This is a genomic window from Nocardia sp. NPDC051833, assembly GCF_040681225.1.
Taxonomy (GTDB): Bacteria; Actinomycetota; Actinomycetes; order Mycobacteriales; family Mycobacteriaceae; genus Nocardia.
In genome coordinates, this window is sequence record NZ_JBFAYK010000009.1 from 53,248 (window position 1) to 95,031 (window position 41,784).

Annotated in this window: 99 protein-coding genes and 1 tRNA gene (1 of these 100 only partly in view); 71 read left to right on the top strand and 29 right to left on the bottom strand. The window is 66.7% G+C overall.

Annotated elements, in window-relative coordinates; genetic code table 11:
* The 19 genes from AB0L91_RS34360 to AB0L91_RS34450 all read left to right on the top strand — a co-directional run.
* Window positions 1-1,558 carry the 3' portion of a DNA cytosine methyltransferase gene (locus AB0L91_RS34360; protein WP_365016992.1) on the top strand. The gene continues 107 nt to the left of window position 1, outside the view, so the window shows 1,558 of its 1,665 coding nt (coding positions 108-1,665); its start codon lies beyond the left edge, outside the window; its stop codon occupies window positions 1,556-1,558.
* On the top strand, window positions 1,555-1,737 hold the full coding sequence (locus AB0L91_RS34365) for a hypothetical protein (RefSeq protein WP_365016993.1): 183 nt from the start codon (window positions 1,555-1,557) through the stop codon (window positions 1,735-1,737). Before AB0L91_RS34360 ends, AB0L91_RS34365 begins: the two co-directional genes overlap by 4 nt.
* Before the next feature lie 246 nt (window positions 1,738-1,983).
* Window positions 1,984-2,349, top strand: a complete 366-nt coding sequence (locus AB0L91_RS34370) for a hypothetical protein (RefSeq protein ID WP_365016995.1) — start codon at window positions 1,984-1,986, stop codon at window positions 2,347-2,349.
* Entirely contained in the window at window positions 2,346-3,059 is a 714-nt protein-coding gene (locus tag AB0L91_RS34375) for a hypothetical protein (protein ID WP_365016997.1), read from the top strand. The genes AB0L91_RS34370 and AB0L91_RS34375 overlap by 4 nt, the downstream gene beginning before the upstream one ends.
* The gene (locus AB0L91_RS34380; RefSeq protein WP_365016998.1) at window positions 3,056-3,325 is read left to right on the top strand and encodes a hypothetical protein; all 270 of its coding nucleotides are present in this window, start codon (window positions 3,056-3,058) and stop codon (window positions 3,323-3,325) included. The genes AB0L91_RS34375 and AB0L91_RS34380 overlap by 4 nt, the downstream gene beginning before the upstream one ends.
* On the top strand, window positions 3,322-3,636 hold the full coding sequence (locus AB0L91_RS34385) for a hypothetical protein (RefSeq protein ID WP_365017000.1): 315 nt from the start codon (window positions 3,322-3,324) through the stop codon (window positions 3,634-3,636). The genes AB0L91_RS34380 and AB0L91_RS34385 overlap by 4 nt, the downstream gene beginning before the upstream one ends.
* On the top strand, window positions 3,633-4,184 hold the full coding sequence (locus tag AB0L91_RS34390) for a hypothetical protein (RefSeq protein WP_365017002.1): 552 nt from the start codon (window positions 3,633-3,635) through the stop codon (window positions 4,182-4,184). The genes AB0L91_RS34385 and AB0L91_RS34390 overlap by 4 nt, the downstream gene beginning before the upstream one ends.
* Window positions 4,177-4,515, top strand: coding sequence for a hypothetical protein (locus AB0L91_RS34395; RefSeq protein WP_365017004.1), 339 nt, complete (start codon window positions 4,177-4,179; stop codon window positions 4,513-4,515). The genes AB0L91_RS34390 and AB0L91_RS34395 overlap by 8 nt, the downstream gene beginning before the upstream one ends.
* The gene (locus tag AB0L91_RS34400; protein WP_365017006.1) at window positions 4,508-4,819 is read left to right on the top strand and encodes a hypothetical protein; all 312 of its coding nucleotides are present in this window, start codon (window positions 4,508-4,510) and stop codon (window positions 4,817-4,819) included. Before AB0L91_RS34395 ends, AB0L91_RS34400 begins: the two co-directional genes overlap by 8 nt.
* Window positions 4,812-5,309 (top strand): hypothetical protein, encoded by a 498-nt coding sequence (locus tag AB0L91_RS34405; RefSeq protein ID WP_365017008.1) that lies wholly within the window; start codon window positions 4,812-4,814, stop codon window positions 5,307-5,309. The genes AB0L91_RS34400 and AB0L91_RS34405 overlap by 8 nt, the downstream gene beginning before the upstream one ends.
* Entirely contained in the window at window positions 5,306-5,551 is a 246-nt protein-coding gene (locus AB0L91_RS34410; protein WP_365017010.1) for a hypothetical protein, read from the top strand. The genes AB0L91_RS34405 and AB0L91_RS34410 overlap by 4 nt, the downstream gene beginning before the upstream one ends.
* Window positions 5,548-5,901, top strand: coding sequence for an HIT family protein (locus AB0L91_RS34415; RefSeq protein ID WP_365017012.1), 354 nt, complete (start codon window positions 5,548-5,550; stop codon window positions 5,899-5,901). The genes AB0L91_RS34410 and AB0L91_RS34415 overlap by 4 nt, the downstream gene beginning before the upstream one ends.
* Window positions 5,898-6,155: a hypothetical protein gene (locus AB0L91_RS34420; RefSeq protein ID WP_365017014.1), complete on the top strand. Its 258-nt coding sequence runs from the start codon at window positions 5,898-5,900 to the stop codon at window positions 6,153-6,155. Before AB0L91_RS34415 ends, AB0L91_RS34420 begins: the two co-directional genes overlap by 4 nt.
* Window positions 6,152-6,595: a hypothetical protein gene (locus AB0L91_RS34425; RefSeq protein ID WP_365017016.1), complete on the top strand. Its 444-nt coding sequence runs from the start codon at window positions 6,152-6,154 to the stop codon at window positions 6,593-6,595. Before AB0L91_RS34420 ends, AB0L91_RS34425 begins: the two co-directional genes overlap by 4 nt.
* On the top strand, window positions 6,595-6,819 hold the full coding sequence (locus tag AB0L91_RS34430; protein ID WP_365017018.1) for a hypothetical protein: 225 nt from the start codon (window positions 6,595-6,597) through the stop codon (window positions 6,817-6,819). Before AB0L91_RS34425 ends, AB0L91_RS34430 begins: the two co-directional genes overlap by 1 nt.
* Window positions 6,816-7,046: a hypothetical protein gene (locus AB0L91_RS34435; RefSeq protein WP_365017019.1), complete on the top strand. Its 231-nt coding sequence runs from the start codon at window positions 6,816-6,818 to the stop codon at window positions 7,044-7,046. Before AB0L91_RS34430 ends, AB0L91_RS34435 begins: the two co-directional genes overlap by 4 nt.
* On the top strand, window positions 7,046-7,258 hold the full coding sequence (locus AB0L91_RS34440) for a hypothetical protein (protein WP_365017021.1): 213 nt from the start codon (window positions 7,046-7,048) through the stop codon (window positions 7,256-7,258). The genes AB0L91_RS34435 and AB0L91_RS34440 overlap by 1 nt, the downstream gene beginning before the upstream one ends.
* Window positions 7,258-7,635, top strand: coding sequence for a hypothetical protein (locus AB0L91_RS34445; protein ID WP_365017022.1), 378 nt, complete (start codon window positions 7,258-7,260; stop codon window positions 7,633-7,635). The genes AB0L91_RS34440 and AB0L91_RS34445 overlap by 1 nt, the downstream gene beginning before the upstream one ends.
* Window positions 7,632-8,036, top strand: coding sequence for a hypothetical protein (locus tag AB0L91_RS34450; RefSeq protein ID WP_365017023.1), 405 nt, complete (start codon window positions 7,632-7,634; stop codon window positions 8,034-8,036). Before AB0L91_RS34445 ends, AB0L91_RS34450 begins: the two co-directional genes overlap by 4 nt.
* 60 nt (window positions 8,037-8,096) lie before the next feature.
* Here the strand turns inward: AB0L91_RS34450 and AB0L91_RS34455 are convergent, their stop codons facing one another.
* On the bottom strand, window positions 8,097-8,762 hold the full coding sequence (locus AB0L91_RS34455) for a hypothetical protein (protein ID WP_365017024.1): 666 nt from the start codon (window positions 8,760-8,762) through the stop codon (window positions 8,097-8,099).
* Between the two features lie 226 nt (window positions 8,763-8,988).
* Here AB0L91_RS34455 and AB0L91_RS34460 point away from each other — a divergent pair, with 226 nt between their 5' ends.
* Window positions 8,989-9,651: a site-specific DNA-methyltransferase gene (locus tag AB0L91_RS34460; RefSeq protein ID WP_365017025.1), complete on the top strand. Its 663-nt coding sequence runs from the start codon at window positions 8,989-8,991 to the stop codon at window positions 9,649-9,651.
* A gap of 12 nt (window positions 9,652-9,663) precedes the next feature.
* On the opposite strand, the gene AB0L91_RS34465 is transcribed toward AB0L91_RS34460, so the two are convergent.
* A complete protein-coding gene (locus tag AB0L91_RS34465; RefSeq protein WP_365017026.1) occupies window positions 9,664-9,864 on the bottom strand; it encodes a hypothetical protein in 201 nt (66 codons plus the stop codon).
* Window positions 9,865-9,929: 65 nt separating this feature from the next.
* Complete coding sequence (locus AB0L91_RS34470; RefSeq protein WP_365017027.1) at window positions 9,930-10,241, bottom strand: hypothetical protein; 312 nt, start codon at window positions 10,239-10,241, stop codon at window positions 9,930-9,932.
* 121 nt (window positions 10,242-10,362) lie between these two features.
* Here AB0L91_RS34470 and AB0L91_RS34475 point away from each other — a divergent pair, with 121 nt between their 5' ends.
* The 16 genes from AB0L91_RS34475 to AB0L91_RS34550 all read left to right on the top strand — a co-directional run bounded on the left by AB0L91_RS34475 (window position 10,363) and on the right by AB0L91_RS34550 (window position 17,160).
* On the top strand, window positions 10,363-10,599 hold the full coding sequence (locus AB0L91_RS34475) for a hypothetical protein (protein WP_365017029.1): 237 nt from the start codon (window positions 10,363-10,365) through the stop codon (window positions 10,597-10,599).
* Between the two features lie 73 nt (window positions 10,600-10,672).
* Window positions 10,673-10,924 (top strand): hypothetical protein, encoded by a 252-nt coding sequence (locus AB0L91_RS34480; RefSeq protein WP_365017031.1) that lies wholly within the window; start codon window positions 10,673-10,675, stop codon window positions 10,922-10,924.
* Window positions 10,917-11,342 carry a hypothetical protein gene (locus AB0L91_RS34485; RefSeq protein ID WP_365017033.1) on the top strand — a complete coding sequence of 142 codons (426 nt, stop codon included), beginning with the start codon at window positions 10,917-10,919 and terminating at the stop codon, window positions 11,340-11,342. The genes AB0L91_RS34480 and AB0L91_RS34485 overlap by 8 nt, the downstream gene beginning before the upstream one ends.
* On the top strand, window positions 11,335-12,420 hold the full coding sequence (locus AB0L91_RS34490; protein ID WP_365017034.1) for a hypothetical protein: 1,086 nt from the start codon (window positions 11,335-11,337) through the stop codon (window positions 12,418-12,420). The genes AB0L91_RS34485 and AB0L91_RS34490 overlap by 8 nt, the downstream gene beginning before the upstream one ends.
* Window positions 12,417-13,169: a hypothetical protein gene (locus AB0L91_RS34495; protein ID WP_365017036.1), complete on the top strand. Its 753-nt coding sequence runs from the start codon at window positions 12,417-12,419 to the stop codon at window positions 13,167-13,169. Before AB0L91_RS34490 ends, AB0L91_RS34495 begins: the two co-directional genes overlap by 4 nt.
* Window positions 13,166-13,369 (top strand): hypothetical protein, encoded by a 204-nt coding sequence (locus AB0L91_RS34500; RefSeq protein ID WP_365017037.1) that lies wholly within the window; start codon window positions 13,166-13,168, stop codon window positions 13,367-13,369. Before AB0L91_RS34495 ends, AB0L91_RS34500 begins: the two co-directional genes overlap by 4 nt.
* Before the next feature lie 17 nt (window positions 13,370-13,386).
* Entirely contained in the window at window positions 13,387-13,548 is a 162-nt protein-coding gene (locus tag AB0L91_RS34505) for a hypothetical protein (protein ID WP_365017038.1), read from the top strand.
* Between the two features lie 16 nt (window positions 13,549-13,564).
* Window positions 13,565-14,467: an SPFH domain-containing protein gene (locus AB0L91_RS34510; protein ID WP_365017039.1), complete on the top strand. Its 903-nt coding sequence runs from the start codon at window positions 13,565-13,567 to the stop codon at window positions 14,465-14,467.
* Window positions 14,467-14,829 (top strand): hypothetical protein, encoded by a 363-nt coding sequence (locus tag AB0L91_RS34515; RefSeq protein ID WP_365017041.1) that lies wholly within the window; start codon window positions 14,467-14,469, stop codon window positions 14,827-14,829. Before AB0L91_RS34510 ends, AB0L91_RS34515 begins: the two co-directional genes overlap by 1 nt.
* Window positions 14,826-14,999: a hypothetical protein gene (locus AB0L91_RS34520; RefSeq protein ID WP_365017043.1), complete on the top strand. Its 174-nt coding sequence runs from the start codon at window positions 14,826-14,828 to the stop codon at window positions 14,997-14,999. The genes AB0L91_RS34515 and AB0L91_RS34520 overlap by 4 nt, the downstream gene beginning before the upstream one ends.
* The gene (locus AB0L91_RS34525) at window positions 14,996-15,211 is read left to right on the top strand and encodes a hypothetical protein (protein WP_365017045.1); all 216 of its coding nucleotides are present in this window, start codon (window positions 14,996-14,998) and stop codon (window positions 15,209-15,211) included. The genes AB0L91_RS34520 and AB0L91_RS34525 overlap by 4 nt, the downstream gene beginning before the upstream one ends.
* A gap of 3 nt (window positions 15,212-15,214) precedes the next feature.
* The gene (locus AB0L91_RS34530) at window positions 15,215-15,760 is read left to right on the top strand and encodes a hypothetical protein (RefSeq protein WP_365017047.1); all 546 of its coding nucleotides are present in this window, start codon (window positions 15,215-15,217) and stop codon (window positions 15,758-15,760) included.
* Window positions 15,761-15,772: 12 nt separating this feature from the next.
* Window positions 15,773-16,159 (top strand): DUF6221 family protein, encoded by a 387-nt coding sequence (locus AB0L91_RS34535; RefSeq protein WP_365017049.1) that lies wholly within the window; start codon window positions 15,773-15,775, stop codon window positions 16,157-16,159.
* Window positions 16,156-16,392: a hypothetical protein gene (locus tag AB0L91_RS34540; protein ID WP_365017051.1), complete on the top strand. Its 237-nt coding sequence runs from the start codon at window positions 16,156-16,158 to the stop codon at window positions 16,390-16,392. The genes AB0L91_RS34535 and AB0L91_RS34540 overlap by 4 nt, the downstream gene beginning before the upstream one ends.
* Window positions 16,389-16,814 (top strand): SLOG family protein, encoded by a 426-nt coding sequence (locus AB0L91_RS34545; protein ID WP_365017052.1) that lies wholly within the window; start codon window positions 16,389-16,391, stop codon window positions 16,812-16,814. The genes AB0L91_RS34540 and AB0L91_RS34545 overlap by 4 nt, the downstream gene beginning before the upstream one ends.
* 148 nt (window positions 16,815-16,962) lie before the next feature.
* Window positions 16,963-17,160: a hypothetical protein gene (locus AB0L91_RS34550; RefSeq protein WP_365017053.1), complete on the top strand. Its 198-nt coding sequence runs from the start codon at window positions 16,963-16,965 to the stop codon at window positions 17,158-17,160.
* A gap of 104 nt (window positions 17,161-17,264) precedes the next feature.
* Here the strand turns inward: AB0L91_RS34550 and AB0L91_RS34555 are convergent, their stop codons facing one another.
* The 4 genes from AB0L91_RS34555 to AB0L91_RS34570 are packed head-to-tail and all read right to left on the bottom strand — an operon-like array spanning window position 17,265 to window position 18,312.
* A complete protein-coding gene (locus AB0L91_RS34555) occupies window positions 17,265-17,420 on the bottom strand; it encodes a hypothetical protein (RefSeq protein WP_365017055.1) in 156 nt (51 codons plus the stop codon).
* A complete protein-coding gene (locus AB0L91_RS34560; RefSeq protein ID WP_365017056.1) occupies window positions 17,421-17,795 on the bottom strand; it encodes a hypothetical protein in 375 nt (124 codons plus the stop codon).
* Complete coding sequence (locus tag AB0L91_RS34565; RefSeq protein WP_365017058.1) at window positions 17,792-18,097, bottom strand: hypothetical protein; 306 nt, start codon at window positions 18,095-18,097, stop codon at window positions 17,792-17,794. The genes AB0L91_RS34560 and AB0L91_RS34565 overlap by 4 nt, the downstream gene beginning before the upstream one ends.
* A complete protein-coding gene (locus AB0L91_RS34570; RefSeq protein ID WP_365017060.1) occupies window positions 18,094-18,312 on the bottom strand; it encodes a hypothetical protein in 219 nt (72 codons plus the stop codon). The genes AB0L91_RS34565 and AB0L91_RS34570 overlap by 4 nt, the downstream gene beginning before the upstream one ends.
* Window positions 18,313-18,514: 202 nt before the next feature.
* Between AB0L91_RS34570 and AB0L91_RS34575 the strand changes: the two genes are divergently transcribed.
* Together AB0L91_RS34575 and AB0L91_RS34580 are read left to right on the top strand one after the other, a co-directional pair.
* Entirely contained in the window at window positions 18,515-19,927 is a 1,413-nt protein-coding gene (locus AB0L91_RS34575) for a hypothetical protein (RefSeq protein ID WP_365017061.1), read from the top strand.
* Between the two features lie 7 nt (window positions 19,928-19,934).
* Entirely contained in the window at window positions 19,935-20,405 is a 471-nt protein-coding gene (locus tag AB0L91_RS34580; protein ID WP_365017063.1) for a hypothetical protein, read from the top strand.
* On the opposite strand, the gene AB0L91_RS34585 is transcribed toward AB0L91_RS34580, so the two are convergent.
* From AB0L91_RS34585 to AB0L91_RS34690, 22 genes are all read right to left on the bottom strand, one after another.
* A complete protein-coding gene (locus AB0L91_RS34585; RefSeq protein ID WP_365017064.1) occupies window positions 20,402-20,677 on the bottom strand; it encodes a hypothetical protein in 276 nt (91 codons plus the stop codon). The two genes, AB0L91_RS34580 and AB0L91_RS34585, sit on opposite strands and share 4 nt — an antisense overlap.
* A 20-nt stretch (window positions 20,678-20,697) precedes the next feature.
* Window positions 20,698-21,003, bottom strand: coding sequence for a hypothetical protein (locus tag AB0L91_RS34590; protein WP_365017066.1), 306 nt, complete (start codon window positions 21,001-21,003; stop codon window positions 20,698-20,700).
* 57 nt (window positions 21,004-21,060) lie between these two features.
* Entirely contained in the window at window positions 21,061-21,255 is a 195-nt protein-coding gene (locus AB0L91_RS34595; RefSeq protein ID WP_365017068.1) for a hypothetical protein, read from the bottom strand.
* A gap of 87 nt (window positions 21,256-21,342) precedes the next feature.
* Window positions 21,343-21,993, bottom strand: a complete 651-nt coding sequence (locus AB0L91_RS34600; protein ID WP_365017069.1) for a hypothetical protein — start codon at window positions 21,991-21,993, stop codon at window positions 21,343-21,345.
* Window positions 21,990-22,352, bottom strand: a complete 363-nt coding sequence (locus tag AB0L91_RS34605; RefSeq protein ID WP_365017071.1) for a hypothetical protein — start codon at window positions 22,350-22,352, stop codon at window positions 21,990-21,992. Before AB0L91_RS34605 ends, AB0L91_RS34600 begins: the two co-directional genes overlap by 4 nt.
* A gap of 112 nt (window positions 22,353-22,464) precedes the next feature.
* Window positions 22,465-22,953 (bottom strand): hypothetical protein, encoded by a 489-nt coding sequence (locus AB0L91_RS34610; protein WP_365017072.1) that lies wholly within the window; start codon window positions 22,951-22,953, stop codon window positions 22,465-22,467.
* A 250-nt stretch (window positions 22,954-23,203) separates the two neighbouring features.
* Window positions 23,204-23,785 carry a hypothetical protein gene (locus AB0L91_RS34615; protein ID WP_365017074.1) on the bottom strand — a complete coding sequence of 194 codons (582 nt, stop codon included), beginning with the start codon at window positions 23,783-23,785 and terminating at the stop codon, window positions 23,204-23,206.
* Window positions 23,782-24,342: a hypothetical protein gene (locus tag AB0L91_RS34620; protein ID WP_365017075.1), complete on the bottom strand. Its 561-nt coding sequence runs from the start codon at window positions 24,340-24,342 to the stop codon at window positions 23,782-23,784. The genes AB0L91_RS34615 and AB0L91_RS34620 overlap by 4 nt, the downstream gene beginning before the upstream one ends.
* Window positions 24,339-24,638, bottom strand: a complete 300-nt coding sequence (locus AB0L91_RS34625) for a hypothetical protein (protein WP_365017077.1) — start codon at window positions 24,636-24,638, stop codon at window positions 24,339-24,341. The genes AB0L91_RS34620 and AB0L91_RS34625 overlap by 4 nt, the downstream gene beginning before the upstream one ends.
* A 233-nt stretch (window positions 24,639-24,871) precedes the next feature.
* Window positions 24,872-25,237: a hypothetical protein gene (locus AB0L91_RS34630; protein WP_365017079.1), complete on the bottom strand. Its 366-nt coding sequence runs from the start codon at window positions 25,235-25,237 to the stop codon at window positions 24,872-24,874.
* A complete protein-coding gene (locus tag AB0L91_RS34635) occupies window positions 25,230-25,382 on the bottom strand; it encodes a hypothetical protein (RefSeq protein ID WP_365017081.1) in 153 nt (50 codons plus the stop codon). Before AB0L91_RS34635 ends, AB0L91_RS34630 begins: the two co-directional genes overlap by 8 nt.
* Complete coding sequence (locus tag AB0L91_RS34640; protein ID WP_365017083.1) at window positions 25,379-25,612, bottom strand: hypothetical protein; 234 nt, start codon at window positions 25,610-25,612, stop codon at window positions 25,379-25,381. Before AB0L91_RS34640 ends, AB0L91_RS34635 begins: the two co-directional genes overlap by 4 nt.
* 130 nt (window positions 25,613-25,742) lie before the next feature.
* Window positions 25,743-25,922 carry a hypothetical protein gene (locus AB0L91_RS34645; protein WP_365017085.1) on the bottom strand — a complete coding sequence of 60 codons (180 nt, stop codon included), beginning with the start codon at window positions 25,920-25,922 and terminating at the stop codon, window positions 25,743-25,745.
* Window positions 25,919-26,209, bottom strand: coding sequence for a hypothetical protein (locus AB0L91_RS34650; RefSeq protein ID WP_365017087.1), 291 nt, complete (start codon window positions 26,207-26,209; stop codon window positions 25,919-25,921). Before AB0L91_RS34650 ends, AB0L91_RS34645 begins: the two co-directional genes overlap by 4 nt.
* The gene (locus AB0L91_RS34655; protein WP_365017089.1) at window positions 26,206-26,418 is read right to left on the bottom strand and encodes a hypothetical protein; all 213 of its coding nucleotides are present in this window, start codon (window positions 26,416-26,418) and stop codon (window positions 26,206-26,208) included. The genes AB0L91_RS34650 and AB0L91_RS34655 overlap by 4 nt, the downstream gene beginning before the upstream one ends.
* A complete protein-coding gene (locus AB0L91_RS34660; protein ID WP_365017091.1) occupies window positions 26,408-26,611 on the bottom strand; it encodes a hypothetical protein in 204 nt (67 codons plus the stop codon). Before AB0L91_RS34660 ends, AB0L91_RS34655 begins: the two co-directional genes overlap by 11 nt.
* Window positions 26,611-26,835 carry a hypothetical protein gene (locus AB0L91_RS34665; RefSeq protein WP_365017093.1) on the bottom strand — a complete coding sequence of 75 codons (225 nt, stop codon included), beginning with the start codon at window positions 26,833-26,835 and terminating at the stop codon, window positions 26,611-26,613. The genes AB0L91_RS34660 and AB0L91_RS34665 overlap by 1 nt, the downstream gene beginning before the upstream one ends.
* Before the next feature lies 1 nt (window position 26,836).
* A complete protein-coding gene (locus AB0L91_RS34670) occupies window positions 26,837-27,025 on the bottom strand; it encodes a hypothetical protein (RefSeq protein ID WP_365017095.1) in 189 nt (62 codons plus the stop codon).
* Between the two features lie 13 nt (window positions 27,026-27,038).
* Window positions 27,039-27,320, bottom strand: a complete 282-nt coding sequence (locus AB0L91_RS34675; protein WP_365017097.1) for a hypothetical protein — start codon at window positions 27,318-27,320, stop codon at window positions 27,039-27,041.
* Window positions 27,317-27,562, bottom strand: a complete 246-nt coding sequence (locus tag AB0L91_RS34680; RefSeq protein ID WP_365017099.1) for a hypothetical protein — start codon at window positions 27,560-27,562, stop codon at window positions 27,317-27,319. Before AB0L91_RS34680 ends, AB0L91_RS34675 begins: the two co-directional genes overlap by 4 nt.
* A gap of 107 nt (window positions 27,563-27,669) precedes the next feature.
* Window positions 27,670-27,906 carry a hypothetical protein gene (locus AB0L91_RS34685; protein WP_365017101.1) on the bottom strand — a complete coding sequence of 79 codons (237 nt, stop codon included), beginning with the start codon at window positions 27,904-27,906 and terminating at the stop codon, window positions 27,670-27,672.
* Window positions 27,907-27,933: 27 nt separating this feature from the next.
* Window positions 27,934-28,338 (bottom strand): hypothetical protein, encoded by a 405-nt coding sequence (locus tag AB0L91_RS34690; protein ID WP_365017103.1) that lies wholly within the window; start codon window positions 28,336-28,338, stop codon window positions 27,934-27,936.
* A gap of 270 nt (window positions 28,339-28,608) precedes the next feature.
* Here AB0L91_RS34690 and AB0L91_RS34695 point away from each other — a divergent pair, with 270 nt between their 5' ends.
* From AB0L91_RS34695 to AB0L91_RS34855, 33 genes are all read left to right on the top strand, one after another.
* A complete protein-coding gene (locus tag AB0L91_RS34695) occupies window positions 28,609-28,731 on the top strand; it encodes a hypothetical protein (protein ID WP_365017105.1) in 123 nt (40 codons plus the stop codon).
* Window positions 28,728-29,018, top strand: a complete 291-nt coding sequence (locus tag AB0L91_RS34700) for a hypothetical protein (protein WP_365017107.1) — start codon at window positions 28,728-28,730, stop codon at window positions 29,016-29,018. The genes AB0L91_RS34695 and AB0L91_RS34700 overlap by 4 nt, the downstream gene beginning before the upstream one ends.
* Before the next feature lie 16 nt (window positions 29,019-29,034).
* On the top strand, window positions 29,035-29,406 hold the full coding sequence (locus AB0L91_RS34705; RefSeq protein WP_365017109.1) for a hypothetical protein: 372 nt from the start codon (window positions 29,035-29,037) through the stop codon (window positions 29,404-29,406).
* A complete protein-coding gene (locus tag AB0L91_RS34710; protein WP_365017111.1) occupies window positions 29,403-29,642 on the top strand; it encodes a hypothetical protein in 240 nt (79 codons plus the stop codon). The genes AB0L91_RS34705 and AB0L91_RS34710 overlap by 4 nt, the downstream gene beginning before the upstream one ends.
* The gene (locus AB0L91_RS34715; RefSeq protein WP_365017112.1) at window positions 29,639-29,974 is read left to right on the top strand and encodes a hypothetical protein; all 336 of its coding nucleotides are present in this window, start codon (window positions 29,639-29,641) and stop codon (window positions 29,972-29,974) included. The genes AB0L91_RS34710 and AB0L91_RS34715 overlap by 4 nt, the downstream gene beginning before the upstream one ends.
* A complete protein-coding gene (locus AB0L91_RS34720) occupies window positions 29,971-30,360 on the top strand; it encodes a hypothetical protein (protein WP_365017114.1) in 390 nt (129 codons plus the stop codon). The genes AB0L91_RS34715 and AB0L91_RS34720 overlap by 4 nt, the downstream gene beginning before the upstream one ends.
* On the top strand, window positions 30,357-30,506 hold the full coding sequence (locus tag AB0L91_RS34725) for a hypothetical protein (RefSeq protein WP_365017116.1): 150 nt from the start codon (window positions 30,357-30,359) through the stop codon (window positions 30,504-30,506). The genes AB0L91_RS34720 and AB0L91_RS34725 overlap by 4 nt, the downstream gene beginning before the upstream one ends.
* Complete coding sequence (locus AB0L91_RS34730) at window positions 30,503-30,784, top strand: hypothetical protein (protein ID WP_365017118.1); 282 nt, start codon at window positions 30,503-30,505, stop codon at window positions 30,782-30,784. The genes AB0L91_RS34725 and AB0L91_RS34730 overlap by 4 nt, the downstream gene beginning before the upstream one ends.
* On the top strand, window positions 30,784-30,954 hold the full coding sequence (locus AB0L91_RS34735; RefSeq protein WP_365017120.1) for a hypothetical protein: 171 nt from the start codon (window positions 30,784-30,786) through the stop codon (window positions 30,952-30,954). Before AB0L91_RS34730 ends, AB0L91_RS34735 begins: the two co-directional genes overlap by 1 nt.
* A gap of 171 nt (window positions 30,955-31,125) precedes the next feature.
* The gene (locus AB0L91_RS34740; RefSeq protein ID WP_365017122.1) at window positions 31,126-31,398 is read left to right on the top strand and encodes a hypothetical protein; all 273 of its coding nucleotides are present in this window, start codon (window positions 31,126-31,128) and stop codon (window positions 31,396-31,398) included.
* Window positions 31,395-31,559, top strand: coding sequence for a hypothetical protein (locus tag AB0L91_RS34745; protein ID WP_365017123.1), 165 nt, complete (start codon window positions 31,395-31,397; stop codon window positions 31,557-31,559). The genes AB0L91_RS34740 and AB0L91_RS34745 overlap by 4 nt, the downstream gene beginning before the upstream one ends.
* A 20-nt stretch (window positions 31,560-31,579) precedes the next feature.
* Window positions 31,580-31,990, top strand: a complete 411-nt coding sequence (locus tag AB0L91_RS34750) for a hypothetical protein (protein WP_365017125.1) — start codon at window positions 31,580-31,582, stop codon at window positions 31,988-31,990.
* A complete protein-coding gene (locus AB0L91_RS34755; RefSeq protein ID WP_365017127.1) occupies window positions 31,987-32,229 on the top strand; it encodes a hypothetical protein in 243 nt (80 codons plus the stop codon). The genes AB0L91_RS34750 and AB0L91_RS34755 overlap by 4 nt, the downstream gene beginning before the upstream one ends.
* The gene (locus tag AB0L91_RS34760) at window positions 32,226-32,363 is read left to right on the top strand and encodes a hypothetical protein (protein ID WP_365017128.1); all 138 of its coding nucleotides are present in this window, start codon (window positions 32,226-32,228) and stop codon (window positions 32,361-32,363) included. Before AB0L91_RS34755 ends, AB0L91_RS34760 begins: the two co-directional genes overlap by 4 nt.
* A gap of 264 nt (window positions 32,364-32,627) precedes the next feature.
* The gene (locus AB0L91_RS34765; protein ID WP_365017129.1) at window positions 32,628-32,966 is read left to right on the top strand and encodes a hypothetical protein; all 339 of its coding nucleotides are present in this window, start codon (window positions 32,628-32,630) and stop codon (window positions 32,964-32,966) included.
* The gene (locus tag AB0L91_RS34770) at window positions 32,963-33,184 is read left to right on the top strand and encodes a hypothetical protein (protein ID WP_365017131.1); all 222 of its coding nucleotides are present in this window, start codon (window positions 32,963-32,965) and stop codon (window positions 33,182-33,184) included. Before AB0L91_RS34765 ends, AB0L91_RS34770 begins: the two co-directional genes overlap by 4 nt.
* Before the next feature lie 110 nt (window positions 33,185-33,294).
* A complete protein-coding gene (locus AB0L91_RS34775; protein WP_365017132.1) occupies window positions 33,295-33,579 on the top strand; it encodes a hypothetical protein in 285 nt (94 codons plus the stop codon).
* Entirely contained in the window at window positions 33,558-33,986 is a 429-nt protein-coding gene (locus AB0L91_RS34780) for a hypothetical protein (RefSeq protein ID WP_365017133.1), read from the top strand. The genes AB0L91_RS34775 and AB0L91_RS34780 overlap by 22 nt, the downstream gene beginning before the upstream one ends.
* Window positions 33,983-34,261 carry a hypothetical protein gene (locus AB0L91_RS34785; RefSeq protein ID WP_365017134.1) on the top strand — a complete coding sequence of 93 codons (279 nt, stop codon included), beginning with the start codon at window positions 33,983-33,985 and terminating at the stop codon, window positions 34,259-34,261. Before AB0L91_RS34780 ends, AB0L91_RS34785 begins: the two co-directional genes overlap by 4 nt.
* 78 nt (window positions 34,262-34,339) lie before the next feature.
* Window positions 34,340-34,969, top strand: coding sequence for a hypothetical protein (locus AB0L91_RS34790; RefSeq protein ID WP_365017136.1), 630 nt, complete (start codon window positions 34,340-34,342; stop codon window positions 34,967-34,969).
* A gap of 38 nt (window positions 34,970-35,007) precedes the next feature.
* Complete coding sequence (locus AB0L91_RS34795; protein WP_365017137.1) at window positions 35,008-35,817, top strand: nucleotidyltransferase domain-containing protein; 810 nt, start codon at window positions 35,008-35,010, stop codon at window positions 35,815-35,817.
* Window positions 35,810-36,154 (top strand): hypothetical protein, encoded by a 345-nt coding sequence (locus tag AB0L91_RS34800; RefSeq protein WP_365017139.1) that lies wholly within the window; start codon window positions 35,810-35,812, stop codon window positions 36,152-36,154. The genes AB0L91_RS34795 and AB0L91_RS34800 overlap by 8 nt, the downstream gene beginning before the upstream one ends.
* 188 nt (window positions 36,155-36,342) lie before the next feature.
* Window positions 36,343-36,465, top strand: coding sequence for a hypothetical protein (locus tag AB0L91_RS34805; protein ID WP_365017141.1), 123 nt, complete (start codon window positions 36,343-36,345; stop codon window positions 36,463-36,465).
* 171 nt (window positions 36,466-36,636) lie between these two features.
* A complete protein-coding gene (locus AB0L91_RS34810; RefSeq protein WP_365017142.1) occupies window positions 36,637-36,867 on the top strand; it encodes a hypothetical protein in 231 nt (76 codons plus the stop codon).
* 145 nt (window positions 36,868-37,012) lie between these two features.
* On the top strand, window positions 37,013-37,171 hold the full coding sequence (locus AB0L91_RS34815) for a hypothetical protein (protein WP_365017144.1): 159 nt from the start codon (window positions 37,013-37,015) through the stop codon (window positions 37,169-37,171).
* On the top strand, window positions 37,164-37,805 hold the full coding sequence (locus AB0L91_RS34820) for a hypothetical protein (RefSeq protein WP_365017146.1): 642 nt from the start codon (window positions 37,164-37,166) through the stop codon (window positions 37,803-37,805). The genes AB0L91_RS34815 and AB0L91_RS34820 overlap by 8 nt, the downstream gene beginning before the upstream one ends.
* A 127-nt stretch (window positions 37,806-37,932) precedes the next feature.
* Window positions 37,933-38,006 (top strand) — tRNA-Ser (locus AB0L91_RS34825).
* 116 nt (window positions 38,007-38,122) lie between these two features.
* Window positions 38,123-39,715, top strand: coding sequence for a TROVE domain-containing protein (locus AB0L91_RS34830; protein ID WP_365017147.1), 1,593 nt, complete (start codon window positions 38,123-38,125; stop codon window positions 39,713-39,715).
* Window positions 39,712-39,900: a hypothetical protein gene (locus AB0L91_RS34835; RefSeq protein WP_365017148.1), complete on the top strand. Its 189-nt coding sequence runs from the start codon at window positions 39,712-39,714 to the stop codon at window positions 39,898-39,900. Before AB0L91_RS34830 ends, AB0L91_RS34835 begins: the two co-directional genes overlap by 4 nt.
* Window positions 39,897-40,151 carry a hypothetical protein gene (locus AB0L91_RS34840; RefSeq protein WP_365017149.1) on the top strand — a complete coding sequence of 85 codons (255 nt, stop codon included), beginning with the start codon at window positions 39,897-39,899 and terminating at the stop codon, window positions 40,149-40,151. Before AB0L91_RS34835 ends, AB0L91_RS34840 begins: the two co-directional genes overlap by 4 nt.
* Window positions 40,148-40,567: a hypothetical protein gene (locus tag AB0L91_RS34845; RefSeq protein WP_365017150.1), complete on the top strand. Its 420-nt coding sequence runs from the start codon at window positions 40,148-40,150 to the stop codon at window positions 40,565-40,567. The genes AB0L91_RS34840 and AB0L91_RS34845 overlap by 4 nt, the downstream gene beginning before the upstream one ends.
* Complete coding sequence (locus tag AB0L91_RS34850) at window positions 40,567-40,938, top strand: cyclic-phosphate processing receiver domain-containing protein (protein WP_365017152.1); 372 nt, start codon at window positions 40,567-40,569, stop codon at window positions 40,936-40,938. The genes AB0L91_RS34845 and AB0L91_RS34850 overlap by 1 nt, the downstream gene beginning before the upstream one ends.
* On the top strand, window positions 40,935-41,684 hold the full coding sequence (locus AB0L91_RS34855) for a metallophosphoesterase (RefSeq protein ID WP_365017153.1): 750 nt from the start codon (window positions 40,935-40,937) through the stop codon (window positions 41,682-41,684). The genes AB0L91_RS34850 and AB0L91_RS34855 overlap by 4 nt, the downstream gene beginning before the upstream one ends.
* Window positions 41,685-41,784 lie beyond the last annotated feature (100 nt).

Below are 41,784 nucleotides of genomic sequence, written 5' to 3' on the forward strand. Positions count from 1 at the left end.
CCTGTTCTCCGGATTCGGCGGACTCACCAAGGGCATCGAGGCCGCGGGGTTCCTGACGATCATGGCCGCGAACCACCGCAAGTACAAAGTCGAGATCCACGAAGCGAACCACCCGCACGCCGAACACTGGATCGCTGACCTGGTCGACCCGGAATCGTCGGACTACCACTCCGCCCGCGATCTGCCCGCGGCCGACCTGCTCGTCGCCGGCGTCTCCTGCGTGAACCACTCGCAGGCCAACACCCAGAAAGCGTACGAGCAGGGCGCCAGCCTGTTCGACCTGGACGACCCGGATTTCGATGAGCGTGTCACCCGTTCCGAGCGGGACCGTGCGACCGCGAACTGTGTCCTGCACTACGCCGACCAGCATCGGCCGCGCATGATCCTGGTCGAGTGCACCACCGAGCTGGTGTCGTGGGGTCCTGCGATTCCCGGCCGCCAGAAGGTCGGTGACGGCTCCACGTACCGGTGGTGGCTGCGCCAGTTCGGCAACCTCGACTACGAGTTCCGCGAGCTCCGGCTCAACAGCATGTTCTTCGGCGTGCCGCAGTCCAGGGATCGGCTGTACATCGTGTTCTGGCAGAAGCACATGCCCGCCCCGGACCTGGATCACTGCCCGTTGTCGTGGTGCGCGTCCTGCGACGACGCGGTCGAGGCGGTGTGGTCGTGGAAGACTGGTGTCCCGCCGACCGGTGCTGTCCGCTACGGCACCCAGTACAACTACCGGTGCCCGCGCTGCAGGCGTGAAGTTGTGCCGCCGATGACGCCGTCGTTGGAAGCGCTGGATCTGTCCGATCTGGGTTCACGGATCGGTGACCGGCCGTTGAAGACGTTCAAGGTCGGTGACCAGGAGGTTTTGAGCCCGCTCGCGCCGGCGACGATGGCGCGCGCGGAACGCTGCCGCCAACGGTTCGCCGAATACCCGGCCGTGTTGATGCCGGCGAAGGCTGCGCATGGTGTCGAGCGGCTGCTCGGTCAGCCGATGGCGACGCAGACCAGCCAGCAGGAGACCGGGATCCTGTCGACCGGGACCGTGATGTTCGCGCACCGCCACAACGGCGACGGCCAGCACATCACGCGCCCGATGGACACCGTCACCGCCACCGAAAACCGGGCGCTGCTGTTCGCGTCGGTCACCAACTATCAGGGCGCCCCCCGCGGCGTCGACGCGCCGTTGCCGACACAGGCCGGGTCCGAAACGCTCGGCCTCGTCTCCGGGATCATCCCGTTCCGCAAGAACACCCGGCCCGCGCTCGGGTTCGAAGCGATCCCGACCATCACCAGCGAACAGGTCCCCGGTCTGCTCACGGCGGAATGGGCTGCCGCGCTGGCGAACATCTCGCTCGAGGACTGCTACTTCCGCATGCTGCGGGCGCCCGAAGTCGGTGTCGGGTGCGGTTTCGATCCGGACCGGCCCGGCCACAAGGGCACGTTCAAGGTGTGGGGAAGCGCCCGCAATCAGGTCGACGGCTACGGCAACGCCGTGTCGCCTGCTGTGGGGGAGTGGATCGGGCGCCGGCTGCGCGTCAGCTTCCACCAGGAAGAGGTCGCGGCATGATCCCGCCGCTGATGTTCGCCGCGGGCTGGCTGCTGGCGCTCGCGTTCTGTGCGTACACCGCGCCGACCGAGGAAGCGCGCCGGTTCGGGTGGTCGGCGTTCGCCGGCTCCCTGGCGGGCGCGCTCCTCGGTGGCCCGATCGTCGGCCTCATCGGACTCGTCGTGTCGGGTTTGACATGAACGGTGGAATGTAGATGTGCGCATTTATGAATGGCTTCGACCGGTGAGGGACTGGCTGACGATCGCCCGTCGCCTCCACTGGATCTGGCATCGACACCGGACCATGCCAGGAACGCCGTTGCCGTGGAAGCGGTGTCACTGCGGGGCGCTCGCCGATTTCGATGCGCATGGCTACCAGTGGTGCTCGCCCTGCAAGTTCGCGGGCCACGACACCTGTGAATGCAGCAACGACGAGGGAGAGCTTCCGTGACCGCGCGCCCGCTCAGTCACCTTGTCGCCGAGGGTCGTTCGCTGCTCGCTGAAGCGACCCTCGGCGAATGGGCTGCGGTACCGCCCGGCGGGATTGTGCCCACCGACTACTGGGTCGTCGGCACCGTAGAGGACGGACTGCTGGAGCGGTTCGCCAGCGCTGGCCCGCACGACGGGTTCGACGCGATGGCGATCGCCTGGGCCATGACCAACCTGCCCCACCTGCTCGACGCGTTCGACCGGGTGAACGCGCTGCTGCGCCGGTGGGCTGTCGAAGGCGCCTACCAAGACCTGTCCGGTGAGCTCGCGCGTGGGTACGCCGCCGAAGTCCGCAAAGCGCTCGAAGGAGAACCGACCTCGTGACCCCGATCTGCTTCCTCGACACCGAAACCGACGGCGTCCACCCCGACCGCAAGGTGTGGGAAATCGCCATGATCCGCCGCGACGAGCAAGGCGAACGCGAGACCTCGTTCTTCGTCGACATCGACCTGACCACAGCGGATCCATTCGGGCTCAAGGTCGGCCGCTACTACGACCGGCACCCCATGGGCCGCTACCTGTCCGGGGTCGACAGCCAGCCGCCTCGGCATCGCGAGAGCCAGACGCTCTACGAAGCCAGTGCCGCGCTGACCGTGGCTCGGTGGACTCACGGCGCGCACATCGTCGGTGCTGTGCCGAACTTCGACACCGAAGTGCTCGCCATGCTGTTGCGTCGGAACGGGCATCTCCCGGCCTGGCATTACCACCTCATCGACATCGAGAACCTCGCTGTCGGCTACCTTGCCGGCCAGCGCGTCGCGGGCGTGTTCGACCAGCCCGCCGACCCCGAACCGCTTGCTGTCCGCGCGCGGCGTCTCGGCTCGATCGCCGCGATCAACCCGCCGTGGAAGTCCGACGACCTGTCCGACCTGATCGGCGTCGAACCGCCGAGTGAGGCGGAGCGGCACACGGCGCTCGGTGACGCGCGTTGGGCGATGCGGGTCTACGACAAGATCGTCGGTCGTCCGGCCTCCGACGTGGACCAGGTCGACATCATCGCTGACGGGCGCGTCATCCGAAGCGAGGCAGCATGACCGCCGAGGAGATCCGCGCCGAGGCCATCGAACGGGTTGCGCGCGCCGACTACCTCCGCCGGTACCGCGCCGACGGCTTCATGTGGGAGACCACCACCGAAGCGATCCGGGGCCGTCACCGCGCGGCTGCGGCCCTCGCCGTCGACGCGCTCGGCGACATGCTGCCCACCGGTGTGGAACGGCTCGCTGCGTACGCGGTGACCGACCGCACCGACGACAGGCTGATGCAGCGCTACACCACCAACTGGCAGGACGTGACCGCGTGAACATTTCGACGCTCGAGAGTCTTGCTGCCTGGGCGACCACGCCAGGCCAGACCGCTGCCGAGATCACCGGCGGACTGGCGGATCAGTTCCGGGTCCAGATGTCCGCCCCGCCGGCCTCGACAGTGAACGCGAGCCTGTCCTACGACATCTCGAAGTTGGCGATGGTGCTCTCCATCGAACTTCGCCACGCCCACCAGCTTCACAACTACCTGGCCGTCCAGATCGGCCAAGCGCCCTATGACCGCGACCGTGACCGAGCGGCGCTGATCGAGGATCTTCGCGACTACCTCACCCAGGAGAACGCCGCATGACCGTCGACGAACTCCTCGCTCTCACCGCCGACGAACTCGAACAGTTCTACGACTCCACCCGCCGCACCTACGAAGGCGGGGACGAGGAGTACAACACCCTTCCCGCGCGCCTGCGTGAACTGTCGATCCCCGATGGTGGCCTCCTCTCCATGATCCAGCTCGCCCACCACCGCACCCGCGAACTCGAACGCTTGCGCGCCCAGGTGCAGCAGGACTACGCGGCCATCCACGGCAAGCAGCAGCGCGACCAAGCCCGCATCGCCGAGCTGGAACAGCATCTTCGCGAGGAGGGCGCGATCGCTGGCCGCCTGCAAGATCAGCTGCGCGCCGCCTGCGCCGATGGCGCCGCCAACCGAGACCGCGTCACCGAGCTGGAGGAGTTGATCGCGGCCAACCACGAGGCATACCTCAATGCGATCGGCGTCGACCGCACGATCGTCCCGCCCGGCACGATCGCCAAGATGCGCGCCGAGAACACCGGCCCGTCACCGTCATTCCGGGAAGCCATCGCGCGCGCCCGCCAACGCAGGGAGAACCCCGATGGGTGAGAAGACCGAGATCCAACAGCTCGCCGAACTCCTCCAAGAGGACTGGGGCGACCTGCTCGACTGTGCTGGCACCGACGAAGACGTCGACGGCTTCGTGTTCGTCACGGACGAGGTGCTGGAGAAGAAGAGCTGGCACACCGTCGAACGCGTCATCGTTCGCGGGCCTTCCGGACAGCACTACGCATTCACCTGGTGGAACCCGCTCACCGAGATTCAGGAGCCCGTTCCACCGACGACAGCGAGTCGGCCACTCGTCACCCTGGTCAGGGCCGTCGAAGAAACCAAGACCATCACCGTCACCCACTGGGTGGCCGAGGAGAACCATGGCTGACCCGCAGCAGTACCGCAAGAAGCCCGTCACCGTCGACGCGATGCAGTGGGACGGCACCGCTGAGGGCGCGACGCCGATTATCGACTGGGTGCTCGCCAACGACGGCACCGCCCGATTCTCGTGCTCCCAGCCCGACTCCGGACCGTGCCGCCCCGGCAAGCCACACAGCATCGCGATCGACGCGCTCGAGGGTGCGATGCACGCGAGCCCAGGCGACTACGTGATCCGCGGCGTCGCCGGCGAGTTCTACCCGTGCAAGCCCGACATCTTCCAGCAGACCTACGAGGCGGCCGAGAATGCCTGACTACCCGCAGTACCGGACGCGCTCAGCGACCGTCCAGGCCATCCAGTTCGGTCTCGGCGTGTTCACGAAGCCGCAGCTGCTCGCCTTCTGCCCGGGAGCGAACATCGGTGCGCCGATTGAGGATCTCGCCGATATCCGCTGGTTCCAGATCCCGACGAGCGTTGGCTACGACTACGTCTACGACGGCGACTGGGTGATCCGCGACGGTTTCGGCAGGTTCTACCGCTGCGAACCTGAGGACTTCGCGATCACCTACGAACCTGTCGTGGACCTGCCCGGCGAGTACAGTCCGCGCGGCTTCTACCACTGGGAACCCGTCGAAACCGGATACGGGCACAAGGTGTTCGTGTACGAGTCGAGCGCCGCCAGCGCCCCGCACGTGTGGCTGCGGATCCTCCAGGGCGACGACATCGCCGCGCACCTGAACGCCGACCAGGCGCGCACCGTCCGCGACCAGCTCGACGCCTGGCTCGCGAAGGCGGCAGCATGATCAGCCCGCGCCGCGCCACCCTGCTCGCCGGACTCGCCACGGCCGCCGCGCTCACACTCACCGGCTGCGCCAACGACACCACGGCCGTCGACCAGGAAGTGCGCCGCATCCCCACCCCCGACGGCAGCAGCGTCCTGTGCGTCATCGTCCGCGACGCCAGCACCGGCTCCACCTCGGTCGACTGCAACTGGGAAACCCGCGCTGCCGTCACGCCGGCCGCCGTCGACGAGGACCACCGATGATGAACCGCTGCCCGTTCTGCGCGATCCTGGAAGACGGCGCGCCCGCCACCATCGTCGACCAGTGGCGCGAAGCCATCGCGATCGTGCCGCTCAACCCGGTCACACCCGGGCATCTGCTTGTCATACCGCGCAAGCACGTCGACGACGCCACCACCTGGCCCACCCTCACCGGCATCGTGATGAAGTACGCGGCCGAGATCGCCGCTGACACGCCCTCGGCGAACATCATCACCAGCATCGGCGCCGAAGCCACCCAGACTGTCCGGCATCTGCATGTGCACGTGGTGCCGCGGCGCCCGGAGGACCGGTTGCACCTGCCCTGGACCGGACAGAAGGCGGTCGGCGAATGACGAACGGTGAACGGCTCGACGCGTTCCTCGAACGACACTGCCACGGCATCGTCACCCTCACCCCGTCAGCGCGACGCCAACCACGCATCCAGGTGAAAGCGGTATGCGCGGCGAACCGGCGAGCACAGGGCTGGGCAGTGATCGTCACCTCCGGCATCCACGGCTACGAGATCGCCTACTTCCGATCCTGGCGCCTCGCCGTCTCGCTGGCCTTCGACACCGCCAAATACCTTCGCAGCAAGGAGGCAGCATGACCGACATCGTGACCACGATGGCCGAGCTTCACGCCCTGCCGATCGGCACCGTCCTCTACACGCGCGGCCACAACGTCGCCGTACTCACCAACGACCTGCTCGCGGACGCCCGCGGCGCGTACATGCTCAACCTGCTCAACGTCCGCACCGTATGGAGCAACGACCTGCCCGCCGAAGTCATCCGGATCCCCGACCCGGACTACGCGCTGCTGCTCGAGCAAGCACACGAGCGGGCCGACTTCCGATCGGCCAGCGATGTGCTCACGGTGGTCCGCGCCCAGGTCGAGGCGAAGCGTGCCCACTGCCGGAACACCGGCACCCGCAACCTCGGGCCCGGCACCGACCCGGAGCGCCCCGAGTACAAGAACTCGATCCGGACCGGCTACGACCGCGCACTGACCGAAGTCCTCACTCTCATCGACGAACAGGAGCGCTTCTAATGAGCGTCGTCACCTCCCGCACCCGCGTCGAAACCCACCACGAATGGCTCGTCCCGTGCGAGTCCTATCCCGCCGCGATCGGCGACTTCCTCGAAGCCGTCGCGTTCGCGCGCACCCGCTACGCCGAGTACCACGGCAACCTCCCCACCCACGACGACTGGGCATGGGTCACCCATGAAGACGACGTACTCGTCGTCAGGTTCACCACCAGCGAGGACAAATGACCACCACCAGAGCCCGTTTCGCCGCGGCGATTGTCTCTTTCGTCGTCCTCGCCGGCGCCGCCTCGACCGCGTGTTCCCGCCAGCAGCGGTGGTGCGAGCTCGATCAGGGCGACGTCCTTGTGGCGAACTTGTACTGCGAACAGGGTGTCGCCGGCTACGAGTGGGAACCCGACCACGACAAGCCCAAGCACAAGAAGAAGCCGCACAAGTCGAAGGCCCGGCACTGATGCGCGAGTACTACTTCATCGTCACCCTTCAATGGGCGACGAGGCAGGGCACCCAGATCAGCGAACGGCGGGGGACGAGCCGCATCTCGGCTGGTCGGTCCCGCCAGGACGCCGTCGAACACCTGATCCGTGACGTCGCCGCAGAGGCGGGTGCACCGGCCAACTTCGTCGTCCTGTTCCTGTCGCTCGAGCCGAACGAGATGGCCGCGTAGTGGGCTACGGCGTCGGCTACGACACGCGCTGGAAGCGCGACATCGGCTACGGGATTCCCGCGACCTGCGACCAACCCGGCTGCGGCGCCCAAATCGACCGCGGCCTGTCCTACGTGTGCGGCGACGACCTGTATGGCGGCGAGCACGGGTGCGGCCTGTACTTCTGCGAACGGCACCTGCGCTACACCTACAGCGACGACGACGAGGACCTGACCATGCCGGTGCGATGCGAACGGTGCGTCGCCGGCGAGCCGCCGTTCCCGCTGACACCCGATGTGCCGGAGTGGATCACGCACAAGCTGACCGATCCGAGCTGGCAGCGGTGGCGCGACGAACACCCCGACGAAGTGCAGAAGCTCACCGAGGGGAGACGATGATCGAGTTCTGTTCCTCCTGCGGGCATGCGCGCGCCGGCCACCGGTTCCGGCACATCTTCAAGCCCGCCGAACCCGATCGCACCATCCCCGAGCCCGCGCTCGAGGTCGGCCGGTACGAGGTGTCGTGCCTGCCCCGCGACCACCCCGAACGATTCGCGTTCACCCTCGGCGTCGAGTACCGCGGCTACGACCGGTGGGCCGTCACGCACCTGGGCCGCTGCTACGCGGCCGACGGCAGCCGAGACAACGAGACGATCCCGTCCGAGCGGCGCGACGAATGGCTTGCCGCGCACCGGTTTCCGTTCGACGAAGCCCTCGCGCTCGCGAAGCAGATCGCGCCGCTCCTGCGTCAGGGCCGATTCGGGGTCGCTGAAGCTCTCGCCGAGGAGAACGACACGTGACGGAATACCGCCGTGAACCATGGAGCGTCCGGGCCGTGACTCGGCGCGGACGCTTGCCAGCTAGCCGCCGATCGCGAACTGGGTGACGGCCGTGAGCGCAGGACCGGTCGCGATGCCGACAGCGAATGGCCAGACGAAGTTCTTCTTGACCGTGTCCCATGCGTCAGTCATCCGGCTGCGACCACTCACCTGTCCGATCACCGCACCCAGCCGCTCAGTGGCGACGCGCAGCTCGAAGTCGCCGGAAATCGCGTAGTTGCTGACGCACCACTCTGCATGCGTGATGACCTGGGCGAGGTGGTCCCGGAGATCACCAGGGAGGTCGATATCCGCGACCAGGACGTTGCGGACATCGGTCAGGTAGTCAGAGAGACGGTCAAGCAGGTCTTCGTCCGCGACAGGCAGTTCGCCGTCAAGGCGTTCGGCCAGGGTCTCGAGATGGCCGAGCGTTTGCGTGTCGATGGCTGCGGAGGTGTTTCCTGTCCAGCCACCGGGGTATGCGAAAACCGCTGCGCACCAGGCTGGAAACGTTCGACGGTACACGCTGACGTTGCGACCGTTCGCCTCTAGGACTCGAAGCATCTCGTCGATGCCGTCCAGGTGGCGCACCATGAGTCGCTGCGTTTCCCAGTTGTCATGGGAGGGCGTGCGAGCCTGCTCCGCAGAGGCGTTGTGGTGGTTCCACTTCTCGAACTGCTGGTAGAGCAGGGTAGCGGGGTTAGCCATGGACGGTGGTGCTCCTATCGTGATCCGGTGTCGCACAGGCCGTCTGGTTGGCGGCCCGAAATCGAGGGTGACACGATCACCGGGGGATTGCCACATGGTTTCCGCGTGTCGCGTGTTAGCCCGCACACGTTACCGGTCGGTATTTCTTTAGCGGTGAAAATTAATTGCCGAGCGGTTTTACTCGTGGAGCGACAATATGCTTTGTGAGTAGAAAACGGGGGTCCGTGTGACCCTGTATTACGACGACGGGCTAATCCGCCTATTCCACGGATCATGCCTCGACAACGAAGAATGGTTGACGGCCGACGTACTCGTCACCGATCCTCCCTACGGAATGTCCTACACCGGGCGCGGCGGACGAAAAACACTCATCGCGGGCGACGACACCACCGAAATCCGCGACAAAGCATTCCAACGCTGGCAGGACCACAACCCCGACGCGCCCGCGCTCATGTTCGGCACCTGGCGGGTACCACGCCCACCCAGCATCAAACTCGTCCTCGTCTGGGACAAAACCGACGGCTCCGGCCCCGGCATGGGCGACCTGTCCTGCGCATTCGGGTCCTCGCACGAGGAAATCTACCTGTGGGGGAAGTGGCCCCGCGGCACCCACCGACGCATCGGCAGCGTCCTGCGCACCAACGTGTCCCCGTCCGCCCTATCCCGCAAGATCGGGCACCCCACCCCGAAACCCATCGGGCTCATGGAACTCCTCATCGAACGCAGCCTGCCCGGCGCGACGATCGCCGACCCCTTCGCGGGTAGCGGATCGACGCTGGTAGCGGCACAAAACCTCGGCCGCAAGGCGGTCGGTGTCGAGCTCGACGAACGCTACTGCGAACTGATCGCGAACCGCCTGGACCGAGGAATCCTCGACCAAGCGGCCTGATTCGCGCGGGGTTCACCCGAAGATGAGCATCCGCCACTCCACGAACTCGGGGCGGTCCCAGGCGCGCATCTCGTCCCACACCTCGAGCGCGGCGGCCTCGGCGTTGCCGTCGTGGTCCTCGTCAGCGAAGTAGAAGGCGTCGAACACGATCTCCTCGAACGGGACGCCAGTCTTCGCGTCGTACGCCTGCACGCAGTAGGTCTTGCCCGCCATCGTCTCGTCCCCTCGCCGTGTGTTTCCGCTGGTAGGACCAGTAACGCTCTGCTGCGGGGGAGAAGTCAAGCGCACGCCAGGCAGAACCCGACCAGCGGCTCCCCGTGCGGGCACTTCACGGCCGCCGCGACCGGATACCCGCGCCCGTTGAGGAACCACTCCGGGTACGTGTCGACATCAGCCAACGTGACCGGCCGTCCCATAACCGCGGCCGGCGGCGCCGGAATTGCCCGATGCTCTTCGAAACGGGCCAGTGCGTCCTCGCGGCTCGCCGCCCACACCGGCACGCCACACAAATCACACACCCCACTGAACACGATCGCGCCATCCGGATGCGTTCGCTCAGTGACCGTGATACTGCAATCGTCGCTGTTCATTGCTTGTTTAATACCTCCAGTAATTCGACAGTCAGAATCGAATCTTGAAATCGAATTAGTGTATCGAAAAAGGAATCGATGAAGCAATGCGGGTTATCCATGGCCGGATACGATCGCGGACGTGACGGAAGCAATGGACGAGCTCAAGAAGGCGACACGGAAATATCGTCGCCTAAAGAAACAATTCGAGCGGGCCCGCGAAGAAGTAGTTGTGGCATCGTTGAAAGCGCTGCAAGACGGAAACGAACCCGCCGACGTCGCGAAAGAAGCACCCTTCACGCCCGGCTACCTCCGCACCATCGCCCGCGAGGCAGGGTTGGAGCCGTCGAAGCGTGGCATGAAGCCCCGCCGCGGCTAGTGGTCGGCCGCGCGGCCGATATCCGCGCGGCCGACACCGAAGTCGGGTTTTACACGCCCTTGAGAATAGGTGTGTGAGCCCATCAGCAGACATCAGCAGCGTGTTTGACGTCGAATACACGCCCCTCGGCGAGCCTGGCGAAGGATTCGCGGCGTGGGTGCCTGCCATTCCGGATTGGCGAGCCGACGTCCTCACTGAACTCGATGTCGCTGGCGCCGTGATCTGGTTGCTCGCTCGTCGATTCGATGTGGAACGTCACGAGATCGCTGTCCGGGTCCGCCGCGTCGACACCTACGCCGGCCCGGAGTTGAGCGACAATGCCTGACCGCGACATCGACGATCTCGTCGGCGAGTGGCACGACAGCGACGACCCGCGCGGGCTGTGCGAGTACCTGGGGATGACGCCCTGGCTGTACAAGGCGTGGGTCGACGACCCGGCACAGTTCGCCACGGTCGGAACGCTCGAGGAGTGCCTGGAGCGCCTCTCCGCAGGTTGGAGTGTGCGCTGTCTCCAAGTGCGCGAGCCGCTGGCCCAGCAGGTTCGGTCCCGGATGGGGGTTCCGGGCGACCACCACGTGTGGTTCACGCGCGCCTTTGACCTCTACTGGCATCAAGACGTGATCAGTGTCGACGTCGTTCCGCCGACGAACTGGCGCGGCACGAAAGACGTTTCGTTTCACGCGTTCGACAGCGACTACCTCGGCGGGCTGCGTGACTGGTTGAACGAGGTGCCCGATGCCTGATCGCGACATCGTGGACGCCATCGACGAACTCGTCGACTGGCAAATGTCGAACTACGGCAACCGCAGCGGCTACGACCACAACATCAACCAGGCCACCTGCCCACACGCGTGGTGCGATGCGGACTGGCACGGGCTCGCCATCACCGTGCGCATGCGCACGATGCGCCGCGCCGGCTACGTCGACCCCGACTACCGGTACGCCGACGACGACAGCAAAGTCCTGTGCCCCGGCTCCGAATTCGAGGGCGAGTTCACGCCACCCGTCGACCCGCGCGCCGGAATCGACACCGGCTGGGGCACTTTCGCGGACACCATGCGCCAGCTCGCCGCATGGCACAGCGAGATCCTCGGCACCTGGACGCTGCCCGACGATCCATACGACGACAACTCGTCGCGCGGTGTCCTTGAGATGGCTGAAGTCGACAGTCTCCGTGGCCTCCGCTGCCAGGCAGGCACCCCCGATGCAGCGTACGCCGAGTACCTGCGAGAACACGTGCGCTCCAGTTTCTTCGAAGAGGTCGCGAGCCGATACCACGGCGTCCAACTGGATCCCGTCGAGATCCGCACCGAGTACCGCCAGGACGGGATCAGCAGACTGGTCGCCTGGTGGGAACCAGACCCGGTCGGCGGGATCCTGGAGGGCGGGCACGCGCACGGCCGAGAGGTCAACGCGAACGTCGGCCACCGAGTGGAAACCATCACCCCGGTGATTCCGACGCTGACGGACTTCAACAACCCGCCCATGTCAATCGACCTGCCCATCGTCACCTACGAGCGCGCCGCCTACGACACGGTCACCCGCCGCTGGGTGTACCGGCCGCGGCGGCCAGCACCTCGCGCGACCGTGCACGTGCGCAGGGAAGGCGAGGCCGGCTGGCAGGAACTCGGCGCCCTCGCCGAACCGATCCAGCTCCAGCCCGCGCCCGAATTCGACGACCCCGCACTCCGGTTCACACCTGCCGCCCGATCGTTCACCGCCACGTTCGACCTCGCCGACGTGCATCCCGACCTTGTGCGCCTCCTGCAAGGCGACGACAACCCGGCCGACGAACCGGCCGAAGGAGACCAAGCAGCATGAGCCGCATCTACTTCCACAGCCCCAGCGGCGACGCCGCCGTCCTCGGCAGTGAACGCGCACACCTCGGCACCATCACCCACGAGGCCAGCATCGGCCTGCTGGTCGGCATCGTCGGCTACCCCGAACTGCGCCGAGTGCTGCACCCCGCAAGCATGGCCCACTCGGCTCTCGACCACCCCGGCGGTGGGCGCATGCTGTCTCTGGCCCTCGGCACATTCGGCGACAGCCAGGGCGCGTTCGTGCACAACGGCAAACGCGTCGACCACTGGTACCTCCTGCTGAACACGCTCATCCAGCAGTCCGGCGACAGCATGCGTCTCGCCGCCCGTGTCCACGCCCAGTGCGAAGTCCACGGCTACGTCGAAGGCCCCGACCGGGCATGGCTCGCCGACCTGATCGAAGGCGCCCGCCGCGACGGCGTGTTCCGCCCCGAGATGGGCTGGGAAGCGGTCGTCGAACTGCTGCGTGCCCGTGACGACGAACCGGTCGTCATGTCCTACAGCGTGTGCGACTCGTTCCCGAACCCGGGGTCGACGACCTGGGAACCAGCCGACGCCGAGGACGAGGACCGCGAAGCTTGGCACCAGCTCTCGCACGAGGAGCAGTGGGCGACCGGCCTGGCCTGGCTGCGCGACGAAAGCCACGGCCGCCGCCGGCTCCAGCCCGACACCTGGACCGACTTCGGATTCGGTGAAGGACTCACCGCGGTCGACCTCGCCGACAGCCTCACCCGGGAGGCCGCAGCGTGATCATCGCGTTCTGGATCATGATCGGCGCCGCGGTCCTCTGGGCGATCGTGTCCGTCATCGCCGGCCACCATATCGACAGCTGGGGCGAGCGGGCCATCCCGCTCATCGTCGCCGCGTACGGCACCGCGATCGTCAGCGGCGTCGCCTTCGTCGGCATGTTCGCGCTGCACGCGCTCGGCATCACCATCAGCATTTCCTGACCAGGAGAACCACCCTCGTGACCAGCCTGTTCGAAACCTCGTACGCGCGCGCCATTCTGCTGGGTCTGCAGCGCAAACACGTCTACCAGGGCACCGTCCCTGACGGCGAGATCGCCCGCCGGCGCGCGAAGAACCGCGCTGCTCGCAAAGCCCGCAAGACCACCCGCCGCAACTGCTGACCAGGAGAACACCCCTATGCCTTGGCTTCTTGCCCTCTCCATCCTGTGCGCGCTGATCGGCGTGCCAGCCCTGATCATCGGGTACCGCACGGACCCAGACAAGGACGAGGACATCCGCTACGGCGGGATGCTCGTCGGCGGTGTCGCCACCGTGATCGCGGTCCTGCTGTTCGCGTGGTCGTGCGTCGCGGTCGTGTCGACCCGCAACGTCGGCATCGTCACCTCGTTCGGGAAGCCGGTCGGCACCCTGTCCAACGGCCTGCACCTGAAACTGCCGTGGCAGCACGTCCCCGAGCTGAACGGGACCATCCGCACCGACAACCAGGTCGGCGGGTTCCAGGACGGCAAGTGCAACGGCGGCACCGCGGTCCGGCTCGCCAACAACAGCACCGCCTGCGTCGACAACACCATCCGCTGGCGCATCGTCCCCTCCGCCGGTGACACCCTGTTCCGGGACTACCAGAACGACAACAACATCCGCGATTCGCTGGTCACGCGCGAGCTGAACGCCACCCTCAACGCGGTCTTCGCCGACTACAACCCGCTGTCCCCGCAGGCCGCCGACGGTCCGAACCTCACCGACCTCTCGGCGACGGTCACCGACAAGCTGAAGGCGAAGATCAGCGCCCAGATCGAAGTGCAGAACGTGATCATCTCCATCGTTCACTTCGACCAGACCACCCAAGACAAGATCAACGCCTACCAGGCCCAGATCGCCAGCACGCGCATCGCCGAGGAATCGCAGAAGACCGCCCAGGCCCAGGCCGAAGCGAACCGGATCCTCGCCTCGTCGGTGTCCGGCGACCCGAACGTCCTCGTCGCCCGCTGCCTCGAGCTCGTCAACGCCGGCAAGCCGCTGCCCGCCGGGTTCCAGTGCTGGCCGGGTAGCGGTGTCCCGCTGTCGGTCCCGGTGAAGTGATGGGCTTCCGTGCCGCGCCGGCCTGGGCGGTGGTGAAGAAGACTGAACCGGGCGGGTCCTGTGTCGGCACGCACCCGTCGAGCGTCCACCCGACGCTCGACGAGGCGTTCGCCGCGGTGCTCGAGCACGACAGCACCGGCTGTTGGGCGGAGCTCGTGCACGGCATCTGGGAGATCGGACGCGACGAGCTGGAAGGTCGAGTGCGTGGTGACTGGTTCGTCATGAAGTACGAGGCGGTGGTGTTGCCTGTCGATCAGTTCGACCGGCTGATGGCTGAGGCCGACGCGGAATGTTCGGGAAATGCCGATGTTCCGCGTCACACGGAATCCGGCAATTTCCCGAACATCGAGGAGTCGGCGTGACCGCGATGACGGACTGGCAGCCGACGGCGTGGTGGGCCGCCTTCGACGATCACGGGCTCCTCGCATGCGAGGGCGTCGACGAAGCCGCGGTGCGCATGGAAGCCGCGAAAGCCGGGCACTCGGTTCGGCGGCTGTGGCGGCGCACCGACAGTGAATGGCGGCCCGCATGAGCATGGCCGTGCACTGCGACCGCGACGAATGCGACACCTGGCAACGCACCGGCGACGACCTCCCCACCGGCTGGTGGATTCTCACCGCCAGCCCGCGCCGCTTCCTCGCCTGGAACGAGCAAGCCGAAAAGAGCTGGGCGTTCTGCACGCTCGACTGCCTCATGCATTGGGCCGCGGCCCGCAGCACACCCACCGAAACCTACGGAGCCTGACCAATGGGCCAAAGCCCCTCTGCTGACGTCTACTTCGGATACGACCTCGGCGAATTCGACAACGCCCCCGACTGGGTCGACGAGCACGGCGACTGGGAACACGAACTCGCGCTGCGCCTCGGCTGGACCCCGATCCCGTTCCCCGACGACTACCCGACCCGCCCGCCGGCTGGTCCCAACACCTGGAACATGCCCCGCGCCGAACGCGACGCCGCCAACGAGGAGTACCTGCGTCGCGTCGACGAATACAAGCGCACATCGACCGCATACGAGGCATACCAGGCCAACACGGCCGAACTCGAACGGCTACGCGCGGAGGCCGACGTGCCGGTGTTCCTCGATCGCTACGGGTCGCTTGGCGGGGAACCCGGCTGGTCTGTCTGCGTTGCCGCGTCAGGGCAGTCGGCGCCCGCGTGGGGCTCGAAGCCGTTGCGGCCGTTGGTCGAACTGCCGGAGTGGCGGGGCCAGCTCGCCCGGTTCATCGAACTGCTCGGCCTGGACGTCGGCGTCGCCGAACCCGGCTGGCACCTGAACTGCTCGTACGGGTAGGTCGTCATGGACATGATCACGTTCGTTCGTGCCCGGCTAGCCGAGCACGCCGAGACTGCGGCATCCGCGTCGATCGAGTACCTGTACGAGGAATGGACCGCCGGCGACTACTGCGTCGACACCATCACCGACCACAACATCGCGCATCCGGTCGAATGCACCTACAACGTCACCGCGATCCCGCAGCACATCGCCCTCCACGACCCCGCCTGGGTGAAAGGGTTCGTCGACTTCGCCGAACACCTGATCCTCATGCGGAACGCGCTCGCCGACATCGGCCACTGCTGCGGGCAATGCGGCGGCTACGCCATCGAGATCGCCCTGTACGACGCGATCATCGCCAACCTCGCCAAAGTTTGGGACCAGCACCCCGACTACCCGAAGACGGTCAGCGAATGAGCCTGTTCCACGACGACCTCGCCGAGGACATGAAGGACCCGAAGTTCCGTCGCGAGTACATCGCGAACGTGCTGAGCCTCAACATGCTCCAGCAGCTCGGCCGTTGCGGCATGGACGGCGGCGGGTCAGTCGGCGTCGACTCGAACGCGGGCTACGACGGCGACGCTGCGATCGACTGCTACCAGCTCGCTGACGCTGTACTGCGCGCGTTCGAAGGGCCCGCCGCGGCGTGAAGCGTCTGCTCGTCACCGGCTCCCGGAACTGGACCGACCGGCTGATCGTCAGGGACGCGCTCGCCGCGGCATGGCGGCACCTGCAGCCCGGCCCGATCATGCTCGTAGAGGGCGAGGCCGACGGACTCGACAGCATCGCCGCCGACATCTGGGGTAGCGCCGGCTTGCCGATCGAACGACACCCGGCCGATTGGGACCACTGCGATACCAACTGCAAACACGCTCCGCGCACCCGTGCCGACGGCACCCCGTACTGCCCGGCCGCAGGCCCGCGCCGCAACCTCAAGATGATCCGCTCCGGCGCCGACCTCGCGCTGGCGTTCCCGCTCGGCAAGTCGATCGGCACCCAGCACTGCATGCGACACGCCCGCGCCGCCGGAATCCCCGTGTGGGAATGGGGACTCGGTGGGCGCATCGGTTAACCGGCATCAGCACGGGCGTGCATTCGACTGTCCGGTCCGCCTGGAGAGGGCCGACGAGATCGGTCGCCGCGAATAGACCACCTTGTCGGCCGCGCCAGATACGCTGGAAGCAAGTCGGGGGAAACATCCAGTTATCAGAAGGAACAGTATGCCAAGCACTATCCAGATCACCGCTGACCAGCTCCCCAACCACATCGGGGCAGATGTGAAGGGGCACGGAATCCTGAAGCAGGCCGCCGTCGTGCAACCGGGTGGCGACATCGTCTACACCCTGTTCGGGGAGGGATTCGGGCGCGCCGAGCACGTCTTCCAGCCGAGCGAACTGGTGACGATCACCATCGAGTGAACATGCGACGACCCCCGCAGCTGCTCGCAGTGGCAGCTACGGGGGTCGCGCTCACCCCGGCGATCGTGTGACGGAAGAGCCGGGGGAGAACTGGGGCTGATCGGCTACTGCTGTTCCACCTTCGGGAACGGGCCGTTCATCTTGTCGCCGAACTGGGGGCTGCGCCCGTACATCTGGAGCGGATCCTTCGTCGGGTCACCCGGGTTGCTGTTACCGCCCGCGTTGCCGTCGGGACCACGAAACGCGCGAACTGCACGCATCTAATTCATCTCCTTCTCTTGTTGGGTAACGCTTCGGATTTCCGACGGCGACGGCGGACGTCGCGCGTAGGTCTGTTTGTCCGCGACCGTGACCACGCTGCACACCGCAAGCAGGTCATCAGGAACGGTGCACCCCTCGAAATGGCGTGCGGACGGCACGAACACAGCGACGGCCCGATCCAGGCGAGCCGCATTGATCAGCACAGCTACAGGGAAAACGGAGAACTCGTCGGCCTCTTCGGTCCGAACAAGGTCGTATCCCCACTTCGCCGCGAGCTCCTCGATCGCGTCCCGGTGAATGAACTCCGAGTCGCCGGACACATCCAGCCGCAGATAGCCGATAGCGACAGACCGCGACTGGTCCGGGCTGGTCATGACGCCTCAGCGAGGATCGCGGCCTTGTCAGCCATGGCCGCGACCACCTTCGGGTACTGCTCGGCCAACTCGTAGCCGCGGGCCAGCGGCTTCCACACATCGCCGGAACTGCGCCGAGTGACCGCGGCCAGCTTCAGCTCCTTGAGCTGCGCCAGGTACTCGCCGGTGTAGTGCGGGCTGTGGCTGAGCAGACTCGCCAGCGACTCGACCGTGATCCCACCATCCCAAATGTGCGCGATGCACAAGGATTCGAGGATCCACCGCTGGCAGTGAGTCAGCATGGTCGTGTCGGCGGCGGTCATCGCTGCTCCATCGCCCGGCAGTCCAAGACCATCCGGTTGTTCGCGACCAGCGTGCTTCGTGCCCGACGCCGCACCTTGCAGGTGTCGACTCCGCATTCCAGGTGCACCTGCATGTCGCGGTGCGCTTGCTCGGTAGTCAATTCGCCGGGATCGACAGTGCAAATCAGCAGCGCCGGTTCCTGCGAGGGTTGAAATAAGGTGCGACTGGTCAGCATTGGACCGCCTAGAGTGATAGGTGCCAGGTTTGATAGCGCCCGGCGCCAGCGATGAGGGTCGAGCTGGCGCCGGGGGCACCATCAACATTGGTAGGCCACGAGCGATCCCGGAAGAACACGTAAGTACACGCGGAACGTGTTCCGGTACACGCTCGGTACACGCTGGTACACGAGCCCTTCACACCGGGACCAGGAGTCGACTATGAAGAAGTGGACAGGCGCCGACGCAGCCGACTTGCGCACAGCACTGGACCTGTCGCACCACCGCTTCGCCGTACGCGCCGACATCCACATCAACACCATCAAGAAGTGGTGCAACCGCGGAACAACGATCACCCTCCTCCCCGAACACGCCGAGAAGATGAACCAGCTCCTCGCCGCGGCAACACGACCGCAGCGAGCGGAGTTCCACAAACTCCAGACCCAGCGGGCAGTCGCGCCCGGCACTCTAGAGGTCGACCCTGATCCGGCGATCTGGACATCGCCGTGCGAGGACGTCGCTGACGACCTTGCACGAAAGGACCTCACCCTGGACCGCCGCGATGCCGCGACCACCATCTTCGGAGTCGTCGTCGGCACCTACCTCCTCGAGCCGCTCGAACGCTGGCTGTGGAAAAGCCGCAACACCCCCACACCCGTCCCGGTCATCACCGGCGCCGGCGCGCAGGAGCTAGACGACCTCGAAGGCGCCGCCAGGTTGTTTCGGGAGTGGGACGACAAGTTCGGTGGCGGCCTGCGCCGCAAAGCCGTGGTCGGGCAGCTGTCCGAGGTGAACGACCTGATCGCCGCGGAATCGAATCCCGCGGTCCGGCAGCGCCTCGGCCGGATCCGTGCACTGCTCGCCGAGACCGCCGCGACCATGTCCTGGGATTCCGGTGAGCAGCACACCGCGCAGGGCTACTACATGCTGTCGATCCGGTCCGCGCGCGAAGCCGGAGACCCCGGCCTGTTCGCCAACGGGCTGGCGAACCTGGCCCGGCAGATGCTCACCCTCGAACCGGCCGGCGACGGCATCGACCGCATCGGCTACCAACACGCCCGCGCCAGCGACGCCCTCGAACTCGTGCGCCTGGCCCAAGACATCGTCGGCCGCTCGATCACCCCGACCATGCGCGCCCTGCTGCACACGCGCGAGGCATGGGCGTACGCGAAACTCGGCCGCCCCTCGGCGTTCCACCGTGCCGCCGACAATGCCTACAGGGCGTTCGGTGACGCCCGCCCCGACAACGACCCGTACTGGATCCAGTACTTCGACGCCGCTGAACTGTCCGGCACCCTCGGCGGACGATTGCTCGAACTTGCCCGCAAGGAGAACGAATTCGCGGACGAAGCAGCCGAAGCGATCACCTCCGCGATCGCGCTGCGCAAACCGGAGCGGTGGCGTTCCAGCGCGCTCGACCGGCTCGGCATCGCCGAAGCCCGCCTCATCCAAGGCGAATACAGCGAAGCACGACGCCTCGGCGAACTCGCGATCATCGACGTCGGCAAGACCACCTCCCACCGCGTCCAGGCGAAGGTGACCGAGGTGTACCAGCGCACCGCCGAGTGCCCCACCAGCCGCCCGGTCACCGAACTGCGGGACATGCTGCACCCGCTGATGCTGTCCCCGGCATGATGACCGTATGAGGATCAGCGTCACCGGACACATGAACATTACCGACGACACCGCCGAACTGGTACGCGAAGCGATCGCCGACCTGATCGCCGGCACCCCCGACCTCGTCGGGATCTCCTGCATCGCCCGCGGCGCCGACACCGTGTTCGCCGAAGCGGTTCTGGCCGCCGGCGGCGAGCTCGAGGTGGTCGTGCCGTCGCGCGACTACCGCGAAGCCAAGGTGAAACCCGATGACGCCGAGCGGTTCGACACGCTGATCGGCAAGGCATCCAAGGTGCGGGTCATGGACTTCGACACTGCTGGCCGCGATGCCTACGAGGCCGCGAATGAGGTCCTCGTCGGCGACACGGATCGGTTGATCGCGGTGTGGGACGGCAAGGTCAGCGAGCGCGCCGGCACTGGCACGGTGGTGGAGTTGGCGCGGACCCGCGGCGTCCCGGTCGACGTGGTGTGGCCGGTCGGCGCCGAACGCGACTAGCGGCCGTCGAACCAGCGGTGGTCGCAGGCATCGACGGCCGGCGGCCACATGACCGCGGCGTCGCATTGGCGGCAGGTGTAGGTGCGGTGGCAGTTGGTTCCGGGGACGTCGGGGCACATGACGATCCCGACCAACACCCGGTTGGGGCCGAGCCGGTGGCCGTTGGGGCAGGTAACGGGGGAGGGGTGGGCCCAACCGCGGCGGACCGAATAGAGGGCGTCGGGGTTGAGCCCGGTGGTGCTGCCGATCCTCCAGTCCGGGTTCGAACTCACGTTCGAATCATACCGCTCGGTCAGTATCGGAAGTACCGCGAGAACTTGGTCGGATCCAGCGGGGGAGTTTCGGCCTCGGCGAGCATGTCCCGCATCCGCCCCAGCACCTCATCCGACGGTTCGCCGGGCTGGTAGCGCACGTGCGGCATCCGCAGGATCGCCAGCGCGTTCTCCACGTCGTGGCGGCTCGGCGGGTCCTCCATCAGGGCTTCCAGCTGCGCGTGCAGCCGATCGACTGTCACGTCGGTATCCGGCTCGATCAGGTCGATGATCAACGCCATCATCGCCGCCTCCTCGGGCGAGATCGGGTCGTCGACGTCGGCCACGCCTGGAGTGTACGAGAAAGGCCCCGCCAATCGGCGGGGCCTTTCGTGTCTTTGCGGTCAGGCGCGAGCGTGCTCGGCCAGGGCGGTGATCTCGTCGGGGGTGAAGCCCTCGGCGACCAGGGTGGCCTTCGCGGCGGCGCGGGCGTCGAGCAGGTCATTGATGTTCACGACGGCGCCGGACTCCATGACCTCGTCGAGGCGGGTGGTGGCGCGCATGAAGGTGATCGCGGCGGGGGTGAGGGTGATGTTCATTCGAGTCTCCCTTGGTGGGTGGAGGCTGGCCGGTGCCTGCCCCGCTTGCCCACTCAGCGTATGTCGTAAATTACGACAATGCAAGAGTTAGCGATACCTCGCCTTCGCAGCTCGGCACTCCGGGCACCGGCATCGATGCTTCTGGTAGCTGTAATAGGACCCATGCGCAATGTCGGGATTCCGGCCAGTCAGCAGTGCCTTGTCCAGCCGCGATGCCCACCGTCGATCGAGCCGCGCCAATCCGAGCACCTGGTTCCACGTCAACCCAACTGCGGCAGCCGCCTCGACGGGGTGCGCCCCGGCGCTGATCGCATCGGTAATACGTGTGCGCTGGTACCGCCCCACCAATCGGCGCGTCGCGCGCCGACGACGAATCCGGTCGGTCCTAGCTTTCTCGGCAGCGCACAACACGCATCGGCAACCGCGACGCCACCCCGACACGCCATGCCCTCGGAGGTGGGCGCGCACCCGGTCCTGCCGCTCTTCCGTGCGGACGACAGCCGCCGTGGTGCACGGCTCGCATCGGCAGCCGTAGGCCACATAGGCGCTGGCTGTGCCGTGAGGGGCGCTCGGATGAACCAGCCGGCCGTTGACCTCGACCCGCTCGGCGGCGCGGGCGGCACGCCACTCGCGCTCGTAGTCAGCGCGGCTCATCGGCCGGGCGCGGTCCTCCACGGCGGGTGTGGTGTCGATTCCATCCGCGGCGAGGGCGGCACGAAAGTCGTCAAGATAGCTCACTCGGGCCGCCAAAACTCGATCGCCAAGCCCGGCACCTCCTGCGCGACACGGGCTATGACCGCACGATGCCAGGACGCCGGCCACCGCAATTCGGGGTGGTGGCTCCGATAGTCGTTGTCGCTGCGGTAGGTGAGGATGCCGGGGTCGCGTGCGTCGCTGAGGTGGTCGATCGAAGCCGACACCAATTCCGCAGTCTCGGTCTCGATCGCCTCGATCCGTTCGCGAGCCCACTCCGGCACCGTCGACTGCCCACCATCCCACCGTTGGACCGTGCGCTCCTGAATGCCGAGTTCGTCTGCGAGCCACCGCGTCGTCAGGCCGAGGAACTCACGGACGACCTTGAACTCGGCAGCAGTCATCGGACCGATCGAGTTGTCCTCGACATCCAGGTCGTTCAGGTGTGGTGATGTCATCGGTGTGCCCTTTCCCGGAACGAGAACGGGCCGGACGATTCCTCCGGCCCGTTGGTAGTCAGTCCTCGTCGGTGTGATGCTCGGAGCAGATCTCGGCCAGCGCGGCGACTTCCCGTTCTGCGGCGGCCTCAGCCTCGGCGACAGTGTCGTACACGGTGGTGTCGGTGTAGCCGTTGGCGTCCCACACGTTGACGGTCCGCCAGTCGCGGGACACCCCGACGTTGTCGTGAGCGCAAGCCCACTCGGCGGTGCTTGCCGGAACCCAGTGCGCGCGCTCACGCGCGTCAGGGCGGCCGGGTACGTGTCCGCACGGGTTGGTGCTGCCCCAGCAGTCGGATCCGGCCGGTTTCCACTCGACTGCGGCGCTCCCGTCTGCGAAGGCCAGTCGGTTGGATGTGGTTGCGGCAGCGTCGACGTCGTAGGTATCGCCGTTCACCCACAGTCCGTCGACCCAGTCGATCGGCGTTTCGGTCGCGTCTTCCGGGGTGGCGGGCGACGAGTCGTTGAGGAGGGCGGCGAGTTCGCGGCTGCAGGTGATGTGCGTCATGGGATTCCCCTTGGCGGGTGGGGGCTGGCCTGGTGCCTGCCCCGATACGGCGATTCTATGTCGTAAATTACGACTATGCAAGGGGGTGGTTCGGCCGGGCCGCAGATCCCGGCTCCCGCTACCTGCCGACATGCCCCTACAATCTGAAACGCCAACCAAACAAGCAAGTCACGCCTGTCTGCACGGCCGATTACCCAATCGCGAACGCCCCGAACTCAACCGAGTCCGGGGCGTTCGTCGTCCACCAGGGTTAGTCGCCGCGCCCAGCGATGAGCTCCCGGCCGAACTGCACCAGATGCTCGGCGCACAGCGGGTGTGGCTGCGCGTCGTGTTCCGACGGGTGCACCACGAGCACCTCGGCGGACTCGTCGCATGCATCGCACATCCAAGGACCGTCGGCATCGAGGTCAGCAGGCAGGTCCTCAATCGGGCCGCTACCAGCGTCGAGCTGCTCGATGGAGTCGAGGTCAGGTTCCTGGCTGTCGTCCCACCGGCCGAACTCCTCGACCGGATACACCACGAACGCGACATCAGCCGCGGTCATACCGAGCTGACGGGCGATCCGTTTCACTGGTGCCGGGTCGTTGTCCTCGATCTCGCCCCATGCAGCCCACACCGCCTGCTCCACCCCGGTCGGCTCGGCCATCTTCCCCCGCAGAATCCCAGCCAACTGGTCCAACATGGACAGCAGCAACTCGGGGGTCGGCTCGGCGGGCATCTGGCCATCGGCGAACTCGATCTCTGCGGTGTGCGGGACGTGAAGAAGCGCGTACCCGATCTGCTTCATGTCGCGGCGCGTGTAGATCGGCTCGTCGAGCGGGTCCGTGGTCATGCCGCAGATCCTGCCACGCCGGTCTGACAGGTTCCCCACTCCCGCAGCACCACGAAGTCCTCGTCGACCAGGCCGGCCGCCGGGTTCACGTAGTGCAGCAGCGCCGCGCCGGGATGGTGGCGTTCGACGTAGCCGCGGTCCCGCATCGAGATGTCGTCGTCGACCCAGGCGAACGGGCGCCCGGCGGCGTACTCGATCAGTGGCGCGGTCTTGAAGAACGTCCCCTCCGGCCCGAACCGCTTGCTGCCCGTGAACTCGACGACGGGCAGTTCCGGCAGTCCGATCAGGGGGCCGATCATGCTGTTGGCCTCGTGCTCCCACGTCGTCCCCCACGCAAGGTCGAACACCTCGGCCAGCGCGAGCAGCTGTGGCCCGTGCTCGGGGTTCAGCCACACCCGCAGAGGCTTCACCCGAGCCGGCGGGGTGTTCGGGTGCCGATCCAGCCAGGCCGCGGGCGTCAACCGATGGGTTTCGTACCCGGCTGGACGCTTCTCCGGCTTCGCGCCGTATGGGTTGAGCGGGCCGTCGACATCGAGGTACAGCAGCGGGCGGGTCACTTCGGCTCCCCAGGGGCAGCATCGTTCGCCAGCCGCGAGAGCAGCGCGGCCTGGTCGTGGCCAGAGACAACGTAGGACCCGCGCGGCCCGTACGCGATCGGCCGACCACCGGCATCCTGAGGGATCAGGATGCTGCCGCAGTACCCCTCGTCAGACACCGTGTCCCCCTGGAACAGCCACAGGCGCGTGTTGCCGAGCGAGTCCTTCCCGAGCGCCAGGTAGTGGCCCTCGGGAGTGAAGTCGTCGCGCCCTTCCCAGCGGATGTCGATGTCGCGGAGGTGAATGTTGTTGCTCATTCTTCGTCTTCCTGGTTGCAGTAGCACTCGCCGTCGGACGCCACGTGCTCGCCGCAGTCGTCACAGAATTCCCGGTACTTCACGCTGCCCTCCTCGCCAGCATGCGCTGCTTCCTCTGCTCGTCCGTCGGCTCGACCCAGCTGTGCCAGTTCACGCCCGGCGCCCACCGCTGCAGATGCTCCTGCCGGTCGACACCACAGTGTCGGCACGCATTCGGGCTCGGTGTTCCGTTGTCACTCATCACGGTCGCCCTTCTCTGACTCAGCCCACTTCCGGGCGCCGGCGAGCAGTCCGGCCGCGAGCGATTCGGCGATCTCCGGCTCCCATATCGGTGTGCTGACCCCGTTGAGCCCGAGGCGCATTCCAGCGTGGCCGTCGAACAGGTAGACGTGCCCGTCGCTGCGTGGGCCGTCGGTGTCCACCGGCCAGACCGGGTCACCGTGCCTATCAGTCTGCTGCTCGGTCAGCTTCACGACCGCGTAGCCGCCGTTGTCGAGTGCCGCCGCGGTGAGCCGGGCAGCATGCTCGGCCTGCGCGACAGGCATCTCCGGGTCGTACGCCCTCAACGCCGCGGCGATCACAGCCTGGTTGCTATCCATCTCGCTCGTCCGTCTCCTGGTCGTGTTTCGGTTTGCGTTGGTAGGTCTTGCCGGACGGGATCGGTTGCGCGGCCGACGACTTGCGCAGTTCGTGCCGGCGCCGCCACGCTGCGAGGTCGGGGCGCTCAGGCTCGGGCTCGGTCATCGCAGAAGTCCCATGCGGCGGAGGCGGTCACGCTGCTCTTTGTCGTGCTTGGCGCGCAGGATCTCGGCACGCGCCTCGGCCACGTCGCCGAACTCGTACTTGTGTTCTTCGCACAGCGTGTAGCCGTCGACGATGACCACGGCGGCGTTGCTGGCGTTGGCGGAGATCGGTGCGCCGTGCAGACAGAGCGCGCACTCCAGCCCGCCGGTCACGGTTGCGTGCAGTTCCATCAGTCCTCCTGGGGTTTCCGGTTCCACCACGGGAACCAGCCAGTGCGCTTGTGCAGGTCACACCCCCAAATGCCCCAGTCACACAGGGCATCTCGGGGATGCGTCAGCCAGAACCACATCGTTTCCACGGTCACGCCTTCCTGCGGCGGGTGACCCAGCGGCCGTACGCGTCCTCGTCCTCGGTCGGGTCGAAACCGCTGACCGCGTCGTGACCGTCCTCGGGGTGTTCCTCGTGCTGCCACCAACCACCGGTCGGGCAGTCGACCCAGCTGATGACACCGTGGCAGGCACGGCACGTCGACTCGATCACGACAACGCCTCCGTCGCCGTCGTCGACATCTGCTCCAGCAGCGCCCGGCCACCGAGCGTGCGGTGGTAGTCGACGACGTAGTCGATATCCCACGACTCGGCGCACTCCGGGCAGATCGTGATGCCGTGGTTGCAGCGGTCGACGGGGCGAATCCACAGCTGGCCGTGGGGCTGATCTTCGTCACGCAGCCAGCAAGGCACGTACTCGTTGCTCGACAACTTCGCGCCCGGCTTGACCGCCCCGGACTCGTCGTGGGCCTTCGTCTCACGGAAAAGGATCGCGGTCACTGCTCGAACTCCATCAGTTGTGCGTCGATCGGACGCCACTCGATATCGGCGTACTCGGCATGCCAGTCCTGCGGCCGGCCAGCCTTGGCGGCGCGTGCGTTCATTTCGTCGGCCGCGCGACGTGCATCGCTGTCGCTCGCCTTCATGGTCTCGACCGGGATACCGTCCTTGTCGGTGCCGACGACCCGGTAGATGCGGTCACTCGCCATCGGACTCGTACTCCTCGGTTGCTTCTTCGTCGAGTTCCCAGTCCCCGGCCATGTTGAATTCGTGTGCGCACTGGTGGCACAGACTGACGGGCAGCTGGTCGTATGCGGCGTTCTCGCCTTCCTTGCGGGTCTCGGCCTCCACGGTGACGACGTGGCTGGCGTACTGCGAGAACACATAGGTGAATTCGGGCATCAGATCTCCTCAAAGGTGTTGATGTCGGGCTTTTCCGGCGGGTACTTCTCGTGTTCGCTCTCGTAGCTGGTGTCGATCAAGGTGATGCCGTTGTCGGTGGCGAGCCGGTCGTGCAGGTATGCCTCGGCGAACTCGCCGTCGACGTCGAAGTCGTCGGGCACGTCGAGTTCGTAGGTGTCCCAGCGGCGTGCGTTGGCGGCGGCCTCGATGCGGATGCGCTTCATGTCAGTCCTCGTCCTCGATCGCGTCGACCTGCACCGAGAACGCGCGGCCGTCGGGGAGCGTGAGCGTCAGGCGGCCGTGGTCGGAAGGCGCGATCGTGACCGTGTCGTCTGCCGCCGCGATCGTGTCGAGCAGCCAGTACGCCACCTTCTGTGCGTCGCTCACTCCAGACGGTGCTGTGGTTGTGCTCATTTCGCTGGTCCTTTCAATGAGTGCTGGCGGGGTGGGGAACGCCGAGCTGTTCGCGGATCTCGTGCTGGAGCCAGCGGATGGCGTCCCAACGGATCTCGATCAGATCGGTGATGGTCGGGCCGGACGGCTTGACCGTGCGGGCCGGGGCGATCACCCGCCCGAACGCGCCCAGCCGGGCGGGCAGTTCGGTCGTGGGACCGGTGTAGTCGGCGCCGTGGAATCGGGCGAAGGCCCGCAGCTGACGGATCTCTGCGAACACCTCGTGCATCTGGTCGCGCATCTGGTCGACGGTCATGCTGCCGCCCCCTCGTCGGTGTCGGCGCACCCGCACGAGCAGCACGGGGCGGTGAAGTCGGCGGGCACGCAGGGCGCCCGGTACACGTCGTGGCGGAGGCAGTCGTCGCACCGGTCGGTCGGCACGCGACCCACCTTCACCGCGCCGCTGCGGATCCGGCGCGCGAGCGCCCAGTCGGCCGGGATCTGACTGACCGGCGCGGTGCAGCAGCCGCAGATCATGCTGGTGACTTTGTCGTTCATCGGTTACTCCTCGCGTCGATCGGTCGGTGGGGGTGTTGGCGGGGTCGGTGGGGGAGCGTCGTTGGTCCCTTGCCGCACGTCGTTGTGCGTTGACCCCGCCAACTTGTTCAGGCGACGTAGAAGCCAGTGATGTTGTCGGCAATCACGATTCGCTGGCGGCCAACCACCAAGTGCCCGTCCTCGACCGCCCTCAGCGCGCCCCAAACGGTGTTGCCGTCGCCGTCACGGACTGTCACGGGAACTACCTCGTCGGCGTCGCTGAGGATGTCTTTGGCGATGAACTCGACCGCGCTGGCGAAGGTTCCGAGCCAGTTGAGATCGCTGTTTTCGAGCGTGATTGCCATGTCATTGCCTTTCGGTGGTGGTGGCGGTCAGGCCGCGACGAGGTGGGCGGTGCGCGGGTAGGCGGCCAGGCCGTCGTTGATGACGGGCTCGGTGCTGCGGTAGGCGTACACCTGGCGGAACTCGCCCTTGAGGTACTTCCACACCTGTACGGGCTCGCGGCCTTCGTAGGCGTCCTCGTAGGCGGCCTTGATCTTCTTGCCCGCCCAGCTGCCGTAGCGGCGGATCGTGTCGGCGTCGGCGCCGAGGTTGGTCAGCGCGGTGGTGACGGTGACGAACTCGCCCTTGTCGAGCAGGTCGGTCATCCAGAACCCGTTGAGGGCGCGGAGGGAGCGGACCAGGGCGACCGTCTTCGCGGCGACCAGGCGCTCGCGGATGATGCGGGCCGCGGCGAGACGGGCGGCGCGGGGGCGGGTGTAGAGGGTGGTCGTCATCGGGGCTCCTTCGTCGGTCCGTGGTTGCTGAAACGACCATAGCAAGGCATTGCGGTGCAGTGCAATAGATGGCAATGAGTTGTAGTCATTTGGTTGAGGGTTCCCCGCTTTACGCCTGTTTGCGCAGCTGGGCGCTGCGTTGATGCGCGACCGATAAGGTAACGAAATGATCACAAGGCATGCAACGTCTTGAAGGCAATGCAGTGCAGTGACTAACGTTGCTCGCAACACACCGACTGGCACTCGGTACCTCCAGCGAAAGGAACCCCGATGGTCACCACCGACCCCCGCCCCACCTGCGGGCACGAAGACTGCGAAGCGTGGCTGGCCGGCGACGGCACCTACGTCACCTACTGCGGCTTCACCGCGACCCCGCTCGAGGTGGCCGCATGAACACCGACACCGCCGCGATCGCCGACCTCATCGGCGCCAGCGCCCTCGACTTCACCGGGCACACCGCCCCCTCCCACACCTTCACCACCGAGTGCGAGGAGTGCGCCGCGACCGGCCTGATCCGCATCGAGATCGGCTACACCCACCGCGCTGGCGGGTGGACCGACACCAGCACCTGGTGCCTCGCTCACGCCGCCGACGCCATCTGGGCCGCCGACATGACCGACCCCGCCTCGATCGACGTCACCATCGCCGACCTCGCGCTCACCCTGCCCCTCGCGGCCTGACCGGAAGGACCACCCGATGCTCACCGAAACCCAAGCCCGCGAATCCCTCGGCCTCCCCGCCAAGGACCCGCGCGTCCAGTTCGACGTCGAATGGGATAGCAGCGACTTCCGGGAAAGCGAATGCGGCGAAGCCGGATGCCGCCACCCCGACGGTGTCGCCGCCCCAGTCCACCTCGACTGGACCAAGCCCGGTTTCGACGAAGACACCGACGCGCCGAACTCGCTGCACCTCCAGCAGGAGGCGTACTGCTGGCAGCACGCGCGTGCGGCGCTCGTCGAAATCCTGAACGAGACCGCGCCGTTCGCCCACAACGACGAGGTCTACATCCAGGTGGCGGTCAACGGCTGGTACCTGCGGTACGCGACCCCGACGCAGGTGGCGGCGTGATCACCCGCCACGACGACCGGGGCGACACCCTCTACGGCGCCGCCCCGCTCGTCGACCACGGCGGCTACGCGCTCGAAGTCATCGACGCCCCCACCGACGCCTACATGGGCATCTGCGTCGCCACCAACCCGACCGGGCCCTGCCCGAAGATCCGCGCCGAACTCACCACCCCGCAAGTCCGCGAACTCCGCGACCGCTGCGATGCCTACCTCGAAGACCACCAGGAGAACCGATGACCAAGACCGCCACCCTGCTGCCCGCCGAAGTCGCCCACACCGAGACCGGGGAGACGTTCTGCACCGACGCCCGCGTCTACCAGCTCAACCCGCCACTGATGATCCCGGACGGAATCGCCGACTACGTCGTCGCGTCGACCCTCGACGAAACCGTTCTCACCCCAACGGGATACCGGCGCAGCCAGGAAACCCACCTGTACGTGTCCGACGAGGAAGGAATGGTCGCCGACTGGACCGTGCTTCCTGGCTCCGGTCGCCACCGCGACCACACCGAAGCGCTCGCCGCTGCGGGCTACACGGTCGTCGGCGCACTGGTCGGAGCGGACGCATGAGCGCGCCCCGCGACCTGGTCGCCGAAGCGCGCGCCCTCGCCGACGAGATGTACCCCGGTCTCCTGAACGGGCTGGCAGACGAGGTCGAAGCCCTGCGCGCTGTCCTGGCCTCTGAGGAGCGATCAGTCGACCGGCTGACCACTGCCCTCGGCGAAGCCAACGCCGCCCGAATCAAGCTGCGCGCCCAGCTGGACGTGGTCCGTGCCCACATCAACGGGCGCCCGGAGTACATCACCGCGTGCTTGAACGCGGGCCCGGACAACGACCACGACTACTACCGGTGGCAGGGCGGCGCCGAAGCCCGCCGTCAGCTCGCCCAGGACCTCGACTGGACCGTGCCCCACAAGCCCGGCGAGACCACTGCCCCGAAGGACGGCCAAGCATGAGCCTTCTGCCATTCGGTCGTCGAGCCCGCCAGACCCGACTGCGTGCCGAACTGACCGCCCTCGCCCGCGACATCCGATTCAGCGGCGAACCCGAACTCGCCGCCCGCACCGAACGCATCGCCCGAAAATACGGAGCCACGAAATGATCTCGCGCACCTGGAAATACAGTACCCAGCAACGAACCGAAGACACGTTCGTCATGGAACTCGCATTCGAAGAGGACCTGACCCTGCAAGCGCTCCGCGCCTTCGTCGAAGCCACCAAGGGCATCGACGGCTGGGCGGAAGTCCGCATCGGCACCGGGCATCGACCCGGCCACGAAGAAGTCATCGTCCTGCGCGCCATCTCGACCGACGGCGGCTTCGAAACCATCGAAGGCCCGCGGCATCCCGAGGAGATCTCTGTCGAAGGCGGGGCTGACTAGTGACGGCCCCGCTCGCGCGCCACGGCCGCCATGCCCGCCTGTGGTGGAAGCCCTGGCAGCGCACCGTCGACGACATCCGCGCCGACAACCCGGACCTGGTGCTCGACGAGCACTTCGCCACCGTGCCCCGCGATACCGGCACCCTGCCCAGCCTCGCCGGCGAGGGCTAACCCAGAGACCTTCCCTGCGCGACCGCGGTGCCCCGCCATCACCCGCGCGCGACGGCCGCCCATAGGGGAGGGGGAGCGCGGCGCCCGAGATCGACCACCACATCTCTCGGGCGCCGCCCCTACCAAACATCACTCCTGACCTGCATCAACCACAACAGAAAGCGAACCGCCATGACCCCGAAGTTCCAGTTCGTCTCGACCCTGCCCACCACCATCCGTAGCCGCAAACCGTCCGACCTGCTCAGCGAATACGCCGCCGCGCTCCGCGCCCGCCAGGGCCAGTGGGCGAAGTGGCCGCGCAAGGTCAGCCAGTCCTCCAGCTACGCGATCACCGACAACGTCCGCAAGGGCGCCTACCCGGCGCTCCCCGCCCCCGGCTACGAAGCGGCGACCCGCAACGGCGTCACCTACGTCCGCTACGTCGGCCACCAGGACGCGGCGTGACCGCCCCCATCAGCATCTACATCGCCGCGAAGAACGCCGACGACGCGCGCGCACTGCTCGCCGAAGCGCTCGCAGTCGCCAGCGAAGGCGAACCGCACGACGGCACCCTTCTGCACGCCACCCGCGACGGCGGGTTCGCCAATCTCTACACCCACCTCTGACGCGAAACCTGGTGAGCCCCATGGACCGACTGCCCCTGCTCCGCGCGATCTACAAGCACATCACCCTCTACCGACACGTTCACAACCAGGCGTTCTTCCGGCACCGCTCGGACGACGGCTACATCGAGTCGTGCATCGGCGGATGGGCGATCACCCTGTCCAACCGGTACCGGTGGATCGGGTCGGATTGCGCGAAGTACGGGCAGATCCAGGTCGAAGAACTGTTCGGGGACCACCGCATCCGGTTCGCCGACACCGTCGCCACCGAGCTCCTCGGCCTCGCCGATGACGAATCGATCTTCGTCATCGGCGCCGCCGACGACAAGACAGCCCGCGCCTGGCTCGAAGACCAAATCGCCGCCGGCGAGCGCCGCATCTTCGACCAGCTCACCAACCCCCTCACCGTCGATTCGAAAGGCCACATCGAATGAGCAGCTTCGGCTACAACCACAAGCTCTACTACCGGGTCGAGGACCTCGCCGAGATCGCCGACACCACCCCGCGCGGGCCCCGCCACGACGCCGCGGTCGACGCCTACGTGCGCGCGCTCAACGCGATCTGCGCACAACGCACCCGCGAAGACTGGCGGCCCCATCTCGACGAAGACGAGGTGCCGCTCGGCCAGAAGCGCGTCAACACCGACCGGCTGCACGCGCAGGCCGCCGCGTGACCGACGCCGTCATCCTGCTCGCCCAGCGCGGCGAACCCGGCTCCGACGCACCAGTATTCATCGTCACCGGCCTGGTGCTGGTCACGTTCTGGGCGTTCGTCGGATGGGCAATCGCCTACGGCCGACACCGTTGACTGGCCGGTAACTAGCGATCTTGCACAAAGCGGGGGTGGGCAGCGACAGCGCCCACCCCCGATCTATACCGACCGCTTGTCTTGCACTGCACTGCCACGTAGTATTTGCATTGCAATGCCGATCATGAACGGGTCGAAACTGGCCCCCTACCAGGAGGTTCACATGAGTAAACGCATCGCACTCCGGCTGGTGGGGGCCGCCGCCTCCGTCCTTCTCATCCTCGCCGCGACCATCATCGCGCCGATCATCGCGGTGGCCAGGCAATGACCGAACCCAAGACCCCCGACCTGTTCGCTGGAGCCCCCTGCCGCACCCCCGAACACTGGGAATGGCAGCGCGAACACCGCGCCTCCCAATGGGACTGGCACGTCGACGGCGAAACCCCGAAACAAGCCGCCACCCGCCGCAAACGCTCCCGCGACCTCTGCTTCACCTGCCCCGCCACCGCCCGCCAAGCATGCCGCGACGCACACGAAAAACGCGCCGAAGAAACCGCCTACACCGTCCCCGGCGTCTGGGGCGGACGCCTCCACCCCGACAAGGACAAGCCCCGCGACGAAGACCCCGCCGGCTACCTGCCTTTCGAGGTGGACGCGGCGTGACCGACATGGTGGAAGCAATGCGCGACTCGGCCGCCGTCGTCGCGGCACGACACAACAGTGACACCGCCGGAATCGAAGTCCTCCTCGACTACGGAGACACCCTCGGCATCGTCCTCAACCTCGCCGACCTGGTGCTCGTCCTCGCGGCCCGCGCTGCTGTCCCCGTCGAAACGCTCATCGCGACCATCAGGAAAGGAGCCGACAGTGAGCTCCCCTGAACACCTCCTTCGGGCCGTCGCCCTGCCAACCAACGGCGGTCACCGATCCCGTGCCGCAAATGCCACCAGCCCTTCCGTCAGCTAACCGACTTCATCACCTGGAGAGAACTGTGACCGCACCCGCCATCGCACCCCTCGCCGAGGCACTCGAACACCAGCCGCGCTGCACCGCCAAGTTCCACACCGGCCATCGGCCACCCGCAGCGTTCTGGGTCGACCAGCACGGTTGCATCGAACAGCTCGTGTGCCTCGGCTGCTACACGTGGCTGGTCGACCGCTGGGACGAGTGGATCAGCACCGTCGACCAGCTCAACTGCCCGCGGTGCCAGACGAAGTTCGACGCCTTCACCGACGCTTTTCATGTGGTGCCGCTGTGCCCGACATCGTCACAGTAACGATCGAATTGCCGTGGTCTCGGCCCCTGCTGTCGATGAACGACCGTGGCTGGACCAAGGGCGCGGCGATGGCGAAAGCCGCGAAAGTCCGCGAGATCCGGGAAACGGCCGTCGCGCTCGCCATCCACGCCGGACTTCCGCAGGGCCTCGACTACGTGCGGGTGCAACTGCACTACCAGCCGCGCGACTCTCGCCGCCGCGACACCGACAACCTCACCGCCACCGCCAAACCGCTCTACGACGGCTTGGCGGCAGGCGGAAAGAACCTCGCAGGCTACGGCCTCGTCCCCGACGACACCCCCGAGTACATGAGCAAACCGGAGCCCGTCATTCACCCGCCCGTGAAGGGCGAGGGCGGCCGGATGTGGCTCGAAATCACCTACAACACAGAGGAGCAAGCAGCATGACCAGTCTCATCGGGCACCTCGCCCGCTTCCTGGGAGGGCCCATGGAACTCGGATACGAACCGTACGTGCCGCGGCTGACCGACGCCGCGACAACCCGGTCTGAGTACCAGCTCCTCTACAAGAACCCGGAATCCGGTGAGGAGTTCAGCCTCCTCACCGACGGCACCCGCGTGTGGGCGGAGCGGAAGCAAATGCAGGACGCCGGGTATCAGGTCGTCGTCACGAAACGCCAGATCACCACCAGCGCCTGGGAAATCGTGGAGCGTGCCGCATGAGCTGGATCGAACTTCTTTGGTGGGTCGCTGTCCTGGCACTCTTCGGCTGGCTCGCTTGGCTGTACCGGTGAGGTCCACGTGAGCAAGAAGGAAGCCCACGACCTCGTCCAGCGCGCGCGCAAAGTCGGCTGGGTGTACCTCGGAATCGACGGCCGCGGCCACCACCGAATCCTGTGGCCGGCGACCGGACGCAAGTATGCGATCCCCTGCACGCCCGGCGGCGGACGGCGATCCATCGAGAACGCCGAAGCCGACATCGCGCGCCTCAGCGGCCAACTACTCCGGCCCGTCCCCGGGGCGGGCCGCACCAGCACCCAGCGCGCCGCCGACCGGAAACGGAAAGCGAAACGCCAGACCGTAGTGAAACCCGTCGCCGCACCACCCAGACCCGACTGGCGAGACCAACTCGCCGCCCTCCAAACCGAGCCGGAGCACCAGCTTGTGACCCCATATCCGACCGTCTACCTCGTCGTCTGCGAGGACCGCCACTTCGACACCACCATCGAAGGATTCGCCGATCAAGACGAAGCCATCAGCTACGCGAAGTACCTCGCCCGCTCGCTCGACCGGCACGGCGTCCTCGACGAAACGCTCACCGAGCCGATGCAGCAAGGCGGGTGGCTGTATTACGGCTGCTACTCCGTCGAAAGCGACCACGTCCACGTCCAGCCAATCTCGATCAAGCAGCCGAACGGAGCAGCCCGGTGAACGCCACGTACGCATGGCCCGACAACGCAATCAACACCATGCCCCACGGGAGCGACCACAACGCCGAGATCGCCCGCAACGGCATCGTCCTGCTCGGCCAGGTCGGCTCCGGTCTTCACGGCGTCACCACCGGCAGCGACGACCGTGACGAGATGGGCGTCTGCATCGAACCGCCCACGATGACCATCCCGGTCACCCAGCAGAGCGTGGCCCTGTTCGAACAGTACGTGTTCCGCACCCAGGCCGAAGGCGTCCGGTCCGGCGCGGGCGACCTCGATCTCACGGTGTATTCGCTGCGGAAATGGAGCGCTCTCGCCGCCCAGGGCAATCCGACCGTGCTGCTGCTGGCGTTCATCCCCGAGGCTGAGATCGTCGTCCAGACCGACGTCGGCCGCGACATCCAGGCGCACCCGGAAAGGTGGCTGTCTCGCGAGGTCGCGTTGCGGTTCGGCGGCTACCTCGTCAGCCAGCGTGATCAGCTGCTCGGCGTCAAGTCGAAGAAGCACACCAACCGGCCCGAGCTCGTCGACAAGCACGGCTTCGACACCAAGTTCGCTTACCACATGGTTCGTTTGGGCTTGCAAGGCGTGGAACTGCTGACCACGGGCCGGATCACTCTGCCGATTCCGGAGCCGGACCGCACCTGGCTGCAGGAGCTGCGCCGCGGCGAGCACGCGAAGGACGAGGCACTCGACCGCGCAGCCGACCTTCTCGATCAGCTCAACCGCCTGGCCGATTCCGCTGACCTGCCGCCGGAACCCGACCGTGTAGCGATCCACCGGTGGCTCGCCGACACCTACCTCTCCTGGTGGGAGCAGCATGGCCTGATCGGGGGCCGTCATGGCTGAGACCGACGACGACATCAGCCCGTACCAGGCGCGCCTGTACAACGCGGTGATCTTCGGAGAGCGGCACGGCCGCCGCCACGCCAACGCGGAGATGGGTTCACTGCTTCGTCGGTTGTGGACATCGCGGCGCCGCTGGCAGGCTCAGGCGGTGGCCGACGAGGCAGCAATCAATCTGATCGGCGCCATGTGCGAGGCCGAGCAGCGCCGCGCCGGCATCGTCAGCGCGTTCGTCCGCGCCGACCACATCCTGTACGCCCTCTACCCTGACGGCGACCCGCCGCAGGGCTGGGACCAGGTGCGGTCCGCGGCGGAACGGATTCTCCGCGCCGCCGCCTGACCAATTCAGAAGATGCCCGTCACATTTCCTGTGGCGGGCATTTCCGTGTGTAAAGACGGTTTGACTCGCTATCTATTCTGTGAATAGGTCGAACAGGAGGCCGCGAATGGACCCGGAATGCATCGAACCTGAAACTGTGGGTCGCGACCCCGAATTTCCATGGCTCGGATACGAGGACGAAGACGAATATGAGCAAGACTGCAACTAGTGTCGTGGCGGCCCTGCTGGTCGTGCTGACCTGGTGGTTCGTCACGCCCCGATTTCTCGGAGCGATGGTTGCGGCGTCGGCGGGTATCAATGACACCGATTGACAAAGGCGTGATCGAACTCATCTGCATTTCGCACGGATGCCAGATTTGGCGCGGAAGATACCTCTCCAACGATGAGGCTCGCGCCCTCATGATCGCGCACGCCCTGCAGCACAACAATCGGCCCATCACGCCCGCTGATCTATTCGGCGGCGAAACGGAGAACGACGAAACATGAACACCGCCCTCGTTGCTGTGGCGATCGTGACTCTCGCGGCAATCCTTCTGGCGAGCTCCGCCGCGGTCTGGCTCCTGTGGCGCGCCGACCGACGCGCCCGCCCGGTCGTCTACAAGTGCGCGTCGACGATCAACGTGACCGATGTCAAGGCCGCCGCCGAGGCAGCGAAAGCGGTCGACCACGTCCTCGCCCGGCAGCGGCTCACGTCCACGATTCGCGCCCGATGACCATGCGCGACGAGGTCGGCGACGACTTCGACTGGCTCGACAGCGACGAGACCTGCGTTCGCTGCGGGGTGCACTGGGCTGACTGCGATTGCTGAACCGTCGCCCACGCCCCCGCGAACACCGAACCCGACCAACGGAGCAGCCCATGACCGACGAAACGCCGAAGTACGCCAACGGCGGCGTCATCCGCTCCGAAACGTTCCCCACGAACGAGTCGGGCCAACCCGAACCGATCGTCTCAAGCTGCGGGTACTGGCCGTGGCACCGAACCGAGGAAGAAGGAGACGACGAACCGCGTGAGTGACGAACTCGCCGCTGGCGCCCGCGCTGCACTGTCCGATGCCGTACACGGCCTCGTCGGGCTGCAATCCGAGCGGATCTATCGCGACGGCCGCACCGTGCCGATCATCGTCGACTCGCTCTACGACCAGCTCCGGGAAGCGACCGCGGGCGAACAACAGGACGGTGCCGGCGCCCGCCGACCGGAACCCGGCTCGCGTGCACCCGGCTGGGCGGACGCGCTGTCGCTGCTCGAGGTGATCGACCGCCGGGTAGGGGAGTGGTCGATCGGTGTCGCGAAGGTCCCCGGCCGCGAGCTCACGGTCCGGCGGCTGTACGCGCTCGCCGACAACCTGTGGGCGCCGGAACAGGTCGGGCTGGTGCGGCGGATGGAACGGCAGGTGCGGGACTGGTGCGCACGGATCAACGCCTTGCTTGGCGACGCACGCGAGTGGGAGCTACGGGCGCCGTGCCCGGCGTGCGGTGTGACCATGGTCGCGACCGAGAACGGGTCCGGCGAAACGGTTCACGCCTACGCGCTGCGCGCGAACCTAAGTGCAGCACAGTGTATTTCGTGTGGCGCTGACTGGGCGCCGGAGCAGTACCGGCTACTCGGCATGCTCATCGGCGCACCGCTCCCGCCGGGTGTCCTCGAATAGGGTTTGACGTATGGCAATGCCATGCACTACAGTGCAACGTAACAACTTCCCGTTGCGAAGTTCACGGTTACTTCTTCTGGTGAAACGACACCGTGAACACCTTGATCTCGGGGAGCTAACTTCACAGGGGTGCTGTTCCGTAGGAGAGGGTTACTTCCTCTGCTAAAGGAGAGACGCAGGTTCGAATCCTGCCACTACCCGCACGGGTGGTGTAGCTCAGTGGTAGAGCGCTACCGTCACCTTCCCCGCCTTGATGTCAGCACCCACGAAGTGACGCCTCCCAACACAATCCAGGAATCCTGTTGGGAGGCATAGCCATGTCCAAATTCAATCAGACCAGCGTTCGCGCCGCGGCAACGGCTGTCGGTCCGATCAAGACCAAGGCCAACAAGTCCACCCGCACCCACGAGGGCGCGCCCGGCGAGGTGCGCACCAAGCGGTCGGAGCTGTTCCTGCTGGCTGTGTCGAACTTCGTCGGCGAGAACACCTTCTACGAGTCGGCCGACACCCGCGACGCCCGATACCGCTCCCTGATCGCCAACCGCGCCGTCAAGGACGGCGACTGGACCGCCGAGCTCCTCGCCTGGATGCGAGGCCCCGAGGGCAACATGCGCTCCGCGTCGCTGGTCGGTGCCGCCGAGTTCGTCAAGGCCCGCCTCGACGCCGGCATCCACGGCGGCAACCGTCAGGTCATCAACTCGGTCCTGCAGCGCGCCGACGAGCCCGGCGAGTTCCTCGCCTACTGGATGTCGCGGTACGGCCGCAAGCTGCCGATGTCCGTCATGCGTGGCGTCGGTGACGCTGCGTCGCGCCTGTACACCGAGCGGTCGCTGCTCAAGTACGACACCGCCTCGCACGGCTTCCGGTTCGCCGACGTCCTCGAGCTGTGCCACCCGAGCAAGTTCACCCCCAAGCAGGGCGACCTGTTCGAGCACGCCATCGACCGCCGCCACAACCGCGAGAACGCGATCCCGGATTCGCTGCCGATGGTCTCTACGAACGCGGTCTTCAAGACCTATACCCCGCTGTTCGTCGACCACCTCGCCAAGAACGGAACGCTCGCCGACAGGCTCGCCGAGGCGGGCATGACGTGGGAGCAGCTCGGCTCGTACGGTCCGTGGACCGCGAAGCGGTGGGAGGCGATGATCCCGTCGATGGGCTATATGGCGCTGCTGCGTAACCTGCGCAACTTCGACGAGGCAGGCATCTCCGACACCGTCGCTGAGCAGGTCGCCGCGAAGCTGGCCGACCCGGACGAGGTCGCGAAGTCGCGGCAGTTCCCGTTCCGGTTCCTGTCGGCCTGCGAGTCGGCGCCGTCGCTGCGCTGGGGCCATGCCCTCGACAAGGCCCTCGGGCACTCGCTGCGCAACCTTCCCGCCCTGCCCGGCCGGTCGCTGATCCTGATTGACACCTCCGGTTCCATGCAGAGCAGGGTCACCGGCAAGTCGGCAATGGAGATGGTGACGATCGCCGCCGTGTTCGGTGTCGCGCTGGGCGTCCGCAACGCGGGCGCGGCCGACATCTACGGGTTCGCGTCCGGCGAGTTCAAACACGAGGTGCAGGCGGGTGCGTCGGCGATGCGGGAGATCGGCCGGTTCACCAGCCGTGTCGGCGAGCGCGGGCACGGCACCGACATCGCGGGTGCGGTCCGCCGCCAGTACCAGGGGCACGACCGGGTGTTCATCATCTCGGACATGCAGACCCAGTCCGGCGGCATCACCACGCCGATCCCGCCGCACGTTCCCGTTTACGGGTTCAACCTGCAGGGCTACCGTCCGGCCGCGTACGCGTTGGGCGCGAACCGTCACGAGTTCGGTTCGCTGACCGACTCGACGTTCAAGCTGGTGCCGCTGCTCGAGTCCGGGCGCGACGGCGGCTGGCCGTGGGAGATCGACGGCCAGGCCGCGTGAACTTCGAAGACTTCGCCGCCTTCACCGGCGGGCCACCTGTCGAGCCGTCCTCGGACGCTCGGCAGGTGGCCGCGGCCGTGTACGGCCAATACACCGCGCTCACTGGCGTCGGATTCACCGAGAAGCAGGCGATGCGGTTGGTGCAGACGATGATCGCCGCCACAGCGGGGAGCGGGAAGCGGTGACTGCGCGGGGCATCTTCACGCACTGCCACGGCCAGTTCTGGTGGTGCGTGCTGGACAACATCGCCCACGAGTGGCTGCGCGTGCCGCTCGATCAGGATCTGTGCGACGACCCTGACGACTGGCCTGACGTGCCGGACCACTGGGGCTACTGGATCTGCCGCCGTCACGACGCCGCGCTCGAACACGCGGCACGGAGCGAACTCTATGGCGCCCGCGCGCGCCGAATCCGCCAACTCGGATGGGGACGATGACAGAGATCCACACGCCGACCAGGAAGCACCTGCAACAGCACCTCGACGAACTGGTCGGCGACCAAGTGCTATTCACTCTCCATGACGGTCACCCGGGTCCTTACGGCATCGACAACCTCGCCTTCGGCACCGGACTGCCGCAGCGGCACTCGTTCACCGAGGGCGGCTCAGTGGGATTCCGCATCCCCTCCATGCCGGTCAAGCGTGTCCGGGTGCCTTTGCCGCGCAAGTGGTGGCAGATCCGGTCCCGCTACCGCATCGAAGAACGTCGGCCAATGTTGGTCGTCCAAGCCGTCATGCTGTGGTCTAGGTCCAACAGGCAACCCATCGTGACTGTCGACCTGCCAGAACCCGAATACTGGCTGACCAGCGGCGAGGTATTCATCATCTACCCAACCAGGCCGAGGTTCAACTGATGAAGCTGTTCGTCGACGACGAGCGGCCCGCGCCTACAGGGTGGATGCTCGTCAAGACCGCGGCTGCCGCGCTCGCCATCATCAACGGCCACCGGCTCGCCGGCGTCCCGCTCTCAGTGCTGTCCCTCGACCACGACCTTGGTACCTCGATCGCGACCTACGAGGACGAAACCACGCGCCCGATCATGCTGTGGATGTGCGAACACGACTGGTGGCCAGACGCACTCTACGTGCACACCGCCAACCCGGCCGGGCAGGACTGGCTCGTCGGGATGGCACGCCGCTACGCCCCGCCCGGCACGCTGCGCGGCTACGGCCAAAACTACTGGGGCACCTGCACCGTCGACGACATCGAAAGGCATCCCGGATGACCTGGGAAACCCTCAACCCGACCCGCATCGCGGTCGCGGGGGACTGGCACGGCAATAGCTTCCATGCCGATCGGGCGATTCGGCACGCCGCCGAGCACGGCGCCCAAGCGGTCCTGCATGTGGGCGACTTCGCATACAAGTTCGCGCCGAGCTTCATGGCGAAAGTGCAGCGCGCGCTGGAGGACACCGGCCTGACGCTCGCGTTCGTCGGCGGCAACCACGACGACTGGGACCGCCTTGACCTCCTCGAAGCCGACCACGGCTGTACCGCGATCCTGATGCGCCCGAACATCTACTACCTTCCGCGCGGCTACCGGTGGGCGTGGTCCGGGGTGTCGTTCCTGGCGCTCGGCGGCGCACACAGTGTGGACCGGCCATGGCGGGCCCGCGGTGAATGGTGGGCCCGCGAAACCATCTCGGTGGGGGAGGCTCTCAACGCGTCCCTCGACGGCCACGCCGACGTGATGATCACGCACGACGTCCCCGACGGCGTCCGCATCCCGTGCATCGAAGGCAACCCGATCGGCTTCCCCGACTCCGAGATCGAAGCCGCACAACGCCACCGGGAACTGCTGCGCAACGTCGTAAGCGAGATCCGGCCGCAGCACCTGTTCGCCGGCCACTACCACTGCCGCCTCGACGCACCCCTGATCGGACGCGACTACCGGACCGAGGTGCACATCCTCGACATGGACGGCGGCGCGATGGCCGACAACGTGATGATCGTCGACCTTGTCGACCTCTAGAGGTTGACCGGGTAGACCGGCTCCTGGATCTCCGGCTTGATCCGGTCCTCGACGAAGATGCCGTGCCAGACCATGAAGACCAGCAGGGTCCACAGGCGGC

Coding starts and splice junctions, on each gene's coding strand:
- AB0L91_RS34365 (WP_365016993.1), top strand. CDS start 1,555: ATGATCCCGCCGCTGATGTTCGCCGCGGGCTGGCTGCTGGCGCTCGCG.
- AB0L91_RS34380 (WP_365016998.1), top strand. CDS start 3,056: ATGACCGCCGAGGAGATCCGCGCCGAGGCCATCGAACGGGTTGCGCGC.
- AB0L91_RS34390 (WP_365017002.1), top strand. CDS start 3,633: ATGACCGTCGACGAACTCCTCGCTCTCACCGCCGACGAACTCGAACAG.
- AB0L91_RS34395 (WP_365017004.1), top strand. CDS start 4,177: ATGGGTGAGAAGACCGAGATCCAACAGCTCGCCGAACTCCTCCAAGAG.
- AB0L91_RS34400 (WP_365017006.1), top strand. CDS start 4,508: ATGGCTGACCCGCAGCAGTACCGCAAGAAGCCCGTCACCGTCGACGCG.
- AB0L91_RS34405 (WP_365017008.1), top strand. CDS start 4,812: ATGCCTGACTACCCGCAGTACCGGACGCGCTCAGCGACCGTCCAGGCC.
- AB0L91_RS34410 (WP_365017010.1), top strand. CDS start 5,306: ATGATCAGCCCGCGCCGCGCCACCCTGCTCGCCGGACTCGCCACGGCC.
- AB0L91_RS34415 (WP_365017012.1), top strand. CDS start 5,548: ATGATGAACCGCTGCCCGTTCTGCGCGATCCTGGAAGACGGCGCGCCC.
- AB0L91_RS34420 (WP_365017014.1), top strand. CDS start 5,898: ATGACGAACGGTGAACGGCTCGACGCGTTCCTCGAACGACACTGCCAC.
- AB0L91_RS34425 (WP_365017016.1), top strand. CDS start 6,152: ATGACCGACATCGTGACCACGATGGCCGAGCTTCACGCCCTGCCGATC.
- AB0L91_RS34430 (WP_365017018.1), top strand. CDS start 6,595: ATGAGCGTCGTCACCTCCCGCACCCGCGTCGAAACCCACCACGAATGG.
- AB0L91_RS34435 (WP_365017019.1), top strand. CDS start 6,816: ATGACCACCACCAGAGCCCGTTTCGCCGCGGCGATTGTCTCTTTCGTC.
- AB0L91_RS34440 (WP_365017021.1), top strand. CDS start 7,046: ATGCGCGAGTACTACTTCATCGTCACCCTTCAATGGGCGACGAGGCAG.
- AB0L91_RS34450 (WP_365017023.1), top strand. CDS start 7,632: ATGATCGAGTTCTGTTCCTCCTGCGGGCATGCGCGCGCCGGCCACCGG.
- AB0L91_RS34455 (WP_365017024.1), bottom strand. CDS start 8,762: ATGGCTAACCCCGCTACCCTGCTCTACCAGCAGTTCGAGAAGTGGAAC.
- AB0L91_RS34465 (WP_365017026.1), bottom strand. CDS start 9,864: ATGGCGGGCAAGACCTACTGCGTGCAGGCGTACGACGCGAAGACTGGC.
- AB0L91_RS34470 (WP_365017027.1), bottom strand. CDS start 10,241: ATGAACAGCGACGATTGCAGTATCACGGTCACTGAGCGAACGCATCCG.
- AB0L91_RS34485 (WP_365017033.1), top strand. CDS start 10,917: ATGCCTGACCGCGACATCGACGATCTCGTCGGCGAGTGGCACGACAGC.
- AB0L91_RS34490 (WP_365017034.1), top strand. CDS start 11,335: ATGCCTGATCGCGACATCGTGGACGCCATCGACGAACTCGTCGACTGG.
- AB0L91_RS34495 (WP_365017036.1), top strand. CDS start 12,417: ATGAGCCGCATCTACTTCCACAGCCCCAGCGGCGACGCCGCCGTCCTC.
- AB0L91_RS34510 (WP_365017039.1), top strand. CDS start 13,565: ATGCCTTGGCTTCTTGCCCTCTCCATCCTGTGCGCGCTGATCGGCGTG.
- AB0L91_RS34515 (WP_365017041.1), top strand. CDS start 14,467: ATGGGCTTCCGTGCCGCGCCGGCCTGGGCGGTGGTGAAGAAGACTGAA.
- AB0L91_RS34525 (WP_365017045.1), top strand. CDS start 14,996: ATGAGCATGGCCGTGCACTGCGACCGCGACGAATGCGACACCTGGCAA.
- AB0L91_RS34530 (WP_365017047.1), top strand. CDS start 15,215: ATGGGCCAAAGCCCCTCTGCTGACGTCTACTTCGGATACGACCTCGGC.
- AB0L91_RS34535 (WP_365017049.1), top strand. CDS start 15,773: ATGATCACGTTCGTTCGTGCCCGGCTAGCCGAGCACGCCGAGACTGCG.
- AB0L91_RS34540 (WP_365017051.1), top strand. CDS start 16,156: ATGAGCCTGTTCCACGACGACCTCGCCGAGGACATGAAGGACCCGAAG.
- AB0L91_RS34550 (WP_365017053.1), top strand. CDS start 16,963: ATGCCAAGCACTATCCAGATCACCGCTGACCAGCTCCCCAACCACATC.
- AB0L91_RS34555 (WP_365017055.1), bottom strand. CDS start 17,420: ATGCGTGCAGTTCGCGCGTTTCGTGGTCCCGACGGCAACGCGGGCGGT.
- AB0L91_RS34560 (WP_365017056.1), bottom strand. CDS start 17,795: ATGACCAGCCCGGACCAGTCGCGGTCTGTCGCTATCGGCTATCTGCGG.
- AB0L91_RS34565 (WP_365017058.1), bottom strand. CDS start 18,097: ATGACCGCCGCCGACACGACCATGCTGACTCACTGCCAGCGGTGGATC.
- AB0L91_RS34570 (WP_365017060.1), bottom strand. CDS start 18,312: ATGCTGACCAGTCGCACCTTATTTCAACCCTCGCAGGAACCGGCGCTG.
- AB0L91_RS34575 (WP_365017061.1), top strand. CDS start 18,515: ATGAAGAAGTGGACAGGCGCCGACGCAGCCGACTTGCGCACAGCACTG.
- AB0L91_RS34580 (WP_365017063.1), top strand. CDS start 19,935: ATGAGGATCAGCGTCACCGGACACATGAACATTACCGACGACACCGCC.
- AB0L91_RS34595 (WP_365017068.1), bottom strand. CDS start 21,255: ATGAACATCACCCTCACCCCCGCCGCGATCACCTTCATGCGCGCCACC.
- AB0L91_RS34605 (WP_365017071.1), bottom strand. CDS start 22,352: ATGACTGCTGCCGAGTTCAAGGTCGTCCGTGAGTTCCTCGGCCTGACG.
- AB0L91_RS34610 (WP_365017072.1), bottom strand. CDS start 22,953: ATGACGCACATCACCTGCAGCCGCGAACTCGCCGCCCTCCTCAACGAC.
- AB0L91_RS34615 (WP_365017074.1), bottom strand. CDS start 23,785: ATGACCACGGACCCGCTCGACGAGCCGATCTACACGCGCCGCGACATG.
- AB0L91_RS34625 (WP_365017077.1), bottom strand. CDS start 24,638: ATGAGCAACAACATTCACCTCCGCGACATCGACATCCGCTGGGAAGGG.
- AB0L91_RS34630 (WP_365017079.1), bottom strand. CDS start 25,237: ATGGATAGCAACCAGGCTGTGATCGCCGCGGCGTTGAGGGCGTACGAC.
- AB0L91_RS34635 (WP_365017081.1), bottom strand. CDS start 25,382: ATGACCGAGCCCGAGCCTGAGCGCCCCGACCTCGCAGCGTGGCGGCGC.
- AB0L91_RS34640 (WP_365017083.1), bottom strand. CDS start 25,612: ATGGAACTGCACGCAACCGTGACCGGCGGGCTGGAGTGCGCGCTCTGT.
- AB0L91_RS34655 (WP_365017089.1), bottom strand. CDS start 26,418: ATGGCGAGTGACCGCATCTACCGGGTCGTCGGCACCGACAAGGACGGT.
- AB0L91_RS34660 (WP_365017091.1), bottom strand. CDS start 26,611: ATGCCCGAATTCACCTATGTGTTCTCGCAGTACGCCAGCCACGTCGTC.
- AB0L91_RS34665 (WP_365017093.1), bottom strand. CDS start 26,835: ATGAAGCGCATCCGCATCGAGGCCGCCGCCAACGCACGCCGCTGGGAC.
- AB0L91_RS34670 (WP_365017095.1), bottom strand. CDS start 27,025: ATGAGCACAACCACAGCACCGTCTGGAGTGAGCGACGCACAGAAGGTG.
- AB0L91_RS34675 (WP_365017097.1), bottom strand. CDS start 27,320: ATGACCGTCGACCAGATGCGCGACCAGATGCACGAGGTGTTCGCAGAG.
- AB0L91_RS34680 (WP_365017099.1), bottom strand. CDS start 27,562: ATGAACGACAAAGTCACCAGCATGATCTGCGGCTGCTGCACCGCGCCG.
- AB0L91_RS34685 (WP_365017101.1), bottom strand. CDS start 27,906: ATGGCAATCACGCTCGAAAACAGCGATCTCAACTGGCTCGGAACCTTC.
- AB0L91_RS34690 (WP_365017103.1), bottom strand. CDS start 28,338: ATGACGACCACCCTCTACACCCGCCCCCGCGCCGCCCGTCTCGCCGCG.
- AB0L91_RS34695 (WP_365017105.1), top strand. CDS start 28,609: ATGGTCACCACCGACCCCCGCCCCACCTGCGGGCACGAAGACTGCGAA.
- AB0L91_RS34700 (WP_365017107.1), top strand. CDS start 28,728: ATGAACACCGACACCGCCGCGATCGCCGACCTCATCGGCGCCAGCGCC.
- AB0L91_RS34705 (WP_365017109.1), top strand. CDS start 29,035: ATGCTCACCGAAACCCAAGCCCGCGAATCCCTCGGCCTCCCCGCCAAG.
- AB0L91_RS34715 (WP_365017112.1), top strand. CDS start 29,639: ATGACCAAGACCGCCACCCTGCTGCCCGCCGAAGTCGCCCACACCGAG.
- AB0L91_RS34720 (WP_365017114.1), top strand. CDS start 29,971: ATGAGCGCGCCCCGCGACCTGGTCGCCGAAGCGCGCGCCCTCGCCGAC.
- AB0L91_RS34725 (WP_365017116.1), top strand. CDS start 30,357: ATGAGCCTTCTGCCATTCGGTCGTCGAGCCCGCCAGACCCGACTGCGT.
- AB0L91_RS34730 (WP_365017118.1), top strand. CDS start 30,503: ATGATCTCGCGCACCTGGAAATACAGTACCCAGCAACGAACCGAAGAC.
- AB0L91_RS34740 (WP_365017122.1), top strand. CDS start 31,126: ATGACCCCGAAGTTCCAGTTCGTCTCGACCCTGCCCACCACCATCCGT.
- AB0L91_RS34750 (WP_365017125.1), top strand. CDS start 31,580: ATGGACCGACTGCCCCTGCTCCGCGCGATCTACAAGCACATCACCCTC.
- AB0L91_RS34755 (WP_365017127.1), top strand. CDS start 31,987: ATGAGCAGCTTCGGCTACAACCACAAGCTCTACTACCGGGTCGAGGAC.
- AB0L91_RS34765 (WP_365017129.1), top strand. CDS start 32,628: ATGACCGAACCCAAGACCCCCGACCTGTTCGCTGGAGCCCCCTGCCGC.
- AB0L91_RS34785 (WP_365017134.1), top strand. CDS start 33,983: ATGACCAGTCTCATCGGGCACCTCGCCCGCTTCCTGGGAGGGCCCATG.
- AB0L91_RS34795 (WP_365017137.1), top strand. CDS start 35,008: ATGCCCCACGGGAGCGACCACAACGCCGAGATCGCCCGCAACGGCATC.
- AB0L91_RS34800 (WP_365017139.1), top strand. CDS start 35,810: ATGGCTGAGACCGACGACGACATCAGCCCGTACCAGGCGCGCCTGTAC.
- AB0L91_RS34805 (WP_365017141.1), top strand. CDS start 36,343: ATGAGCAAGACTGCAACTAGTGTCGTGGCGGCCCTGCTGGTCGTGCTG.
- AB0L91_RS34810 (WP_365017142.1), top strand. CDS start 36,637: ATGAACACCGCCCTCGTTGCTGTGGCGATCGTGACTCTCGCGGCAATC.
- AB0L91_RS34815 (WP_365017144.1), top strand. CDS start 37,013: ATGACCGACGAAACGCCGAAGTACGCCAACGGCGGCGTCATCCGCTCC.
- AB0L91_RS34830 (WP_365017147.1), top strand. CDS start 38,123: ATGTCCAAATTCAATCAGACCAGCGTTCGCGCCGCGGCAACGGCTGTC.
- AB0L91_RS34845 (WP_365017150.1), top strand. CDS start 40,148: ATGACAGAGATCCACACGCCGACCAGGAAGCACCTGCAACAGCACCTC.
- AB0L91_RS34850 (WP_365017152.1), top strand. CDS start 40,567: ATGAAGCTGTTCGTCGACGACGAGCGGCCCGCGCCTACAGGGTGGATG.
- AB0L91_RS34855 (WP_365017153.1), top strand. CDS start 40,935: ATGACCTGGGAAACCCTCAACCCGACCCGCATCGCGGTCGCGGGGGAC.